48 protein-coding genes and 1 pseudogene (2 of these 49 cut by a window edge) are annotated in these 57,671 nt (G+C 63.1%); 30 read left to right on the plus strand and 19 right to left on the minus strand.

Features of this window, described 5'->3' with window-relative positions; translation table 11 throughout:
* Positions 1-1,347, minus strand: partial view of a class I adenylate-forming enzyme family protein gene (locus CSW57_RS21730; RefSeq protein ID WP_099384734.1) — the 5' portion only. It extends 348 nt beyond the left edge of the window; only the first 1,347 of its 1,695 coding nucleotides appear in the window; the start codon lies at positions 1,345-1,347; its stop codon lies off the left edge, out of view.
* Positions 1,348-1,467: 120 nt separating this feature from the next.
* On the opposite strand from CSW57_RS21730, the gene CSW57_RS21735 reads away from it, so the two are divergent.
* From CSW57_RS21735 to CSW57_RS21760, 6 genes are all read left to right on the plus strand, one after another.
* The gene (locus CSW57_RS21735) at positions 1,468-2,946 is read left to right on the plus strand and encodes a carboxylesterase/lipase family protein (protein ID WP_189339391.1); all 1,479 of its coding nucleotides are present in this window, start codon (positions 1,468-1,470) and stop codon (positions 2,944-2,946) included.
* An 88-nt stretch (positions 2,947-3,034) separates the two neighbouring features.
* Positions 3,035-4,525 (plus strand): flavin-containing monooxygenase, encoded by a 1,491-nt coding sequence (locus CSW57_RS21740; protein WP_099384736.1) that lies wholly within the window; start codon positions 3,035-3,037, stop codon positions 4,523-4,525.
* 8 nt (positions 4,526-4,533) lie between these two features.
* The gene (locus tag CSW57_RS21745) at positions 4,534-5,448 is read left to right on the plus strand and encodes an amidohydrolase family protein (protein WP_099384737.1); all 915 of its coding nucleotides are present in this window, start codon (positions 4,534-4,536) and stop codon (positions 5,446-5,448) included.
* Position 5,449: 1 nt separating this feature from the next.
* Entirely contained in the window at positions 5,450-8,014 is a 2,565-nt protein-coding gene (locus CSW57_RS21750) for a CaiB/BaiF CoA-transferase family protein (protein ID WP_099384738.1), read from the plus strand.
* 11 nt (positions 8,015-8,025) lie between these two features.
* Positions 8,026-9,162 carry a thiolase family protein gene (locus CSW57_RS21755; RefSeq protein ID WP_223249430.1) on the plus strand — a complete coding sequence of 379 codons (1,137 nt, stop codon included), beginning with the start codon at positions 8,026-8,028 and terminating at the stop codon, positions 9,160-9,162.
* Positions 9,159-9,581: a Zn-ribbon domain-containing OB-fold protein gene (locus CSW57_RS21760; protein ID WP_099384740.1), complete on the plus strand. Its 423-nt coding sequence runs from the start codon at positions 9,159-9,161 to the stop codon at positions 9,579-9,581. The genes CSW57_RS21755 and CSW57_RS21760 overlap by 4 nt, the downstream gene beginning before the upstream one ends.
* A gap of 53 nt (positions 9,582-9,634) precedes the next feature.
* Here CSW57_RS21760 and CSW57_RS21765 read toward each other — a convergent pair whose 3' ends face one another.
* A complete protein-coding gene (locus tag CSW57_RS21765) occupies positions 9,635-11,248 on the minus strand; it encodes a GMC family oxidoreductase (RefSeq protein ID WP_099384741.1) in 1,614 nt (537 codons plus the stop codon).
* A gap of 77 nt (positions 11,249-11,325) precedes the next feature.
* Here CSW57_RS21765 and CSW57_RS21770 point away from each other — a divergent pair, with 77 nt between their 5' ends.
* The 3 genes from CSW57_RS21770 (at position 11,326) to CSW57_RS21780 (ending at position 13,838) form a co-directional block, all read left to right on the plus strand.
* Positions 11,326-11,823, plus strand: coding sequence for an FAS1-like dehydratase domain-containing protein (locus CSW57_RS21770; protein ID WP_223249431.1), 498 nt, complete (start codon positions 11,326-11,328; stop codon positions 11,821-11,823).
* Positions 11,820-12,275, plus strand: coding sequence for a MaoC/PaaZ C-terminal domain-containing protein (locus CSW57_RS21775; RefSeq protein ID WP_223249432.1), 456 nt, complete (start codon positions 11,820-11,822; stop codon positions 12,273-12,275). The genes CSW57_RS21770 and CSW57_RS21775 overlap by 4 nt, the downstream gene beginning before the upstream one ends.
* A 147-nt stretch (positions 12,276-12,422) precedes the next feature.
* Positions 12,423-13,838 (plus strand): aldehyde dehydrogenase family protein, encoded by a 1,416-nt coding sequence (locus tag CSW57_RS21780; RefSeq protein ID WP_223249433.1) that lies wholly within the window; start codon positions 12,423-12,425, stop codon positions 13,836-13,838.
* A gap of 182 nt (positions 13,839-14,020) precedes the next feature.
* On the opposite strand, the gene CSW57_RS21785 is transcribed toward CSW57_RS21780, so the two are convergent.
* The gene (locus CSW57_RS21785) at positions 14,021-15,646 is read right to left on the minus strand and encodes a flavin-containing monooxygenase (RefSeq protein WP_099384801.1); all 1,626 of its coding nucleotides are present in this window, start codon (positions 15,644-15,646) and stop codon (positions 14,021-14,023) included.
* Between the two features lie 308 nt (positions 15,647-15,954).
* Here CSW57_RS21785 and CSW57_RS21790 point away from each other — a divergent pair, with 308 nt between their 5' ends.
* From CSW57_RS21790 to CSW57_RS21800, 3 genes are all read left to right on the plus strand, one after another.
* Positions 15,955-17,385, plus strand: coding sequence for an NAD(P)/FAD-dependent oxidoreductase (locus tag CSW57_RS21790; RefSeq protein WP_099384742.1), 1,431 nt, complete (start codon positions 15,955-15,957; stop codon positions 17,383-17,385).
* Between the two features lie 239 nt (positions 17,386-17,624).
* Complete coding sequence (locus CSW57_RS21795) at positions 17,625-18,629, plus strand: PDR/VanB family oxidoreductase (protein WP_370624016.1); 1,005 nt, start codon at positions 17,625-17,627, stop codon at positions 18,627-18,629.
* A gap of 53 nt (positions 18,630-18,682) precedes the next feature.
* On the plus strand, positions 18,683-19,939 hold the full coding sequence (locus CSW57_RS21800) for a cytochrome P450 (RefSeq protein ID WP_189339392.1): 1,257 nt from the start codon (positions 18,683-18,685) through the stop codon (positions 19,937-19,939).
* Between the two features lie 191 nt (positions 19,940-20,130).
* On the opposite strand, the gene CSW57_RS21805 is transcribed toward CSW57_RS21800, so the two are convergent.
* Positions 20,131-21,222 (minus strand): NDMA-dependent alcohol dehydrogenase, encoded by a 1,092-nt coding sequence (locus CSW57_RS21805; protein WP_099384744.1) that lies wholly within the window; start codon positions 21,220-21,222, stop codon positions 20,131-20,133.
* 255 nt (positions 21,223-21,477) lie between these two features.
* On the opposite strand from CSW57_RS21805, the gene CSW57_RS21810 reads away from it, so the two are divergent.
* Together CSW57_RS21810 and CSW57_RS21815 are read left to right on the plus strand one after the other, a co-directional pair.
* Positions 21,478-21,978, plus strand: a complete 501-nt coding sequence (locus CSW57_RS21810) for an HtaA domain-containing protein (RefSeq protein WP_189339393.1) — start codon at positions 21,478-21,480, stop codon at positions 21,976-21,978.
* The gene (locus tag CSW57_RS21815) at positions 21,975-22,427 is read left to right on the plus strand and encodes a nuclear transport factor 2 family protein (protein WP_189339394.1); all 453 of its coding nucleotides are present in this window, start codon (positions 21,975-21,977) and stop codon (positions 22,425-22,427) included. Before CSW57_RS21810 ends, CSW57_RS21815 begins: the two co-directional genes overlap by 4 nt.
* Positions 22,428-22,525: 98 nt before the next feature.
* On the opposite strand, the gene CSW57_RS21820 is transcribed toward CSW57_RS21815, so the two are convergent.
* Both CSW57_RS21820 and CSW57_RS21825 read right to left on the minus strand, forming a co-directional pair.
* Positions 22,526-23,785 (minus strand): cytochrome P450, encoded by a 1,260-nt coding sequence (locus CSW57_RS21820; RefSeq protein WP_189339395.1) that lies wholly within the window; start codon positions 23,783-23,785, stop codon positions 22,526-22,528.
* Positions 23,786-23,888: 103 nt separating this feature from the next.
* Entirely contained in the window at positions 23,889-25,064 is a 1,176-nt protein-coding gene (locus CSW57_RS21825) for an epoxide hydrolase family protein (RefSeq protein ID WP_189339396.1), read from the minus strand.
* Positions 25,065-25,341: 277 nt separating this feature from the next.
* Here CSW57_RS21825 and CSW57_RS21830 point away from each other — a divergent pair, with 277 nt between their 5' ends.
* The 9 genes from CSW57_RS21830 to CSW57_RS21870 all read left to right on the plus strand — a co-directional run bounded on the left by CSW57_RS21830 (position 25,342) and on the right by CSW57_RS21870 (position 36,831).
* A complete protein-coding gene (locus tag CSW57_RS21830; RefSeq protein WP_099384749.1) occupies positions 25,342-25,563 on the plus strand; it encodes a ferredoxin in 222 nt (73 codons plus the stop codon).
* A 5-nt stretch (positions 25,564-25,568) separates the two neighbouring features.
* Positions 25,569-26,828 (plus strand): cytochrome P450, encoded by a 1,260-nt coding sequence (locus CSW57_RS21835; RefSeq protein ID WP_143696594.1) that lies wholly within the window; start codon positions 25,569-25,571, stop codon positions 26,826-26,828.
* 290 nt (positions 26,829-27,118) lie between these two features.
* Entirely contained in the window at positions 27,119-28,375 is a 1,257-nt protein-coding gene (locus tag CSW57_RS21840) for an ABC transporter substrate-binding protein (protein ID WP_099384751.1), read from the plus strand.
* 24 nt (positions 28,376-28,399) lie between these two features.
* Positions 28,400-31,111, plus strand: a complete 2,712-nt coding sequence (locus CSW57_RS21845) for a branched-chain amino acid ABC transporter permease/ATP-binding protein (RefSeq protein ID WP_099384752.1) — start codon at positions 28,400-28,402, stop codon at positions 31,109-31,111.
* A complete protein-coding gene (locus tag CSW57_RS21850) occupies positions 31,108-31,857 on the plus strand; it encodes an ABC transporter ATP-binding protein (RefSeq protein WP_099384753.1) in 750 nt (249 codons plus the stop codon). Before CSW57_RS21845 ends, CSW57_RS21850 begins: the two co-directional genes overlap by 4 nt.
* 17 nt (positions 31,858-31,874) lie before the next feature.
* Complete coding sequence (locus tag CSW57_RS21855) at positions 31,875-32,777, plus strand: alpha/beta fold hydrolase (RefSeq protein ID WP_189339397.1); 903 nt, start codon at positions 31,875-31,877, stop codon at positions 32,775-32,777.
* Positions 32,774-33,898 carry an NAD-dependent epimerase/dehydratase family protein gene (locus CSW57_RS21860; protein ID WP_099384755.1) on the plus strand — a complete coding sequence of 375 codons (1,125 nt, stop codon included), beginning with the start codon at positions 32,774-32,776 and terminating at the stop codon, positions 33,896-33,898. The genes CSW57_RS21855 and CSW57_RS21860 overlap by 4 nt, the downstream gene beginning before the upstream one ends.
* 39 nt (positions 33,899-33,937) lie before the next feature.
* Positions 33,938-36,268: a CaiB/BaiF CoA-transferase family protein gene (locus tag CSW57_RS21865; RefSeq protein WP_143696595.1), complete on the plus strand. Its 2,331-nt coding sequence runs from the start codon at positions 33,938-33,940 to the stop codon at positions 36,266-36,268.
* Between the two features lie 44 nt (positions 36,269-36,312).
* On the plus strand, positions 36,313-36,831 hold the full coding sequence (locus tag CSW57_RS21870; RefSeq protein ID WP_099384757.1) for a nuclear transport factor 2 family protein: 519 nt from the start codon (positions 36,313-36,315) through the stop codon (positions 36,829-36,831).
* A 44-nt stretch (positions 36,832-36,875) separates the two neighbouring features.
* Here CSW57_RS21870 and CSW57_RS21875 read toward each other — a convergent pair whose 3' ends face one another.
* Together CSW57_RS21875 and CSW57_RS21880 are read right to left on the minus strand one after the other, a co-directional pair.
* On the minus strand, positions 36,876-37,412 hold the full coding sequence (locus tag CSW57_RS21875; protein WP_099384758.1) for a hypothetical protein: 537 nt from the start codon (positions 37,410-37,412) through the stop codon (positions 36,876-36,878).
* 285 nt (positions 37,413-37,697) lie between these two features.
* A complete protein-coding gene (locus tag CSW57_RS21880) occupies positions 37,698-38,633 on the minus strand; it encodes a LysR family transcriptional regulator (protein ID WP_099384759.1) in 936 nt (311 codons plus the stop codon).
* Between the two features lie 164 nt (positions 38,634-38,797).
* On the opposite strand from CSW57_RS21880, the gene CSW57_RS21885 reads away from it, so the two are divergent.
* The 5 genes from CSW57_RS21885 to CSW57_RS21905 are packed head-to-tail and all read left to right on the plus strand — an operon-like array spanning position 38,798 to position 44,381.
* Complete coding sequence (locus CSW57_RS21885) at positions 38,798-39,955, plus strand: acyl-CoA dehydrogenase family protein (protein WP_099384760.1); 1,158 nt, start codon at positions 38,798-38,800, stop codon at positions 39,953-39,955.
* A gap of 37 nt (positions 39,956-39,992) precedes the next feature.
* Positions 39,993-41,201 carry a CaiB/BaiF CoA transferase family protein gene (locus tag CSW57_RS21890; RefSeq protein WP_099384761.1) on the plus strand — a complete coding sequence of 403 codons (1,209 nt, stop codon included), beginning with the start codon at positions 39,993-39,995 and terminating at the stop codon, positions 41,199-41,201.
* On the plus strand, positions 41,198-42,067 hold the full coding sequence (locus tag CSW57_RS21895; protein WP_099384762.1) for a MaoC/PaaZ C-terminal domain-containing protein: 870 nt from the start codon (positions 41,198-41,200) through the stop codon (positions 42,065-42,067). Before CSW57_RS21890 ends, CSW57_RS21895 begins: the two co-directional genes overlap by 4 nt.
* A complete protein-coding gene (locus CSW57_RS21900; protein ID WP_099384763.1) occupies positions 42,064-42,876 on the plus strand; it encodes an HpcH/HpaI aldolase/citrate lyase family protein in 813 nt (270 codons plus the stop codon). Before CSW57_RS21895 ends, CSW57_RS21900 begins: the two co-directional genes overlap by 4 nt.
* A 35-nt stretch (positions 42,877-42,911) precedes the next feature.
* Positions 42,912-44,381 carry an NAD-dependent succinate-semialdehyde dehydrogenase gene (locus tag CSW57_RS21905; RefSeq protein ID WP_099384764.1) on the plus strand — a complete coding sequence of 490 codons (1,470 nt, stop codon included), beginning with the start codon at positions 42,912-42,914 and terminating at the stop codon, positions 44,379-44,381.
* Positions 44,382-44,430: 49 nt separating this feature from the next.
* Here the strand turns inward: CSW57_RS21905 and CSW57_RS21910 are convergent, their stop codons facing one another.
* The 11 genes from CSW57_RS21910 to CSW57_RS21960 form a co-directional block, all read right to left on the minus strand.
* Positions 44,431-45,642 (minus strand): multidrug effflux MFS transporter, encoded by a 1,212-nt coding sequence (locus CSW57_RS21910; RefSeq protein WP_223249434.1) that lies wholly within the window; start codon positions 45,640-45,642, stop codon positions 44,431-44,433.
* A 193-nt stretch (positions 45,643-45,835) separates the two neighbouring features.
* Positions 45,836-46,963 (minus strand): LuxR C-terminal-related transcriptional regulator, encoded by a 1,128-nt coding sequence (locus CSW57_RS21915; protein ID WP_189339398.1) that lies wholly within the window; start codon positions 46,961-46,963, stop codon positions 45,836-45,838.
* A 244-nt stretch (positions 46,964-47,207) separates the two neighbouring features.
* Positions 47,208-48,071 carry an alpha/beta fold hydrolase gene (locus tag CSW57_RS21920; protein ID WP_099384766.1) on the minus strand — a complete coding sequence of 288 codons (864 nt, stop codon included), beginning with the start codon at positions 48,069-48,071 and terminating at the stop codon, positions 47,208-47,210.
* Complete coding sequence (locus CSW57_RS21925) at positions 48,068-49,297, minus strand: NAD(P)/FAD-dependent oxidoreductase (protein ID WP_189339399.1); 1,230 nt, start codon at positions 49,295-49,297, stop codon at positions 48,068-48,070. The genes CSW57_RS21920 and CSW57_RS21925 overlap by 4 nt, the downstream gene beginning before the upstream one ends.
* 27 nt (positions 49,298-49,324) lie before the next feature.
* Entirely contained in the window at positions 49,325-49,912 is a 588-nt protein-coding gene (locus tag CSW57_RS21930) for an aromatic-ring-hydroxylating dioxygenase subunit beta (protein WP_099384768.1), read from the minus strand.
* Entirely contained in the window at positions 49,896-51,287 is a 1,392-nt protein-coding gene (locus CSW57_RS21935) for an aromatic ring-hydroxylating dioxygenase subunit alpha (RefSeq protein WP_099384769.1), read from the minus strand. The genes CSW57_RS21930 and CSW57_RS21935 overlap by 17 nt, the downstream gene beginning before the upstream one ends.
* Before the next feature lie 43 nt (positions 51,288-51,330).
* The gene (locus CSW57_RS21940) at positions 51,331-52,188 is read right to left on the minus strand and encodes an alpha/beta fold hydrolase (RefSeq protein ID WP_099384770.1); all 858 of its coding nucleotides are present in this window, start codon (positions 52,186-52,188) and stop codon (positions 51,331-51,333) included.
* Between the two features lie 36 nt (positions 52,189-52,224).
* Positions 52,225-53,229 carry a sugar ABC transporter substrate-binding protein gene (locus CSW57_RS21945; protein WP_099384771.1) on the minus strand — a complete coding sequence of 335 codons (1,005 nt, stop codon included), beginning with the start codon at positions 53,227-53,229 and terminating at the stop codon, positions 52,225-52,227.
* A gap of 55 nt (positions 53,230-53,284) precedes the next feature.
* Positions 53,285-53,638 (minus strand): bifunctional 3-phenylpropionate/cinnamic acid dioxygenase ferredoxin subunit, encoded by a 354-nt coding sequence (locus CSW57_RS21950; RefSeq protein ID WP_189339402.1) that lies wholly within the window; start codon positions 53,636-53,638, stop codon positions 53,285-53,287.
* Positions 53,631-54,704, minus strand: coding sequence for an ABC transporter permease (locus CSW57_RS21955; protein ID WP_099384773.1), 1,074 nt, complete (start codon positions 54,702-54,704; stop codon positions 53,631-53,633). The genes CSW57_RS21950 and CSW57_RS21955 overlap by 8 nt, the downstream gene beginning before the upstream one ends.
* A 51-nt stretch (positions 54,705-54,755) precedes the next feature.
* Complete coding sequence (locus CSW57_RS21960) at positions 54,756-56,306, minus strand: sugar ABC transporter ATP-binding protein (protein ID WP_099384774.1); 1,551 nt, start codon at positions 56,304-56,306, stop codon at positions 54,756-54,758.
* A gap of 358 nt (positions 56,307-56,664) precedes the next feature.
* On the opposite strand from CSW57_RS21960, the gene CSW57_RS21965 reads away from it, so the two are divergent.
* Positions 56,665-57,237 carry a Chromate resistance protein ChrB gene (locus CSW57_RS21965; protein WP_223249435.1) on the plus strand — a complete coding sequence of 191 codons (573 nt, stop codon included), beginning with the start codon at positions 56,665-56,667 and terminating at the stop codon, positions 57,235-57,237.
* Positions 57,234-57,671: pseudogene (locus CSW57_RS21970) on the plus strand (MFS transporter) (it continues 737 nt past the right edge of the window). The gene CSW57_RS21965 and the pseudogene CSW57_RS21970 overlap by 4 nt, the downstream one beginning before the upstream one ends.

A 57,671-nucleotide genomic window follows, 5' to 3' on the forward strand; every position in this document is an offset into this window, starting at 1 on the left:
GGAGATGTACAGATAGCCCTCGTCGTCGAGACGGCCGAGATCGCCGGTGCGGAACCAGCCCTCGGTGAAACTCTCCGCTGACGCATCCCGGAGGTATCCGGTGATCACCTGCGGACCCCGCAGGATGATCTCGCCCTCTTTGCCGTTGAGGACGCGAACGAGTCGGTCGTCGACGATCCCGACCTCGACGGTCGGCAAGGCCCTTCCGACGCTGTCCGGCCGCTTGACCCAGTCCGGACCACCGATGGCCACCACACCTGATGTCGTCTCGGTGAGGCCGTAACCGGTCCGGGCGCTGACGGCGCCTTCGAACTGACGGTGGACGCGCTCGATGAGGTGGGGCGGGATCGATGCACCGCCCAGGCCGAGACTCTTCAGCGACGACAGATCGTGGTCGGATGCCAGAGCGGTGTCGAGGAAAGTCTGAATCATGTACGGCGCACCCGAGAGTTCGGTGACACCCTCTGCAGCGACGAGTCGTACCGCCTCTTCTGGGTCCCACTTGTGGAGCAGGACCATGCGGTGTCCAGGGTAGGACGACGTGTAGAGGGTATTGACTCCGGCGATGTGGAAAAACGGGAACGACACCAGCTTGACCCCCGGTGACGGCATCTGTGGAGCTGACCCGTCGGCCGGGAAGCGCACCGCGCGGATGAGCTTGTTGAGCAGCGATGCCGAATGGTTGAGGTGGGAGCCGACGGCTGCCTTGGGACTGCCCGTCGTACCGGAGGTGAACAGGATCGTCGCCGGATCGAGCGGGTCCACCGACTGCTCGGGTGGTTCGGTGGTTCCAGGGTTGGCGATGAGGTCTGCGTAGTCGATGACGCCCTCGGGAAGAGTTTGGCTCCGTACCGCGACCACGCGCCGGACACCGAGCGCGTCGAGGTTGATCTCTCCGGTCTGTACAAGCCGTTCAGCGTCGGCGATCAACACGCTCGGGCGGGCCTGATCGATCAGTCCCTGCAATTCCGCCGGTTTCAGCCAGGCATTGAGTGGCACGACGACGGCACCCAGCAATTGCAGGGCCCAGAACGAAAAAATCCACTCCGGGTAGTTGCGCATCGCGATGGCGACCCGGTCACCGTGCCCGATCTCGAGTGTGTTCCGGAATGAATGCGCGAGTGTGACGACCTCGAGCCACTGTTCGTCGAATGTCCACCGCTCGTCCCGGTAGACCACGGCATCGGCACCGCCGTGCGCCCTCGTCGCGAGGAAGGCATCTCGCAGTGTCAGCGGATCCCGATCGAACACCTCGTACTCGACGCCGTCAACGACGCGTGTGGTCAGCGGGAAGAGGCCGTCGGGATCGGTGAGACGTTCTTGTGGTGTTCGGGTCCCATCGTGCATTTTCGGCACCTCTCCATCAGATCGGACCTGCAGCCAGACGAGCAGGACCTCGGCATCTATCGTGGTTCAATAGTGGTTACACCATAACAACAACCAGGAGTGGCCGGAGTGGACGTCGTAGTGACCACGCACCAGGGGGCCATTCGAGGCCGTGAACGAGCGGGTGTCGCCAGTTTCCGGGGTATCCCCTACGCGGCCGCACCCGAAGGTGCACTCCGATTCGCCGCCCCACAACCCGCGCCGCTCGGTGATGTGGATGCTCGTGAGTGGGGAGCAACGGTGTCCACCCCACCTCAACGGTCACCAGAGATTGATCGGCTGTTGCCGGATCCGGTTAGGCAGGGCTCATCGGCACTGAACTCGTCGCCATTGAACTTGAACGTCTGGACCCCGTCGACCACAGGCGCATTGCCGGTTCTCGTCTGGATCCACGGGGGCGGATTCGTGACCGGCGCAGGTTCGGTCACCGCGTACGACGGATCTGCGCTGGCACAGCGAGACATTGTTGTGGTCACGATCAACTACCGGTTGGCGGTCGAGGGTTTCGTCGAGGTCGAGGGCTGTGTGTCCAACCGCGGGCTGCTCGATCAGATAGCGGCACTGCGGTGGGTTCAGGAGAACATCGCGGCCTTCGGCGGGGACCCGACGGCAGTGACCGTCGCCGGAGAGTCCGCCGGGGCGATGAGTGTTGTCACGCTGATGTCGATGCCGCTTGCCCGAGGTCTTTTCGCTCGGGCGATCGCACAGAGCGGAGCGGGTCACCACGTCCACACGCCGGATGAGGCGGCGTACATATCGGCCCAATTGTCCGCGGAATTAGGGATACCTCTCACGAACGAGTCCTTGTCGCAGATACCTGATGATCGGCTGTACGCGGCACTCAATGCCGCGCTGACAACGGTGTCATCAGTGCCCGGCCCCGGGGGGAGACCGCTTCGTCGTCTCGGCGTGCAGCCGGTGGTCGACGGGGATGTGTTGCCGATGCGGCCGATCGATGCCGTGAGAGTCGGCGTGGGCAGCGAGGTCGATCTGCTGACCGGCACGAATGCGGACGAGTACGGATTGTTCGTGGCGGCCACAGGACTCGACGAGCGTCTGGACGAAGCGATGCTCGCGGGCATGGTCTCGCGTTTGGGCAGCGACGTCGAAGCCCTGCTGCCCGCGTACCGCACGAGGTTTCCGCACGCTTCGCCGGCTGAACTCTTCAAGCAGTTGCAGGGCGACTGGTTCTTCGTCATCCCGATGCTGCGTCTGGTCACGGCGCGTGAAGCGGCCGGCCGGCGGACGTTCGTCTACGAATTCGTCTGGACGCCGGAGACCTTCGGCGGCCGGCTCGGGGCCTGCCACACCCTCGAGGTCCCGTTTGTCTTCGACACGCTGGGAGATCCCTGGGGACGTGAGCTGCGGGGCGATGCGCCCCAGGCGGTGGCGGACACGATGGTCGAGGCATGGGTGTCCTTCGTCCGCACCGGTCATCCGGGGTGGGACGCGCACGGGTCGGCGTCGACTGTCGCCCGCATCGATGAGCGCATCACCACGGTGACCGACCCGCACCGATGGCGGTTGGACAGATGGCAGGGCCTCGCGCCGGTCGGCTGACTCTATTGGTTGTCTAGTTATGTCGCTAGCATGTTAAACTTGTGCTCGACACATCGGACCGGATGTCGTCCGATGGAATGGGAGTGTGATGAAGCAGCCGCTGAAGGTCGCCGTGGTGGGCGCGGGCATGTCCGGACTGTTCTTGGGTTATCACCTCAAGCAAGCGGGCCACGAGTTCACGATTTTCGAGAAGCGCAACGCCGTCGGCGGCACCTGGGATGCCAACACCTATCCCGGGCTCCACGTCGACGTTCTGACTCGCAACTACGAGTTCTCTTTTGCCCGAGCCCAGCACTGGACCAAGCGGTACGCACCGGGCACCGAGGTGCGTAAGTACCTGGCCGACTTCGCGAAAGATGCCGGACTGCTCGATCACATCCGGTTCAACACCGAGATCACCGCGGCGTCGTGGGACGACGGTGTCTGGAATGTCACCCTTGCCGACGGGTCGACCGACATCTTCGACATCGTCGTGTCCGCGACCGGATTCCTGCGGGTACCCAATCGTCCGACCGTCCCCGGTGTGGAATCCTTCGCCGGCAAGTCATTCCACTCTTCTCAGTGGGATCACTCGGTCGATCTCAACGACAAGAGTCTGCGCGTCGGCGTCGTCGGAACGGGCTCGAGTGGCGTCCAGATCGTCACCGCACTCGGCGAGAAGGGTCTTGACGTGACCCACTTCATCCGTTCGCCGCAATGGATGCAGGTCAAGCCGAATCCGCGGTACACACGACTGGAGAAGTTGGTACTGCGGATTCCGCCGCTGGCCAAGCGGTACGACCAGCGCATGGCAGAACAGCGCATCAAGACCGACGGCAACGAAACCTGGCGCCTGGTCCCAGGTCCGGATCGGGAAGAGATGAAGGCCCGGTTCCTTGCGATGCTCGAGCGGGAGATTCCCGACCCCGAGTTGCGTGCCAAGTTCACGCCCACCGAGCCCCTCGGTGTCAAGCGAATCGCCAAGACCCCGAATTACTATCGCGTGGCGCAACAGGACAACGTGCACCCGGTCTTCGGCGGGGTCTCCAAGGTGGTGCCCGAAGGCATCGTGGACGACAAGGGCACACTGCACGAGCTCGACGTGATCGTGTGGGCAACAGGTTTCGATGCGCACGCGTACATGCGTCCGATGAACCTGACGGGGCCGCAGGGCCGCACGATCGACGATGCGTGGCGCGACGGTGTGAATGCCTTCCGCGGCATCGCGGTCACCGGTTTCCCGAACTTCTTCATGCTGTGTGGACCGTTCGCGCCGATCAACTCGATCACGATCCCGACGACGCTCACCCATGAGGTGGGCTACCTCATGCGGTTGCTCGAGGTCATTCGCCGAACCGAGAAGGGCTACGCGCCCACCGCGGAAGCCACCGAGGAGTTTCTCGCCGAGGTTCGAAAAGCGCTGCCCGACACCACCTATTCCGAGGGCAAGAACTGGTACAGCCAGAAGGTGGGGACCCCGATCATCTGGCCGTTCACCCGGCAAAAGCACGAGGAACAGTACAAAGAACTCAAGATGACCGACTTCGACACCTTCGAGATGGCTCCGGTCCGCGGAAACAAACCCGACCGGGTGGTCTGAGTCCTCCGATGGCCACTCACGAAACCGTCCGCGCCGGTGACTCAGTGATCATCGATGCCCAGATCCATGTCTGGAAGTCCTCGACCCCCGATCGTCCGTGGCCGGCGGACGCCATCGAGCCGCAGCGTCCGGTGCCGTTGGAAGTGCCCGAGGTGCGAGCCGAGATGGACAACGCGGGTGTCCGCGCGGCACTGCTTCTCGCGCCGACCTGGGAGGGCTCGCGCAACGACTACGTTCTCGCCACCGCCGCGGCGGAGCCCGAACGTTTCGGGGCACTGTGCCGATTCCCGACTGCCGACCCCGCCGCCGTCGAAAAGCTGGCCCATTGGCGAGAGACCGCCGGTATGCGCGGAATCAGGTTGTCGCTCAACAGAGGTGACGTCGAGAGTGCGCTCGGCGCGGCGATCGACAGTGGATTCTTCGCCGCGGCGCAGGAACACCGGGTACCCCTCAGTGTCTATGCACCAGGTCGGTACGGGTTGTTCGGCGAACTGGCCAGGCGGTTTCCGGGTCTGCTCATCACCGTTGATCACTGCGCGATCGAAGACGATCGTCTGGCGCTGCCCGATGCGATCGAGCCGCTCACCGATTTGGCGCGATATCCCGGGATCGCTGTGAAGGCCTCGGCGTTGCCCTGTTTTGTGCGCGAGACCTTCCCGTTTCCCTCGATCGAGACCGCCGTCTATCGGCTCGTCGAGGCGTTCGGGGCGCAGCGGGTGTTCTTCGGATCCGACTTGTCCCGGCTGCCGGTTCCCTACGCGCAGTTGGTGAACACATTCACCGACCACCTTCCCCGACTCGACACCGCCGAGCGGCAACTCGTCCTGGGCGGCGCTCTGGCGAAATGGCTCGAGTGGCCCGAACCGCACTCGGTGCCGGCCGTCGCTTCCCGTCACATGACGTCTTTCGAAAATGGAGATTGAGATGAAAAGCCCCATCGCCGGGAATCGTGCCGGCTCGTTGTCCGATGTACGTGTCGTCGAGATCGGCGGTCACGAAGGAGAGTACTGCGCGTTGGTGCTGGCCGGCCTCGGCGCCGATGTCATCAAGGTCGAACCACCTGGCGGCAGCGCCAGTCGCATGTTCGCACCGTTTGTCGATGACGTGCCGAATCCTGACAGGTCACTGCACTTCTGGGCCTACAACCGGGGTAAGAAGTCGATCGTCATCGACGTCGAGACCACCGAAGGGCGAGCTGACTACGCCGCGCTGATCGCCGGCGCCGATGTGGTCATCGACTCCACCCCGCTCGGCTACCTCGATGAACTGTCGCTGGGTTCTGCCGATGTCCGGGCCGAACACTCGCGATTGATCTACGGGCGACTCACTGCCTTCGGCGAGGACGGACCGCACAAGCACTTCAAGGCGTCCGATTTGGTGCATCTCGCCTACGGCGGTGTCGTGATGAACAACGGCTACGACCCCGACCCCTCGTTGAAGTACGAAACCCCGCCGATCGCACCGCAACTCGGTCACTCCTACGCCATCGCCGGAGAGCAACTCGCGTTCACCGTGGTGGCTGCGCTCTCCACTCGTAACCGAACAGGACATGGGCAGCATCTGTCGTGCGCGATCCATGAGGCCGTGGCAAAGAACACCGAGGGTGACCTGATGTCCTGGGTCGCTTTGCGAACCCCGTTCAACCGTCAGACGTGCCGTCATTCGGCGCCATCGGTGTCGCGTCATCGCTCCATCTTCAGCACCAAGGACGGACGCTGGTATCTCGCGATGACCCGCAACGCCGCGTTGCTGGGCCCGTTCCTGGACAAGTGGGGTATCGGCGGAACCATCAGCGATGGCAGCGACGAGAAGGAAAAGGACTCCCGGGTCCTGCCGGGTATGGAGGGTGGCGCTGCCAGCAACATGGACGTGGTCGAGCAGACCATTCGTCGGTACATGTACGACAACGTTCCGTGGCGTGAAGCGCAAGAGGCCGGTCTGATGTGGGTTCCGGTCCGAGAGCCGCACGAGAGTGCTCACGACGAGCACTGGCTCGATCGCGGAACCTACACCGATGTCGAACACCCCGAGCTCGGGCGGTCTTTCCGTTACCCGACCAGCAAGTGGGTCACCGGCGGATCGGTATGGGTCCCGGGGCGACGCGCGCCGCTGCTGGACGAAGACCGGGCTGCCGTGCTGTCGGCAGCACCGCGTACCCCGATCGAGCCCCGGCCGTTCGAGGGTGAGGAACGGCTGACGCCCAACGGCACACCGTTCGCGCTGCAGGGAGTTCGGGTGCTCGACTTCACGTGGATGCTGGCCTCTGCAGGTGCGACTCGTTTCTTGGCCGCGCTCGGTGCTGACGTCATCAAGGTCGAGTGGCACAAGAACCTCGACCCGCGCCGTGGCGGTAACCCGGTGGGTGGCCGGGAAGCACGGGAGAAGGCAACAGGTCCCGTTCCGTCGCAATGGCCGGCCGATCAGGGCGGTCCGGTGGGCGCGCAGTACAACAACAAGAACCCAGGAAAGCGCGGACTTTCGCTCAACGTCAAACATCCGGAGGGTCTCAAGCTGGCGAAACAGCTGGTCACCAAGTCGGGCATCGTCGCCGAAGGGTTCTCACCCGGGGTGATGGAGAGCTGGGGTCTGGGCTACGAGGTGCTCCGGGAGATCAATCCGTCGGTCATCTATGCCAAGCAGTCGGGCATGGGCAGCCGCGGTCGCTACGGTCGGTTCCGCACGGTCGGTCCTGTCGCACAAGCATTTTCGGGACTGTCGCACATGAGCGGACTGCCGGATCCGTATCCGCCGGCCGGATGGGGATACTCGTACCTCGACTGGTACGGGGCTTACAGCTTCGCACTGGCCATCACCGCTGCGGTGTACCACCGTGAGCAGACCGGAGAAGGTCAGTGGATCGATGCGTCGCAGAGTGAGGTCGGGTTGTACCTGACCGCGCTGCCGCAGCTCGATCACGAGGTCAACGGCCGGACGTACAAGCGGGCAGGGAACCGTTCGCCGTACTCGTCGGCGGCACCGGAGGGCATTTATCGCTGCGACGGTGACGACCGCTGGATCGCCATCACGTGCGCGACGCAATCGGAGTGGGTCCGATTGGCCAAGGAGGCAGGCCACACGGAGTGGTTGGAGCGTGACGAGTTCGCGACCCCGGAAGCACGACAGAAGAACCGCGCCGACCTCGACAGAGTGATCGACTCGTGGACCAGCGAATGCGATCCGTACGCCTTGATGCAGCGATTGCAGGATGTCGGCATCGCGGCAGGCGTCGCACAGACCGCCGCCGATCGCTACGAGCGGGATCCGCAGTTGCGTCACCTCAATTGGCTGACCGAACTGGACGCGACCAACTTCGGTCGCTGGCCGGTGGCCGCACCGTCGGTCCACATGAGTGAAACGCCGCAACACATCGGTGGATTGGTGAACCGTGGTGCCGCCGCGTACGGCGAGCACAACTACGAGGTCTATTCCGAACTACTCGGTCTGTCGGCGAGCGACGTCGACGCGCTCGCAGCCGACGGCATCGTCTGATGGCGGTGTCCGTGCCCGGTGCAATCCGGGGAAGATCGGCAATCGTCGCTGTAGGCAATACGATTCAGGGAACGGTACCGGGTATCTCGGCCGACGAGATCGGCGTCGAGGCGTTGCGCCAGACCCTGAATAACTCTGGTATTGCCAAGTCGGAGATCGACGGCCTGATCACCTGCAAGTCGTACGGTGGCTTCGGCATCGACACCGAGATCGGACGCCTGGCGGGATTGAACCCGGCCTACAGCGCCACACTCGACTACGGAACCTGCAACTTCTCACTGCATTTGGCGTGCGCAGCCATTGAAGCCGGACTCGCCAGTTGCATCGCCATCGTGTACGGCACGACCCAGCGAAGCGACGGCAACCGGTTCAGCCATCCACTCGGCAGGCAAGACGACGCATCGGTGTACGGCTTCTTGAACGTCGCAGGTGTCGCCGGCATGGCCTTTCGGCGGCATCAGGCGCTGTACGGCACCACCGAGGCGGACCTCGGCGAGATCGCGGTGTCGCAGCGCAAATATGCGCAAGCCAACCCGCAGGCCATCTTTCGGGACACGCTCACCATCGACGACTATTTGGCGGCGCCGTATCTCGTCGAACCGCTGCGCCGTGCTGACCTGTGCATGATCTCGGACGGAGGCGCCTGCCTGATCGTCGCGAGTGCGGACAAGGCCAAAGAGCTCACCGGAACCCCGGTACATGTGATGGGTATCGCCCAGCAGTCCGGGTTACGTGATCGGCAGAACGACGACCAGTGGATGCGACCGTGGATAGGTCAGGTGGCCGACCGGATCTATCCGGCAGCGGGAATCGACCGCGGTGACATCGACGCGCTGTACATCCAGGATCCGACCAGCGTCTGGGTCATGCAGATGCTCGAGTGGTACGGATTCGTAGAACCCGGCGGTGTCGGTGATGCCTTCCGTTCGGGCGCAATCGGATACAACGGAAAGCTGCCGTTGAACACCAACGGTGGGCAGCTCTCCGAGGCGTACATGTGGGGATTTCTCCATCTGGTCGAGATGGTTCGTCAGCTGCGCGGGGAGGCCGGTGACCGGCAGATCGACGGTATGCGGACCACTCAGTACTGTTCGACCTTCGGGATGATGAAGGCCGCGAGCACGATCTTCAGCTTGGACATCGAATGAACCCGGGAGATCAGTTGAACGACGAAGCGCCACTTGGCTTCACAGGCGACGACCAACCGTTCTGGGATGGTGCGAAGGAGGGCCGGTTGACCTTCCAGCAATGCGACGACTGTCGGTTCGTACGGTGGCCGGCGGCGGGGGTGTGCCCTGAGTGCCTGTCGCGGGAAGCGACATGGCGCGAGTTCGCCGGAACCGGTTCGGTCTGGAGTCATGTTGTCTACCATCGCGCCTACGCTGCGCGTCTGAAGCCGGATGTGCCTTACCGCGTTGTTCTCGTCCAACTCGACTGCGGTGTGCGGCTACTCAGCCGAATACTCGACGTGGACACACCGGTGGCCGTGGGGGACCGGCTTGAGGTGCGCTACGTCGACGTCGGTGATGCAGGTCAGGTTCCGGTCTTCGTGCCTGTCACTCGATGAGGTCGCGCAGGTAGTCCTTGACCCCCCACCGGAGGTCAGGACTACCTGCGTCTTCAGGCGTTGTCGGCCAGGATGATGTCGCCGGCGATCCAGGCCAGAGCCTGCGTCGGGGCGCTGCAGTTGCCCGACGGCATCTGTGGGAACACCGATGAGTCCACCACCCGCAGGTTGTCGATTCCGCGGACCCGGAGCCGTTCGTCGAGCACATCGTCGTCGTCTGGACCGATGGCGCAGGTACCCAGCGTGTGGATCCCCGCGACCCCGTTGTTGATCGTGTACCGGACCACGTCGTCGATCAGCTGCGGTCCCGGCTCCAGTTCTTCGGCGACATAGCGTGAGAACGGTTCGGTGGCCAAGATTTCCCGCGCCTTTGTCAAAACCTTGGGGATGATGTCGCGGTCGTGGTCGGTCGACACATAGTTGGGGACGATGCGGGGTGCGTCGGCAGCCTTGGGCCCGGTGACATGAATGGAGCCCTGACTCGTCGGGAAGGTCGGGGACACGATGAATCGGGCGCCCGGGAACTTGTCGACGACAAGGCGACCCGACGTCGGACTCACAGCCGACGTGGAAATCGGGGTGAAGAATGCGTGGGTGTCAGGCCTGGGCGAGGCAGGATCGGACTTGTATGCCGCGACTATGTTGTACCCGCCGTGCGCGATCAGACCGTCGCGAGTGAACAGATACTTGAATCCGGCCCACATCTGGCGAGGGAAGCTCGAGGCCTGTTTGTTGAAGCCCGCGACGTCCTTGAGTCGGACCTGCAGCATCAGACCGCGGTGTTCGCGCAGGTTCTCGCCGACCTTGGGGCTCGAGACGACCACGGGAATCCCGGCCGCTCGGAGTACCTCGGGCCTGCCGATACCCGAACGTTCGAGCAGCTGGGGTGATTCCAGCGGGCCGCCGGAGACGATGACCTCTTTGCGGGCGCGGTAAGTCACCTCGTTGCCCTTATGGCGCCCGCGGACACCGACCACCCGGGTGCCGTCGAGGATCAGGCTCTCGACGTAGGTGTGGGTCACGATGGTGAGGTTCTTACGACGCCGGGCTGGTTTGAGGAAGGAACGAGCCGCGCTCATCCGCGTTCCGCGCTTGATACTCGAGGCGACGTATCCCACTCGCTCGTCGTCGCTGCCGTTGGGGTCACGAACGAATCCGATGCCGTGCTTGCCCATTGCCTCGATGAACGCGTCGCTGGCCTGCTCCGGCGGGCTGGTGATGGAGATCTTCACTGGGCCACCGACGCCCCGGGTGGCACTCGGGCCCAGTTCGTGGTCTTCGAGTTGTTTGAAAGCTGTCAGGAACCGGTCCCAGTTCCAGTCTTTGAGGCCGAGCTTCTCCCAGGCGTCGTAGTCAGGAGCCCAACCGCGGTTCCACACCATGCCGTTGATGGTGGTCGAGCCACCGAGAACCCGACCGCGAGGCCAGGTCCCGGTCATCCCGTCGCCGTACGGTTCCGTTGTGTAGCTCTGCGAGGTGCGTGGGTTGTTCATCGTGAAGTAGAAACCCTTGGGCACCAGGTGGATCGGGTTCAGATCCTTGCCCCCGGCCTCGATCAGCAGTACGGAGTGACGCGGGTTCTCGCTGACGCGGTTCGCGACCACAGCGCCGCCGGCGCCACTGCCGATGATGATGAAGTCGAAGTCGCGTTGGGATTTCTCAACCATGCTTCTAATCGTAGACCATTGCTGGTTCAGTGGTGTTAAAGTCGTGTTCTGCGCACCGAGCGGCCGAAAGTCTGGTGATGACACTCATCAATCCCGAAATGCGTCGCGCCGTCGGATCGGTCATCGACTGGCGCGTGTCGTACCCGATCGGCGACTCGGACATCCGCCGGTGGTCCGTGGCGGTCTGCTATCCCGAAGAGGCAGAGATGGCGGTCGTTTCCTCGCAGGGTGTCCGCATCGCGCCGGACGAGTTCAACCCGTTCGCCTGGGGCGTCAACGACCGACGGTCACCCCCGGTCAGGATCGATCCGGGGGACACCGATCGCCCCGAGAAGATGATCGGCGTGCGCGGGCCCGGATTGAAATACCAGGTGGCAGGCGGCCTCGACGTCGAATACGGGTCCCCGATGCAGGTCGGAGACGTCATCCGGTCCGATGTGAGGCTGGTTGGCTACACCGAACGAGTGGGCAGGAATGGGCCCATGTTGTTCACGGTCACCGAGGACATCTGGATCGACCAGCACGGCCGCTGGATCAAGACGATTTTTGAGACGTCGATCAGGTACGGCCGGTGACCCCCGACCAGCCGGCGACCCCCGAAACGGCTGTGGTGGGCACAGTTCTGCCCGCGTTCACCAGAACCCCGGGATTCGCCCACTGGAATCGTTATGCCGCCGTCAACGATGAGTTCGTACCGATTCACATGGACGACGCCGAGGGCATTCGCGCCGGCTATCCATCAGCCATCGGGATGGGGCGCCTGCAATGGTCGTACGTACACGTCATGCTGCGCCAGTGGCTAGCTGGTCGTGGCGAGATCACCAGGGTTTCCCTCCAGTTCCGCCGACCGAATCTTCGAGGAGTTCCGATCCGGGTCGAGGCCACGGTCTCGGCGGTGCGGACCACTGCGCGGGGGCGCGAGATTGACCTGAACGTGCAGATCACCGACGACAGCGGCGATCTGCTGGCGCCCGGTTCGGCCACGGTCGTCCTGGCAGCTGCGACCGGGAACGTCGCTCCGATGTGAACGCCGGCACACGAACTCCTTGCACTGACGGACGTCACTGCTTATTATTTTGCTAATCGGTTTACAACCATCATCAAACTGAGTTCAAGCCGTGGTCAACATGGTATCGGCGGCGCGGTGCATGCCGAACTAACAAAGGGTGTCAACATGTCAGAACTCCAGCGCTTCTCGATGTCGATCGACGGCGGTTCGGTAGGCAGTGAGTATTTCTCGGTCATCAACCCGGCGACCGAGAAGCCGTTCGCCGAGGCGCCGAGCGCCACCAAAGACGAGATCGATGCTGCGTTCGCCGCCGCGGACAAGGCATTCGTGGACTGGTCGGTGGACGATGAGGCCCGGCAGATCGCGATGCGCAAAGCGGCCGAGGTGGTGACCGCGCATGTCGACGAGTTGGCGGCACTACTGGTGAGCGAACAGGGTAAGCCGCTCGCCGACGCGATCGGTGAAGTGCATGGCACCGCAGCGTGGATCTCGTACTTCGCCGACGTCGAGATCGCCGACAAGGAATACATCACCCCTGGCGAGGTAGCCCAGGTACGTCTGCCGTTGGGCGTCGTCGCGGCGATCACTCCGTGGAACTACCCGGTCATCCAGGCCGCGTGGAAGTTCGCGCCTGCTCTTCGTGCGGGTAACACCGTGGTCCTCAAGCCCTCTCCGTACACCCCCATCGCGACCCTGCGTCTCGGTGAACTTCTGCAGGATGCCTTCCCTGCCGGTGTGCTCAACATCGTGTCCGGCGGCGACGAGGTCGGCGTCGCGCTGACCAAGCACCCGACGACCGCGATGGTGAGCTTCACAGGCTCCACCTCGGCCGGGAAATCCGTCGCCAAGGCCGTGGCAGACGATCTCAAGCGAGTGACACTCGAGCTCGGCGGCAACGACCCGGCAATCGTCCTCGACGACATCGACATCGCCAAGGCGGCCGAGGACCTCTTCTGGGGTGCGTTCGTCAACAACGGTCAGGTGTGCGGGGCTGCCAAGCGGGTGTACGTGCCGGAATCGATCTACGGCGCTGTGGCCGACGCACTCGCTGATGTCGCGGCGGGCGTGAAGGTCGGCGCCGGCGACGCAGCCGACGTCCGGCTCGGGCCGATCAACAACCGTGCTCAGTATGACCGTGTGAACGGCCTGCTCGAGTCGGCAGTCGCCGGCGGTGCCACGGTGCGCGCCGGCGGCAATCGGGTCGGAGAGGATGGCTACTTCCTCGAGCCCACGATTCTGACCGATGTGCCCGCCGGGTCCGCGATCATCGACGAGGAGCAGTTCGGTCCGGTTGTACCGCTGGTGTCGTACACCGATCTCGACGCGGTCATCGCCGAGGTGAACAACTCGAAATACGGTCTCGGAGGGTCGGTCTGGAGTGCCGACGCCAACCGGGCCCTGGCTGTGGGCCGCCGGTTGCGCGTGGGCACCGTGTACATCAACGGACACGCCATCAACCACGGCCCTCATGTGCCGTTCGGCGGCGCCCGCTGGAGCGGTATCGGCGTGGAGAACGGTCTCGCCGGACTCGAGGAGTACACCCAGCGCCAGATCATCTACGGCAACGGTGCGGACCTGTGAGACAACCCGCGCTGTGATGACGCAGTGAACAAGAGCCGCCCGGTTTGTCCGGGCGGCTCTTGCGTTCTGCGGTGATGTCGCTGTCATCTGCTTCAAAACCGGGCAAGACAAAACGGCCCGATCGACGAAAGTCGATCGGGCCGTCCGGTGTTCAGGGGAGACGTTGCCCAGGGGAGGAGTTGCTAGGACAACTCGAAACCCTTGTAGCCCGCCTCGGCTGCCTCGGCGATCTTCTCGCGGTAGAGAGGCTGGCCGCCGGCGTACAGCAGGTACGCGCGTCGGCGCCCTTCGACGTTGGAACCGAAAGCCCAGGACTCCGCATCCTCTTGCAGCGTGCCGCGAAGATGGGAGTCCACGTGGTCGTTCCACTCCTCCTCGGCGGCAACGGTTGCCTCGATCCGGGTGAGCCCGTGATCGCGCAAGTGCGCCACACAATCGGCAACCCAGTTGGCCTGGGTCTCGGTCACGCGGGGGATGATGCCCGAGGCGCTCTGCGGGCCACCGACGAAGAAGAGGTTCGGGAAGCCCTCGGCCTGTATTCCCAGGTGGGTCCGGGGACCCGCAACCCAGTGTTCGGTGAGCGGCCGGCCTTCGACACCACGGATGTCGATCGCATTGTATGAACCCGTCACCGCTTCGAAGCCTGTCGCGATGACGATCATGTCGAATTCGTAGATGTCGGTGGAGGTTTCGACACCGGTCGCGGTGTACCTGACCAGGGGTTCTTCGATGGTCGACACCAGCTTCACGTGTGGGCTGTTGAAGGTTTCGTAGTAGTTGTTCTCCAGAGGCGGTCGCTTCTGGCCGAAACCGTGATCGGTGGGGATGAGTTTCGCCGCAGTCAGAGGATCGTGAACTCGGGCACTGATCTTCTCAGCGAGGTACGCGGTCAGATTGGCATTCGCTGTGCGGTCGACCGACACATCACGAAAGTTCGCCAATACGAATGCCATTCCGGGCGCGTCGTACAGTTCGTCCCAGATCGCCCGCCGCTGTTCGTCCGTCATCGCCAGCGACGACTCGGTCATCGGCTTGTGCATGGCACCCGCGGGGGTGGACTGGGTGGCCTCGTAGATCTCGTTGATGGTCGCTCGAATCTCGGCGGACCGCTCAGCCGAGATCGCATGGTTGTTGATGGGGGTGCACCAGTTCGCCGAGCGCTGGAACACGGTCAGTGATGCCGCTGCCTTCGCCACGAACGGGATGATCTGCACGCCACTGGAACCCGTACCGATGACCGCGACCCGCTTGCCGGTGAAGTCGACTTCCTCATGTGGCCACAGGCCGGTGTGATGCCACTCGCCGCGGTAGTCCTCGAGGCCGGGGATCTTCGGGAAGGCGGGCTTCGACAAGATCCCGAGTGCGGTGATCAGGAACCGCGTTCGGAAGGATTCACCGGACTCGGTGTCCACCAACCATTCCCGGACGTCTTCATTCCAGTGCGCCGAGACGACCCGCGAGTTGAACTGCATGTCGCGGCGCAGATCGAGACGATCGGCGACGAAGTTGAGATACTTCTCGATCTCGGGCTGGCCGGCGTACTCCTCCGACCAATCCCACTCGTCGATGATCTCCTTGGAGAAGAAGTACCCGTACGTGTAGCTCTCGGAGTCGAATCGGGCGCCCGGGTAGCGGTTCCAGAACCACGTACCACCAATTCCTGCCCCCGCTTCGATCAACCGGACATCGAGGCCCTTCTCTCGAAGCGCGAACAGCTGATGTAGGCCCGAAATCCCGGCGCCGACCACCAGGGCGTCGAGGAGTACCGGTGCGTTGGTGGGGTCGGTGCGCGTTGTGTTCGAGGCCATCTGCACTCTTTCGTCGGGATCGTATGGGCATCTGACGTCCCGACGCCGGAGTCGTCCGACGACAGAACTCTGCCTCGCCAAGTTGTGTACTTATTATGAAACTCTGATCCACAGTGGATGTCAAACCCTCTATCGGCGACTGCAGTAGTCCTCCCGAACGGGCTGGATTCCACACGTGAGTTGCACGAGCCTGCCAATCGGACCAGAACGCTTCCTTGTATGACAATTGTGTTCTACTGTTGGAGACGAGTGGCCGGGCACGGTGAGGACAGAGACGACCGACCACACAATCGATCGAGGAGAGACGTGTGACGAGCCAACCAACAGCTGCCGGCGGCACCGAGACCGCCACGAAGTTCGGGCGAGCGATCGTGATCGGCGGAAGCATCGCCGGTTGCCTGGCCGCGGCGGCGGTCGCAGAGCATTTCGAAGAAGTGCTGATCGTGGACCGGGACGAGTTCCCCGACACCCCGCAGCAGCGCAACGGTGTCGCGCAGGGTGCGCACTTCCATGCGCTCCTGGCTGCCGGGCGCCAGGCGATAGACGAGCTGTTGCCAGGATTCTCGGAGAAGGCGCTCGAAGGCGGCGCGGCCGATCTGGATTCGACCGGTGACGTCATGCGGCTGGACCGCATCGGGTGGTCGCCTCGGTTCCCGTCTCGGCTGCGCTTTCTCATGGCCAGCCGTCCGCTGATCGAGTGGGCGGTCCGCGATCGCGCACAGGCGATCGCAAACGTGCGCTTCCGGACAAAGAGTCCGGTTGCCGGCTTGGTGGGGACCGAGGGCAAGGTCACCGGTATTCGTCTGGACGGTGAGACAGGCGAAGTGATCGAGGGCGACCTGGTGATCGATGCCAGCGGCCGCCGGTCGATCGGGCCCGATTGGCTGGCCGAGATCGGCTACCCGAAGCCCGTCGAGACGGTTGTGAACGCACACTGGGGATATGCCAGCACCTTCTTGAACGTTCCAGAGGACTGGGATCCCGGTTTTCAGGCGCTGGCCTGCGTCCCGGTCGGCGACGACGCCCGGACCCCGGAGGCAGCCCGCAGGGCCATGGCGATGTGGGTGGTCGAAGGGGAGCGCCGCTGGATCCTCACCGTGCAGGGTTCCGCCGGCGACTATCCCCCGCGCAAGGAGGCCGATCTCAAGGAGTTCGTTTCCAAGATCGGCGTGCCAGAGTTGGACAAGGCACTGGACTCGGTGGAGTTCCCGGGACGAATCCAGATCTGGCGCGACACGACCAACCGCTTGCGCGACTTCGCCGGACTCGACGAACGCCCGGAGAACTTCCTTGCGATCGGTGACGCGTGGTCGGCGTTCAACCCGGTGTACGGCCAAGGCATGACGATTGCGGCTCTGGATGCGCGTGCACTGGCACAGCAGATCAACGAGCAGCTCAGCGAAAAGCCGGGTGATCTGGGCGGACTCGCCGGTCGCTACTACGCGGCGACCGACAAGGTCGTGCAGTTCTGCTGGAACAGTTCGACCGCGCTCGACTACCGGATTCCCGGCGTCGAGGTGACGGTTGACGGTGAGCCGCGGACACCTGACGAATCGGCAGCAGATCTGGGGTTCTCGGATCGGCTCGCGGTGTGGGCTTCGCTGGACGAGGACCGCTACGTCAAGTATCGCGAGACCACCCAGTTGCTGCGTTCGAATGACTGGCTGAAGGCCGATGAGGTCGTCAACGAGATCAAAGAGAACTGGGACGAACTCGGCGCCCGGATCCAGGCGCGCTGAACCGTAGCTCAGCCGGCGACACACACTACAAATCTCGTCAATTCTTCAAGAAGCACCATTGGGCCTGCTCGATGAGTCGAGCAGGCCCAATCGTGCGTCCGGGCCCGAGTCGGTCGATTCTGGGGGCTCGCGTCTTTATTGTGTTACAGCTATCATGTTAGCTAAACCACATGAACATAACCGTGTGACTGCAGACATCAGTGGCAGTCGCACGGTGGGAACTAGGGCTGGAGGCCACAGTGTCCGAGGTAGTAGTCGACAGCCACACGGGTGTGAAGGCTGGAAGCGTCACGGGTACCGAAGAGATTCGGACTCTTGTGGTGTCGCGCAAGGAATTGATCGCCGACGACGTCGTACTCCTGGAGTTCGCCGATCCGGACGGTGGCGACCTGACCGCGTGGGAACCCGGCGCTCACATCGACCTGCTGCTGCCCGGTGACATGTCGCGGCAGTACTCGCTGTGTGGCGACGTCGCCAACAGAAGGGTCTGGCAGGTCGCCGTACTCCGGGAGCCCGAAGGCAGAGGAGGTTCGATCTACCTCCACGATGAGCTGGCCGCAGGGGCGTCGATCCGTATCCGCGGTCCGCGCAACAACTTTGCGTTCGACAAAGCTGGTTCGTACATCTTCGTCGCCGGCGGAATCGGTGTCACACCGATGCTGCCGATGATTGCGGCGGCCGAATCAGCGGGCGCCAGTTGGGAACTCGTGTACGGCGGCCGGACGAAGTCGAGCATGAGCTTCGTCGACCATCTGACGTCGACATACGGTGAGCGCGTATCGATTCGTCCTCAGGACGAGTTCGGTTTGCTGGATCTACCTGGTCTGCTCGGCACAGTGCGTGGTGACACCGCCGTGTACTGCTGCGGCCCCGAGCCGCTGCTCCAAGCGATAGAAAACGCTTGCGAGCCGTGGCCGGCAGGCTCGCTTCACCTCGAACGCTTCTCTCCCAAGGCGCTGGAGGAACCGTTGCTGGCCGAGTCTTTTGAGGTCGAGTGCCAGATGTCGGACAAGACGATCACGGTTCCGCCGGGCAAATCGATCGTCGACGTCATGCAGGAGAACGACATCCCGATCGTCGTGTCGTGCCAAGAGGGCACCTGCGGATCCTGCGAGACCGTGATCCTGGCAGGAACACCCGAACACCGCGATTCGATCCTCACGCCGGCCGAACGAGAGGCCAACGAAACCATGATGGTGTGTGTCTCGCGCGCCCTCACTCCTCGCCTGACCCTTGAGATCTGACCACTTCTTCACCCCACGCAGGAAATCAGCCACCCAAGTCAATGGAGTCAACAATGACCACGTCAGTATCGACATCTGAACTACGCGAACAGTATCGGCGCGACTACGACCCGTATCACGATGTCCCCATAGCGGAGCAGCTCAGCGAGCTGGCCGACCGACGCCAGAACATGCCGATCAGTTACTCGGCACGAGGCAACGGCACGTGGGTTCTGACCCGCTACGACGACATCGCCAGTGTGCTGCGCCGGAGCAACCGAGGCTTCATCAGCTTCCCGAACGACCCCGACGGCGTGAACAGTCAGGGTTCCGAGGAGGGGATGATCCCGATCGAACTCGACGGCCGACGTCATCAAGAATTCCGCCGGATGCTCGATCCCGCCTTCTCCCAGGAGCGGGTGGCGACGCTGGAGAACGACCTGCGGGCATGGTCGAATCGACTGATCGACGGATTCATCGAAGACGGGAAGTGTGACTTCGTCAACGGCTTCGCTCTTCCTTTCCCAGGCGTCACGGTCATGAAGATCATGGGCTGGCCCGAGGCGGACGTCGATCTGCTCAACGGGTGGGTCGACATCGTCATGCACGGACTCCCGGGCGCTTCCGAGGACGAAGCGAACGCCGCACGCGGCAAGGCACACATGGAGATTCGCGAGTACATGCTCAATCTCATCGCCGATCGCCGTAACAGTCCGTCGCGCGAAGACGTGACCTCGGCGGCCATCGATTGCGAGATCGAGGGCAAGAAGCTCACCGACCTCGAGCTGTTCGACCTCTTCCTCCTGATGATGCTGGCCGGCCTCGACACCGTGCAGAGCGTCCTCGGCCAGGCGATGGTGTTCTTCGGCCGCAACCCTGATCAGTGGAAGCGGCTCGTCGACGATCCGGCACTCATCGAATCCGCGGTCGAGGAATTCGTTCGATGGGGTGCTCCGCCCGTGCCGACCCGGACCATCGTCCACGATGAGGTCACCGTCGGAGACATCACGCTCCCGAAGGGGGAGAGGGTTCACTTCCCGCTGGCCGTCGCCAATCGTGATCCGGCGTACTACCACAACCCGGACGACGTCGTACTCGAACGTTTCGTTGCAGCGGACACCAAGCCGCACATGGGCTTTGGGATGGGACCGCACCGGTGCGTCGGGGCGCATCTGGCGCGCCTGGAACTGCGTATCGCGTTCGAGGAACTGACTCGCCGCGTGCCGGAGTTCTCACTGGACCCCGAACACACCCCTCACGAGCACCTCGGTCTGGCCTGGGGCGTCAACAACGTTCACCTGACGTTCTCGCCGGGCTCACGCGAGGGCTGACACCACAGGCGGCCAGGAGCCGTCGCACGGGGCGGAGGAATCGAGGACATCGATTCCTCCGCCTTTTGTCGTGTGCAGGTGATAGGGAAGAACGTGTGCGTACGTGAGTCGACGCGGAAGCCTGAGCACATGGAAAGGGGCGCCATGGAATACTCCATGGCGCCCCCTGATCATGGGTGACTACGCAGCGGTCAGTCCATCAGCACGACGCCGCGGAGGTTGCGTCCCGCGTGCATGTCGGCGTAGCCGGTGTTGATGTCGTCGAGCGAGTACGTGTTGGTGATCAGATCTTCGAGATTGAGCTTGCCGAGTCGGTAGAGATTGAGCAACAAGGGGATGTCACGGTAGACGTTGACCCCACCATAGACGTTGCCGCGCAACGTCTTCTCCTGCAGCGTGAACTCGAACAGGCTGAAGTTCACGGAGCTGCTGGCGGCAGGGGTGACAGAGGTGATGATCGTGCGGCCGCCAGGGCCGACGAGACGGCTGGCGTCCTGCAGCATGTCGCCGTCACCGACTCCGACCGAGATGATCGAGACGTCGGCCATCTGGCCCTTGGTCTCGGTGGCCAGGAGCTCCATGGCTTCGGCGACACTGCCCGCGGTGTGGGTTGCCCCGAACTTCTTCGCCTGCTCACGTTTGAACTCGACGGGATCGATCGCGACGATCATGCCGGCGCCGGCGTTGCGGGCGCCTTGCAGAGAATTGATACCGACACCTCCGGTACCGATGACCACGACGGTCTCACCGGGCTTCACCTCACCGAGGTACACAGCCGCACCCCAGCCGGTGATGACTGCGCAGCCGAGCAGAGCGGCTGAGCTGAATGGGATGTCGTCATCGATCTTGATGGTCCGCTCTTGGTTGACCACCGTGTACTCGCTGAACGTACCGAGTTCGGCGACGCCCCCGAACTGCTGTCCACGGGCGTTGAAGGGTGCGATCGACCCGTTCCCGATGGTGGTCATGAAACAGAGGTTGTGCTTGCCGGCGTTGCAGAAATGGCAGTCCCCACACGGTGGGTTGAACACCATGACAACGTGGTCGCCGGGCTTGACCCGTGTGACCCCTGGGCCTACTGCCTCGACGATTCCGGCGCCCTCATGCCCGCCGACGAGCGGCAGTGCGGCCGGCTGGTCGCCCGTGACGTAATGATCGTCCGAGTGGCACAGGCCGCTGGCCTTGATCTTGACGAGAACTTCTCCGGCGCGCGGTTCCACCACGTCGACCGATTCCACGTTCCACTTCTCGCCGACGTTCCACAAGATGGCGGACTTGCTCATGCTGACTCCTAGTTCGGCGCGCTCATCCGGTGCGCTGTTATCGGAATCACAAGTATGGACCAAAGCTCACTGCAACACAACTATGACTTTCGCCGGATCGGCCGGGCCATCGCGGCGCGTCACTAAAGACCAGTTCAAGCGCTTGCTGAAGAGTGGTGGCGAGAATACCTGGACGGCGGGCAACCATGTGCGCAATGATATTCGTATGACTGTTGATTTGGTGTTCCGGAAGTCGTGGTCCCAGGGATGGACGGCGTGACCACCCCTGGTCTCGTGTGGGGGATCAAACGCAGTTTCGTCGAGTACATCGCTCGGATGCCGGACGGGCAGGCAACTGTCAGCGGGGGCGCAATGCCCACCGAGACGAACGACATGCTGTTCGAGCCGGATACGGTCGAACCTCAGCTGCCCGACGGCGCAGATGCGCTGTACGCATTCCGGGGTGACGTCCGGTTCGGCGGGCACTTCGGGATGCTGTACGTGCGAATCGCCGATCCGTGGGTCACCGTTTACGGCGATCGGGGAGTGTTGACGATCCTCGACCCCTACGACCCTGACGTTGCTCCCCGCAAGCGGTTGGTGACCTTTCGCGTCTCGGAGCCACGCTCGGCCGGCAGTGTTCAGGTCTGGCAAGCGCCGGAGGTCATACTGGCGCCGGAGGCATGCCCGGTGTTCAACGACGTCTACGCGGCAGGCGAACGATTCGAGCCGCTCACGTTCGCGGTATCAGCTGTATCGAAGGCGAGCCGGATATGAGCGCGGATGTGTCGGATCGGGTGGAGATCGAGGCTGCACTGCGGGCCTATGCCGTCGGCCTGGACGAACGCCGGTTCGAGATGTGGGACAACGTGTTCACCGACGACGCAGTCATCGACTTCACCCCGATGGGTGGGCGGCGCGAGACGCCGGCTGAGATGAGCAATCGACTGGGCAGTGACGACCCCAACTGGCTGTTCGCACAGCATCCGCTGTACAACACCCTGATCGAGGTCGACGGTGATCAGGCGACCGCGCACTCTGATTACGGTGTCGAGACGGGTCGGCGCGGTGCCGAGGAGGGGCAGATCGTGCGGATGTCGGGCGGGGGTTCGTATCGTGACACCCTGCGGCGCACGCCTGTTGGCTGGCGAATCAGTGAGCGCCTGGTGTTCATGAAGTGGAAGCAGACGGTTACGGTCCCGGACGAACTCGCCGGTCGCCGCTGACCCCCTGTCTGGCGGGAAGGTCAGGCAAGGCGCAAACCAAGGAGGACGATCCCCCCTTTCGGGTGGATCGTCCTTCTTGTTGCTTCGATCGAGTGGGGTCAGCCGATGGCAGCCGTTGTCTCGCTCTGAGCCGGTTCGAACTCGAGACGGACATCTTCCACGCCCCAGGCGAGTCCGAGGTGCTCGTGCGGCCGGCAGTCATCCGCGAGCCTGAACTCGGGCATGCGTCTGCGCAATTCGGTGAAGGCGATCTTCAACTCGAGCCGCGCGAGATGGAGGCCGACGCACCGATGTGGTCCCATCCCGAAGGCCAAGTGGGGCTTCGGTTCCCGATCGAACTTGATCTTGTCGGGATCCGGGTAGTACTTCGGGTCGCGGTTTGCGGCGGCAAGGGGGAAGTGGACTCGTTCGCCTTTGGGAAGCGTGAGTTCGCCGACGTCGGCCGACTCGTCGACGATCGTGCGCGTCGGCACGGCCGGTGCGGCCCAGCGAAGCAGTTCCTCGATGGCGGGAGCGAGGGCGTCCGGATTCTCGAACATCCGGTCCCACTGCTCGGGGTGGCGCGCGAGGTACACCATGGACTGCGACAGGACGCTCTGCACGGTGTCGAGCCCGGCGGTCATCATCAACAGGAAGAGGTCGAACAACTCGAGGTCGGTGAGCTTCTTGCCGTCGATCTCCACGTCGAGCGCAGCCGAGGTCACGTCGTCGGTGCGAGGGACACCGCGTCGCTCGGTGATCATGTTGAGCATGTACTCGCGCATCTCCACGTGCGCCTGCCCGCGCGCGGCCATGGTCTCCTCAGGGGTACCGCCGACGACGCCGTGGAGCAGCGTGGCCGTCCAGGCGTTCATCTTGTGCATGTCCTCGGTGGGCCAGCCCATGATGGTCAGCACCGTCACGCCGGGGAACGGCAGCGCGAACTCTTCGACGAAGTCGCAAGCTCCCTTCCCGATGAATCCGTCGATCAGTCGGTTGGCCCACTGTGTGAGCTGATCTTCGAGTAGCGCAACCCTTTTCGGCGAGAACATCGGATCCAGCAGTTGCCGGAACTGCTTGTGACGGATGCCGTCGATCTCGATGGGAATCATGCCCTCTTCGGATCCCTGACTGTTGATACCGTCGGGATCGTTGGGGAAGCTGATGAACCCACGGTTGTTGCGTCGCAACACGCTTGAGATGTCGTCGTATCTGGTCAGCACCCAACATCCGTTACCCCTCGCGGAGTAGCTGATGGGCATCTTCTCGCGTCGGTCGGCGATCTCGGCGAGGTGCTCGGCAATACCGACCGAGCTGTAGGGGTCGTAGTCGCGCCGGTAATCGTCATGGAGCTTGTCAATGTCTGGTTGAGATGTCATCTGCGGATACGCTCCGTCTGGTCTGTGGGCCAACCTCAAAGGTGACCTTATTGTGTTGACCATCACAGCGTAGACGATTGGGACCCTGACGTCCGGCGATCGCTCACCGCAGAACGCGGAACGTTCCTCTGATGTCGTCGACCAACGCGTCAGGACTCTCCATCGGACCGAAGTGCCCACCGACGTCGTGGTGGACCACGTTGCTCACGTTGTACAAAGTGCCCAGATGATCGAAGGACGCGCCGGGTGGGGCGTCATCGGCGAAGATCGACAGGCCGGTCGGGCACTGGATCAGCGGCGTCAGGTCATGTGATCGTTGCCATGGGTTGGCCGGCCCCTCGAAGTACAGACGCGCGGTGGTGGCGTAGGAATTGGTCACCCAGTACAAGGTGGCGCTGGTGAGGAGGAATTCGACCGGGTAGATCTCGTCGAAGTCCAGTGCCGGGTCGGTCCAGCGCAGACGCCGCTCGATCAGCCAGGCGGCGAGTCCGGCCGGTGAGTCGTGCATCGCGTGGGCGAGCGTCTGGGGATGGACCACCTGGGGCGTGATGTGGCCGATCCGCCTTCTCTCCCAGGCGATCACTCGCTCACGGTCTTCTGGTTTCGCAGCGTCGACCGCCTTGTGCAGCAGATCCCAGGGCCGATCATTGTTCCAGCCCATCGGCGTCGAGACGCTGCTCAGGTGTATGCCGTAGAGCTGATCGGCGTACTTGTGCCCGAGCGCGGTGGTGACAAGTGCGCCCCAGTCGCCGCCGTACGCCGCGAACTTGTCGTAGCCGAGGACGTCACGAACGAGGGTGACCCACAGATCGGCGATCCGGCCGTGTGTCACCTGCGTGGTGTCGAGCGGCGTCGAGAAAGTGAAACCGGGGAGCGACGGAATGATGACGTCGAACGAGTCGGTGGGATCGCCGCCGTACTCTTCCGGTCGGGTCAGCGGCCCGATGATTCGGTGGAAGTCCCAGAATGTCCACGGCCACCCGTGCGTCAGGACGAGCGGAATTCGGCGCGGCCCGCTGCCTTCGATGTGGATGTAGTGGATCGGGATTCCGTCGATCACGACTCGTGCATGCGGGAGAGTGTTGAGCTCGCTTTCGTGTTCTCGCCAGTTGTAGTCGTCGCGCCAGTTCCGCACGAGTTCACGCATGTACTTACTGGTCACTCCGTAGCGACCGTCGTCATTGCCGGGGTCGGGTGCGAAAGTGGTCAGCTCAAGGCGTCGCTGGAGGTTGTCCAGCACCTCAGCAGGTATCGCGATCTCGAACGGCTGCGGCTTCATGGCCAGGGTCTCCAAACGTGAATCAGACGATGTGTGGGCCACATTACTCAGGCGGATCAGTACAACACAATTGAGAGCGACCGTGCCGTGATTGGTGTGCTCCCGGGCGAAGCAGATGGTCGCCGTAAAGACCAGGAAGACCGGGTCAGGCCTCCTGCACGCTGGGCTGATGAGGCGGGAGCCACACTCTATTCGCAGTTGTGTTCTAATATGGTTACCGAGTACCTCGGCAGCCTGGCGGATGAGGCGGGCTGCGGTGAACAAAGGATTTGCGGCCATGAACACTGCTCCGGGCGCGGTCTTCGCGCTGAATCAAGAAATGTGTGCCGGACACGGAAGGTGCTACGGCCTGGCACCTGAAGCGTTCGACTGCGACGACTCCGGGTACGCCTTCGTGCTCGAAGGCGGTGGATCGGAGATGACGTCGACGCAGCGAGATCGCGTCATCGCCGCCTGCCCTGAACAGGCGATCACCATCGCCGAGACGAAAGAAGGGTGAGCCTGATGACGACTGCATCAAGCGACGTGGCCGAACTCCGTGCGAAGTACCGCCGCGACTACGACCCGTACAACAAGGTCGGAATCCAAGCGCAACTCGACGAGATCGCCGACCGCCGGCGGGAGGTGCCGATCTCGTACTCGATGCGGGGCAACGGGTGTTGGGTCCTGACCAAGTACGACGACATCAGCAGCGTGCTGCGTCGCAACAACCGGGGATTCGTCAGCTTTCCGAATGATCCGGACGGCGAAAACGTACAGGGCGCGAAGAAGGCACTGATCCCGATCGAGCTGGATGGCTCCCGGCACAAGCAATTTCGCCAATTGCTCGACCCACTTTTTGCGCCGAAGCGCGTGGCGTCACTGGAAGGCCGGCTCTACGAGGCGGCCAACGATCTGATCGACGGTTTCATCGAACGTGGAAGCTGCGATTTCGTGACAGAGTTCGCGATGCCCTTCCCAGGCGCCACCTTTCTCGCCATCATGGGCTGGCCGGACGAGGATCTGCCCCTGCTCAACGGCTGGGTGGCGGCGATCCACCATGGCGTCATCGGCGGAACCGAGGAGGAATCCGCACAGGCGCGCGGTGACGCTGTATCGCAGATGCGTGACTACGTTCTGGCGATCATCGCCGAGCGACGCGACGCCCCGAGAGACGATGTGACCAGCCATATCCTGCAGGCGGAGATCGACGGCGCGCCGATGTCGGATGATGACCTCTTCGATTTGTTCCTCTTACTCATGCTGGCCGGCCTCGACACGGTCCAGAGTGTGCTGGCGCAAAGCTTCGTATACCTCGGGACGAACCCAGACAAATGGGACGAGATGTTCTCCGATCCAGACCTGCTCGCGCCGGCCATCGAGGAACTGCTGCGCTGGTCGGCACCTGCCGTGCCCACCAGGACAGTGACCGACGAATCGATCGTTGTCGGTGATCTGACGTTGCCGAAGGGCGAGCGGGTCCACTTTCCGCTGGCCGCGGCCAACCGCGACCCGGAGTACTACGAGAATCCGGACGAAATACAGTTCGACCGAAGTCCCAAACCGCATCTCGCTTTCGGGATGGGACCACACCGGTGCCTGGGCGTGCACCTGGCTCGACTCGAACTGCGTATCGCGTTCACCGAACTCCGTCGTCGGATCCCGACGTTCACGTTGGACACGGTCGCCGGAGAACCAGCTGAGCACTTGGGGCTGTCGTGGGGTGTCGACCACGTGCATCTGCAGTTCCCGGCCGGCCGGCGAGAGCGCGCCGTGCACGACTGACGAACCATCGCGCATCAGATCGACAGCCGAGCCGTCGGCTTCCCACGACATTGTCAGCGGGAAGCCGACGGCTCTGTCATGTGTACACGACTAGGAACCTGTCAGCGCAGGGCAGTGCGCTGGCCCTAATCGACTGTGAGCGCGAACTATTTCGACCCATAGCGTGACACCGCTCACTCCAAGTGGTTTACTAAGCAGGTTCGAGCACAGTTAAGCGCCTCGTGCCAACACCACTAGCGACGGCGGGGGTTCGCGATCACAGGCACGGCGTGCACTCAAAGAGGAGAATCATGAAACGAGCAAGGCTTGTCCAATGGGGCGTCGGCATTCTCGCCGTCTGCCTCGTGACATCGGCGTGCGGTGGTGACGACTCGTCATCGTCGTCATCAGCTGCGCCGTCCTCCGGCCCCGCTTTGAGCGGCGCACCCATCAAAATCGGTTTCGCGGTATCCGAGACCGGTGTTCAGTCGTCGAGCACAGCAGCGTCCGTTCCCACCGCCGAAGCGTGGGCAGACCAGATCAACAACACCGGCGGACTCGGTGGCCGGCCGGTCGAGATCGTGGTCGCCGACACCAAGAACAACGCGGGAAGCGCGCAGGCGGCAGTCCGCGGTCTTGTCGAGGATCAGCAGATCGTCGCAATGCTGTTGTCGGACTCCGTCGCTGAAGGTGCAGTCGGAGATTACCTGCAGCAGCAGAACATCCCCGTGATCGGCGCTGCCGGCTACAAGGCGGATGTGTGGAACGGGTTGAGCAACTTCTTCACCACCGCACCGAACGCTGGGATGGTCGTCCAGTCGCTGGCCACCTCCGGCAAAGCTGCGGACGCCAAGGTGCTCAGCGCGGGTGTCTGCGCAGAGTCGGCAACATGCGCCGACGACGCATCAAAAGCTCTCGCCCCTGCGGCGGCGGCCAACGACATGAAATACGGCGGCGCAGTGACCATCTCGGCCACAGCCGCCAACTACACAGCTGAGTGCCTCAACTTCAACAAGCAGAACGCCGACTACGTCGCACTGCTCGTCACAGTCGACACCTCGGTGCGCGTCATGACCGACTGCATCCAGCAGGGCTTCGACGGAACGTTCGGTACCTCGTCGACCAGCTTCAATCCGACGGAGTACGGGAAGGTCGCGGGCATGAAGATGGCCGGCACGCTCAACGGATTCCCGTGGTGGGCCGACTCCGAGCCGGTCAAGAAGTTCCGTGACGCACTCGACACGTACAAGTCCGGCACCGACTACACGAGCACCAGTGCAACGACCACCTGGTCCAGCCTGGAACTGTTCCGTACCGCCCTCGGTTCGAATACCGCGGACGTCACGCGTCAGAGTGTCTTCGACGGGTACTACTCGCTCAAAGACGAGACCCTCGGTGGCCTGTTGCCCCAGCCGGTGACCTTCACCAAGGGCCAGCCCTCTCCCCAGATCAAGTGCTTCTGGCAGTTCAAGTTCAACGCCGGTGACGACAGCCCTGAGCTGCTCGCTCCGAGCGGTGAGTCGGGCAACGGGGACAGCGGCGATCTGGCCACTGCCTGCGCAGCATAAGTAACTAAGGAATCGACCAACACAATGGACGCACTACTACCTTTCATCGTCGCCGGTATCGTGACCGGCGCAGTGCTCGGCATCGCCGGCACGGGTCTGGTTCTCACCTACAAGACATCGGGGATCTTCAACATCGGGCACGGCGCTGTAGCTGCTGCTGCTGCGTATTGCTTCTACTATCTCTACGTTGATCACGAATGGTCATGGTGGGCCGCGTTCATTGTGGCGGTCGCAGTGTTGGGTCCGTTGTTCGGCGTGCTGCTCGGCTTCATGAGCCGGGCGCTCGCCGAACAACCACCTGCCATGAAAATCGTTGCCACTGTCGGTCTTGTCCTACTCGTTCAGGGCGTCGCGACGGCGCACTACGGATACGACCCGCTCAACCTCCCGCAGTACCTGCCGAACGGTCGAAAGTTCTTCGAACTCGGTGGCGTCAACATCACCTACGCCCAGGTCGTGGTCATGGTGGTTTCTGTGGTCGCAGTTGCGGCCCTATATGTCCTCTTCAAGTTCACCCGGACCGGACTGGCCATGCGTGCGGTGGTCAACGACCCGGAGTTGGTCGGTCTCCACGCCACCAATGCATTTCGAGTGCAACAACTTTCCTGGATCATCGGCTCTTCGTTCGCCGCCCTGGCCGGTGTGCTGATCGCGCCGTTCACCGGCATCGAAGCGGTGGCTCTCACATTCCTCGTGGTGCAGGCGTTCGGCGCCGCGGCGGTAGGTGCATTCTCGAGCATCCCGCTGACCTACTTCGGTGCACTGCTGATCGGCATCGCCGCGAGTTTGTCCACAAAATATGTGGTCGACTTCCCGGTGCTCAACGGTCTGTCGTCGAGCCTCCCGTTCTTTTTCTTGCTCATCGCCCTACTGGTCATCCCGAAACGCAAGCTCGAAGTGCCTGCGCGCGCCGAGAAGCCACCGGTGCTGCCTTGGAAGGGCCCGAACAATCTGCGGTTCACGATAGGTCTGGTGGTCATCGCCGTCCTGGCCGTGGTTCCTGCGGTGGTCGGATCGAATCTGTCGTATTGGACCATCGGTCTGACGCAGGCCATCATGCTGCTCTCGCTGGGTCTGCTCGTCCGGACTGCCGGTCTGGTGTCGTTGTGCCAGGCGGCATTTGCCGCGATCGGCGCAGCCGCATTCGCACAGTTCATGTCTGAACTCCATCTGCCCTGGCTGCTCGCTCTGCTGCTCGGAGGGCTGGTGGTGGTCCCGGTCGCCGCGCTGCTTGCGTTACCCGCGATCAGACTCTCCGGCCTGTTCCTCGCATTGGCGACGCTCGGCTTCGGTCTGATGGTGGAACAGCTGCTGTACCCGCGCTCGTTCTTCTTCACCCAAACCGGTGTCGGCCGAGAAATGCCGCGACCCAGCGGTTTCGAGAGTGACACCTCGTACTACTACGTGGTGCTCGCCTTCTTCGTCATCACCGCCATCGCGATGATGGTCATCCATCAGATGCGGGTGGGTCGTACGCTGCAAGGCCTGTCCGGCGCGCCGCTGGCCGTCCGGACGCTCGGCTTGAACGTGAACATGTTGCGGGTCATCGTATTCTGCATCGCCGGATTCTTCGCAGGCATCTCGGGCATCCTCTACGGATCGACCGTGCACTTCGCGATTTTCGGGGACTCCAACTACACGGCGTACTACTCGCTGGTCCTCATCGCGACCCTGATGTTGATGCCTTTCCGGGAGCCCTGGTACGCCGTCGTCGCAGTCATCGCGTCGGTGATCCCCGCCTACGTCGACAGCGACCACACCGCAAGTTATCTGAACATCATCTTCGGCCTCTCGGCAGTCATCATCGCCACCCAGGGCGGTGCCAAGCCGATGCCGATGCGGGCACGGGCGCTGATCGAGAAGCGGTTCGGCTCCGCGCAGCGCCGGAAGACACCGAAAGCATCAGTGCAGGAACCGCACTGGCATGTCGCCGAAGAAGCGACCAGTCTCGAGGTCAAGGACCTGACCATCAAGTACGGCGGCCGAGTGGCGGTCGAGAACATCACCTTCGCAGCGCCCGTCGGGCAGATCACCGGCCTGATCGGTCCGAACGGCGCCGGCAAGACAACAACATTCAACGCGACGAGCGGTTTGCTCGCCCCCACCACCGGCAGCGTGTGGTTGCATGGGACGAACGTCACCGGTTTCGGCACGTCGAAGCGCGGACGCCTGGGCCTCGGGCGGACCTTCCAGCTCATGCAGCTGGCGGATTCGCTGACCGTCGCCGAGAACGTGGCGTTGGGAATCGAATCATCGCTCGCAGGGTCCTCGGTCCGGGGTCAGCTCATCGCCACTCCGGCTGAGCGTCGAGCGACCATGGCAGCAACCGAGCATGCGATGGAGCTCTGCGGTATCGCCGACATCCGGAACGTCCCGGGTGGTGCGCTGTCCACCGGACAGCGGCGCTTGGTCGAGTTGGCACGTTGCCTCAGTGGACATTTCGACATCCTGCTGCTCGACGAGCCGTCGTCGGGACTCGATCCCGCGGAGACCGAACAGTTCGGGATCACGCTGCAGAATGTGGTGCGAGACCGAGGGTGCGGAATCCTGTTGGTCGAGCACGACATGGCTCTGGTCCTGGGAATCTGTAAGGACATCTACGTGCTCGACTTCGGCAAGATGCTCTTTCACGGAACCCCGGAGCAGGTCCGCACCAGCAGCCTGGTGCAGTCGGCCTACCTCGGTTCGTTCGACAAGGACAAAGAAGAACTCGCTCATGAAGGAGTGCTCGGATGACCAGTCTCGACAGTCCGGTTGTAGACAGAGCCGTGGCCACAGATGCGCTGGAATTGAGCGGCATCAGTTGCAGTTACGGTCAGACCCAGGTGCTGCGTGACGTGACGATCAACGTGCAGGCAGGCAAAGCGACCGCGCTCATCGGGCCGAACGGTGCCGGTAAGACGACGACCCTGCGGGTTGCTTCCGGCGTCCTCAAACCCAGCAGCGGGACGGTCCGGATGTTCGGAGAAGAGATCACGCGGGTCCCGACGCACCGGCGTGCCGATCGCGGGTTGTGCCACATCCCGGAGGGCCGCGGGGTGTACCGCAATCTCAGTGTGGGGGAGAACCTGTTGATGCAGGCCCCTCGGGGCAAGGCCAAGAACAGTATCGAACTCGCGACATCGGTCTTTCCGATCCTCGGTAAGCGACTGAGTCAGAAGGCGGGAACGCTCAGTGGTGGTGAGCAGCAGATGCTCTCGCTGTCGGCCGCCTATGTGCGGAACCCGAAGCTTGTCCTGGTCGACGAGCCGTCTCTGGGACTCGCGCCGATCATCGTGGACGTTGTCTTCGACTTCCTCGAAAAGCTGAGGACCGCGAAGACCGCACTGCTGCTGGTGGATCAGTACGCGGTGCGGGCGTTGAGCATCGTCGACACCGCCTACGTGCTGCGCCGTGGTCAGATCGCCTACTCAGGTGATGCTCAGAAGCTGCTCAGCGGCAACATGTTCGAGCAGTACATCGGCTCCGACGGCACTGCGTGAGTGGTGGGGATCGCCTGTTGTCGACCGACGTCGCCGACGACCCCAGCAGTGCGCCTGCCTGGTTTCAGACCGCGCTCGCAGCACTGCCCGAGCGAGGGACGACAGTCAGCTCCGGTGTGCGGATCCAATGGCGGGCCTGGGGACAGGCAGATCGACCCGGACTGATCCTCCTGCACGGTGGTGGTGCGCATTCGGCGTGGTGGGATCACATCGGTCCGCACCTGACCACGGACAGACGCGTCCTGGCCATCGACTTCAGCGGGCATGGGGACAGTGGGCGACGGGCGACCTACGACATCGAGAGCTGGGCCGCAGAAGTGGTGGCCGTAGCCGGCGAGGCCGGATTCGCGCATGGACTCGTCGTGGTTGGTCACAGCATGGGTGCACTGGTCGCGTTGAGCTGTGTCCCTCGCCTCGGCGACGCGGTGGCAGGGGCCATCCTCGTGGATCCTCCGGTACGCATCCCTGATACCGCTCAGCGTCTTCTGCGAGAACGATTCGCGACCAAACCGGCCCGCGTCTATCCCGATCGCGAAGCGGCCGTGCGGAGTTGGCGTCCATCACCGCAGCAGTTCGTCATCCCGCATGTCGGACGACACATCGCTGAAGAATCGATCCGTGAGGTCGATGGTGGCTGGACGTGGAAGTTCGACCCCGCCAACTTCGACCGAAGCGAGCCGGACCCGCACCAGTGGACGCCTTCCCCATGCCCCGTGACGGTCTTGCGGGCGGAGCACGGCATGCTCAGCCCCGACATGGCCGACCTGCTCGAGCGTCGCGTGGGCCCCCGGGTACGCATCACCCAGATGGCCGGTGCCGGGCACCATGTGATGCTCGATCGACCGGTCGAACTCATCGACGCAATATCAACGGCCACTGACGATTTCACTCGCGGCGCGCAGAGAGCGGTGACAGGATGAGTACTGGACGTGCCCTGCTGGTCGGAGGGACCGGACCCACCGGCCCGCACATCGTCGAAGGACTACAACAGCGGGGATTCGAGGTGACGCTGCTCCACCGCGGCACGCATGAACTGCCCGAGCAGGCCGCCCTCGAGCACATCCACGCCGATCCGCACTTCGCCGAGAGCGTCTCCGAAGCGGTCGGCGACCGCCACTTCGATCTCGTGGTGGCGACCTATGGCCGACTGCGACACGTCGCGGCGGCCTTTGCCGGCCGCTGTGAACAGTTCGTCGCGGTCAGTGGGGCGCCGGTGTATCAGGGCTATCACGTGCCGGAGAGTCGGAATCCGATCGGCATTCCGGTGTCGGCAACGGAGAGCGACGTGGGATGGACCGACGGGCCAGAACCCACTGACGACGCTTCACGCTTCTCTCAGCGGATCCTCGCGGCCGAACGCTCCGTCTTCGATCTGCACGACTCAGGTGCCTTCCGCGCCTCGATCTTTCGCTACCCGAGCATCTACGGCCCACGTCAGCTCTACCCACGCGAATGGTCGATCGTGAAGAGGATCCGGGACGGACGGAACACCATCCTGATGCCGGACAACGGACTGACCATCTCGTCGCGATGTGCCGCGGTGAACGCGGCCGGCTTCCTGCTTGCGGCCGTCGATCGGCCCGACGCGGCAGCCGGCGAGGTGTTCAACGTGGGCGATGTCCAGCAGTTCTCGTTGCGTCAGTGGTGCCAACTGATCTCGGGTTTTGCCGGCGGATCGTTGGAGGTCGTGTCCCTGCCGTTCGACCTGGCGGGGCCCGGCCGCGGGCTGTTTCCGGTGCCCCACGACGAACATGGGCTACTGAGCATTCACAAGGCACGGACGGTACTCGGCTACGTTGAAATGGTGTCCGCAGGCGATGCGCTCCGCGACACCACCCGGTGGTACCTCGACAACCCGCCGGACGAACGGACCACGTCGAGGATGACCGACAAGTTCGATTACGCGGCAGAGGATGCTCTTCTTGCCGCGTACCGGCACGCGGCCGCGACGATGGCAGAGTTCCAGCAAGTGCCCGAGACAGCTCCGCATCCGTACGCTCACCCGAAAACCGTGGGCGCGGTGGACCATCGCGGCCGATAGCGGGTCAGTAATATTGCTAATAATGTTATAGTTGTGTTTGTGACCACAAGCGAAGGCTCACCTGGAGGCCGGTCGGCATCGTTGCGGGGCATCCGAGTCCTCGATGTGACCAGAGGCGTCGCAGGGCCGGTTGCCACCATGCTGCTGGCCGACCTCGGAGCAGAGGTCATCCGCGTAGAGATTCCGCGAGTGCCGTCCGACAGTCCTGAACTGCCGGGGTCGGTGATGTGGCACCGGAACAAGAGGATTTGCGTCGAAGGACCCGATTCACCGATCGTGGCTGATCTCGTTGCAGGCGCCGACATCATCGTAACCACTTCCTCAGATGTCGCCGATGCACTGGGACTGTGCGAGCACACGGTGTCGGGTGGCCTGCAAAACCATCAGATCCACGTGTCGATGCCGCCTATTGCCGGCTCGGACAAGCTCGACGGTCAGACCATTGACGCGCTCGCGGCGGCATTCAGCGGCGTTGCCCGTCGGCAATCGTCGTTCGACGGCGGACCTGTCGAATCGGTCTACCCGTTCCTCTCTTACATGCAGGGGCTCTGGGCTGCCACGACCACGATCGCGGCACTCATCGAACGCGAGCGATCTGCGCGCGGCCAGACCATCACCGTCGACGGTATGCACGGCGTCCTGGTCGCGGCAACGACCACGATGGTCGTCGATCCCGCAGGCTCCTCGCCGATCACGAGTGTGGGTGCAGGCGGGCCCAACCCGACCTACACCACCTACCGCTGTGCTGACGGCGAGTGGCTGTTTCTCGGCGCGCTGACAGAGAAGTTCCAGTCGACTGCCTTCGCGTTGCTGGGTTGCAGCGACATCCTCGACGACGCGCGGATCGCCGGTGATCGGGAAAAGCTCTATTCACCGCAACACCGCGGCTGGGTGCGCGAGCGACTGGCGGCGGGTTTTGCCTGCCGTGATCGGTCCGAGTGGCTCGAATTGCTGGCGGTCAACGATTGTCCGGCAAGCGCTGTCGGACAACGCGATCAGTGGCTGTCTCACCCGCAAGTGCTGGCACTCAACCAACGTCGCAGCGTCAGGGATCCGCTCGTCGGCGTGACGACGATGCCGTTTTCGCCTGTCGACCTGTCCGAGACACCCGTGCGCGATCCACGGCCGCGTTCGTTCACCTCATCACATCGCTGGATCGGTGCCGCGTGGCAGCCGGGGACGTCGACATCGACCGACCTGCTCGCAGACGGTGATTCTGGTGCCGCGGAAGGTCCTCTCGCCGGGACCAAGGTGCTGGATCTCGGTACCGTGCTGGCCGGACCCTACGCGGGGATGTTGCTTGCCGAACTGGGTGCGGATGTCGTGAAGGTCGAGCCACCGTCCGGCGATGCGTTCCGGGTTCGCGGGTATCCGCACTACCGCGGTCAACGCAGTCTGGCCCTCGACCTTCGAGATGACGGGGGCTACAAAGCTTTTCAGTCGCTGGTCGAGCACAGCGGTGTTGTCATCGACAACTTCCGCCCCGGAGTCCTCAAACGACTCGCCATCGAGCGCGAGAGTCTCATGTCGGTGCGGCCGGACGTCATCACCGTGTCCATCACCGGGTTCGGTGACGTCGGGCCGCTCGGTGGTCGACCGGGTTTCGACCCGGTGCTGCAGGCCATGTCGGGCATGATGGCAGCCCAGGGCGGCGACGATCACCCGGTGTTCTCGACGATTGCGGTGAACGACGTCGCCGCAGCGTGTGTCACTGCGCTCGGCACCTGCGCAGCGCTGTTCCATCGGGTCCGCGGCGGTGGGGGGCAACAGGTCACGACGACCCTTGCCGCGGTGACTTCCTTCATGCAGAGCGGTGAACTCGTCGAGTTCGCAGGGAGGCAGCCATCACCCACCGGGGGCCGGGATCACCGCGGGTCTGCAGCGCTGTCCAGGTACTACCCCACAAGCGACGGGTATGTGCGCATTCACGTCGACAATGTTCGCGACCTGATCTCGGCGGGTCTCCTCGCGACGGAGCCGCCGCTCGAAGAGCTGACGAACGTGATCGCCAATGCCCTGTGCCAGTGGGAAAGTGCGGCTGTGGTGGGGCAGATCGGCGCTGTCGGCGGGTTTGCCGTGGCGGCCCGAACGTTCCGCGACCTGCTCGACGACCGGGTGGTCGCCGACAACGAGTATCTCCAGTCAGTGGTGTGGCCCGACGGGCGAACCACATTCCTACCCGGTCGCTACGCACATTTCTCGCGATCACAGCGCGCGGGAGTGATGACACCACCGGGTCTGGGCGAGCACAGTGAAGAAGTGCTGGCGGAATGCGGTGTGAGCGGTGATCGTTTCGAGGAACTCGTGCGCAGAAACGCGGTGGTCAGCGAGGGACCGATCCCGTCTGTCGCCGACGTCGGCTACCGCTGACCGCCGGGATCGTGCAATTCAACCGAAAGGCGTTGGGAGAAGATATGAGTGAGAAATCGATTGAGGCAAGACTGTCCGATCTGGAAGCGCGGATCGGTCACCTCGAAGACGAGAAGGCTGTGCGGGAGTTGCTGTCTCGCTATGGCTACTACGCCGACGCGTGTCTCGATGAAGAGTATTTCGGGATCTTCACCGACGACTGCGTGATGGATGTGTCGTCAGGAGCGGCCGAAGATCCCTACGGTGTCATTACCTGGCAGGGCAAGGACGCCATGCGCGAGTTCCTTGCGGTGAGAACCGCTGGACACGGTGACGGTTTCTACGGACGCAGCCTGCACATGCAAGGAAACAACCTGGCCATTCGGATTGACGGTTCCACCGCAGTGGCCAACGGATACTCGTTCATCCTTCACCAGGAGGAGCCTGACATCCGCCTCGTCAGTGCGTCGATCAACGAATGGCACCTGATCAAAGAGGACGGACAGTGGAAGGTGCAGAAGCGGATTCGCCGACGTGTCGGTGCGCCTGACTCCGCGAAGGTGCTGAGGTCGACCGAGTCCTGAGTCGTTCGTCGGTCACCATCTCACGGGGCGGTGATCGGCGAACGTCACCGAGTGGCGAAGTCTGCTGCCTCGGTGAGGAGCTGGTCGAGCTGGTTGCGCGCCTCGTCAAGGCGACGGGCATACTCGTCACGCTGCTTGGCGACTTTGTCCTCGACAGCACGCACGTCGGAGTCGACCGACACTGCAGCGACCGCAGGTACGGCCTGGCGCTCTGCTGCTGCGGCGAAGAACTCGCGAACGATGGCCTTGGCCAATCTGTCGTAATCGATGTCGATCGCAAGTGCGCCGTTGGCACCGGCACGAACAGCCCCGGCAGACGGAGCCGGGGACGAGGAACCAGAGCGGATCGATTCCGCGGCTTCGGCAGCGGCGATAGTGTATGTCCGTTTACCGCGGATCTCTCGGCTGATCTCGCCATCAGCGTCCATTGCGGCGATCAGCTGGATGAATGCGACGGATGACCCCTCGTAGCCGATGGCGTCTTTGAGGACTTTGGTGGCGTAGCCCGAGGGATCGTCAACTGGCCCAGCCGTCATCAGGTACTGTCTGATCCGGGCGCGGGCCGTATGGTCTCGGGCCATTGCGCACTCCTAGGTGGGTAGTCTTCGATTCGGCGATTTCCTTGCACATCCTCGTCGAATTCCTTGTTTGGGACCAGGCTAACACACGTTTGTCGACAACTAGGAAGAAGCTGCGACAATTGCAACACAAGTAACTCATTTGCGTCGAATGCCGGTCCTTACAGCGGTGTTGGACAGCCGGGTAAACGATCATTGAATAACCGCTAACTATGCTCCGCTGCGGAAGGTTGACATGGCACATCATTGGCTGCACAAGTGCGAAGTCGGTACACCGGTAGGGCGGAGCTAGGGCGCGTGCCATGTTGCCTGTGGCCACGCGCCGGAATCGGTTGCGGCTTTGAGCAGGCTGGTCAGGGCGTGGTCGACGACCTCGACAGCCGGGGTGGGGTGGGCGGTTCGGGGGACTGCTTTGACCACATCGCGACATGCGAGAGGGTCGGCGATCGGGCTCCCCTGGAGCGTGCCGGCGGCGATCTCATTGGCGACGCTGATGCCGGGCAGAATCGTCCACCCGTGTCCGCCCTGTACGAGTTGTTTCTGGACTCGCATCGAGTTCGTCTCCGCAGCGGTGGTGACTGTGATGCCGGCGCGCACTGCGGCCTGATCAATCAAGATCCGCAGTCCGTGTCCCGGGTTGGGCAGGACGAAGGGTTGGTTGTCGACCATCGTCAGATCCACGGCATTCTCGGGGTCGAGGACCGCGCCACCTGAAGGTGCGATCAACCACAGTTGTTCGCGCGCCAGCGGTGTGACATTGAGATCCGATGTCTTCTTCAAGTTGTACAGCAGGGTCAGGTCGAGATCGCCGTCATCAAGCCACTGCTGTAGGTGCCCAGAGTAGGCGGAAACAATTCTGAGTCTGATTCCTGGATAATTCTGTGCGAGAACCGAAGTCAAAGCATTGCAGATGATGTCGCTCATACTGTCGAGAATCCCGACGGTGACAATACCGCGAACGTCGTGGGGTGTCGGGACTATTTCGGTCCGCACTCTGTCGAGTTCCGTAAGCGCTCGACGGGCTCGGTCCACCAGTATTTCCCCGGCCGCGGTGGTGTGCATCCCCGCAGGACTGCGTTCGAAGAGTGTGACACCCAGTTCGTGCTCAAGGGCCTTAATCTGCCTGGTGACGGCCGGCTGCACGAGATGAAGGAGCTGCGCTGCCCGGGTGACGCTGCCGGTCTCGGACACGGCGATAACCGCTTTCAGCTGCTTGAAGTCCATCTCGGAAGTATTCTCCGCAGGCATAGGGGTATGTCAAGAAGGTATTTGTCGCTGTATCCCATCACAAGACATGATGAACTCACTCGTCGGAGTCGTTCAGCCCTGATGTCAGGCAGATGTTCGAGGATCCGATGTCCATCACAGTCGATGTCAGGAGAGCAGCCATGGCTGAACTGAACGCCGAGGAACGATCGCTGGTCCAGACGGTGCGTGATTTCGTCGACAAGCAGGTCAGGCCGACCGCTCGCGAGCTGGAGCACGCGAATACGTATCCCGAAGAGCTGATCGAGACCATGAAGGAGATCGGCATCTTCGGTCTTGCGATCCCTGAACCGTACGGCTTCGGTCAGGTGTCGATGCCGTGCTACGTGCAGGTGACCGAGGAACTCGCACGCGGCTGGATGAGTCTGGCCGGGGCGATGGGCGGGCACACGGTGGTCGCCAAACTCATCCTCACATTCGGCACAGAAGAGCAGAAGGAAAAGTATCTTCCGCTGATGGCCAGCGGCGAGCTGCGGGCAACCATGGCGCTCACCGAACCGGGTGGCGGTTCCGATCTGCAAGCAATGACCACCCGCGCGACAGTGCAGGGCGACGACTATGTCATCAACGGAAGCAAGACGTGGATCAGCAACGCCCGCCGCGCGGGACTTGTTGCGCTGCTGTGCAAGACAGATCCCACCGCGCAGCCCGCACACAAGGGTGTCTCGATTCTGCTCGTCGAGAAGGTTCCCGGATTTGAGGTCTCTCGGGATCTGCCCAAACTCGGATACAAAGGTGTCGAGAGCTGCGAGATCAACTTCACCGACTGTCACGTCCCGGCGACGGCTCTGCTCGGCGGGGTCGAAGGTAAGGGCTTCGCGCAGATGATGAAGGGGCTCGAGGTGGGCCGGATGCAGGTCGCTGCACGCGCGACCGGCGTTGCGCGCGCCGCTTTCGATGATGCGCTCCGGTATGCGCAGGAGCGTGAGAGTTTCGGCAAGCCGATCTGGCAGCACCAGTCGGTGGGGAACCTGCTGGCGAACATGGGCACCAAGTTGCAGGCTGCCCGCGCTCTGTTGCTCTCTGCCGCCGAACGTGTCGACTCCGGTGAACGCAGCGACATGGAAGCCGGGATGGCGAAACTGTTCGCTTCCGAGACCGCGATGGAGATCGCGCTCGACGCGGTCCGGGTGCATGGGGGATATGGCTATTCAACCGAATACGACGTCGAACGTTACTTCCGCGACGCACCATTGATGATCGTCGGTGAAGGTACCAACGAAATTCAACAGGGCGTCATCGCCAAACAGTTGGTCAAACGCGGCGGACTCACGATCTGATCCCGCCAGTCTTCGCACCCAACTTCTAGGAGCATTCATGTTGCCCTTGTCCGGTGTGACGGTCGTGTCGCTCGAACATGCCGTCGCCGCGCCCTTTGCCACCCGACAACTCGCAGATCTCGGCGCGCGGGTGATCAAAATCGAGCGCCCGTCCGGTGGCGACTTCGCACGCCAGTACGACGAATCGGTGAACGGCCTCGCGAGCTACTTCGTGTGGCTCAACCGATCCAAGGAATCGGTGGCGATTGACGTCAAATCGGCTGAAGGCAAGGCAATTCTGGCCGACCTGGTCGATACGGCGGATGTCGTGGTGCAGAACTTGGGGCCGGGCGCGGCCGCGCGGCTGGGCCTCTCGGCAGCCGACCTGCATGCCAAGGATCCGGGCAAAATCGTTCTCAACATCACCGGTTGGGGTAGCACCGGCCCATGGAAAGACCGCAAGGCCTACGACCTGTTGGTGCAATGCGAGACCGGCCTGGTGTCGTTGACCGGAACCGCGGATGACGTAGCCAAGGTAGGTGTGTCGATCGCCGACATCGCGGCCGGGATGTACGGGTTTTCGGGTGTGCTCGCGGCACTGTATCGACGGGCGAGCACCGGCGAGGGCGCCGACATCGAGGTGTCTCTGTTCGAGGCGCTCGCCGAATGGGTCGGCCAGCCGGCCCATTTCACTGCGGGACTTGGCCGTCAACCGGGAAGGTTCGGCGCAGCGCACGCCACCATTGCGCCCTACGGCCCGTACGACGACGCCGACGGGCACACCATCTTGTTGGCGATCCAGAACGAGCCCGAGTGGGAGCGGTTCTGTCGCACAGTCCTCGAACGACCAGACCTCGTCGTCGATGAGAGATTCGCGGGGAACAGTCGCAGGGTGAATCACCGCGATGAGCTGAACGTGATTGTTGCCGAATGCATCGGCCGGCTCACTACCGTTGTGGCCGAGGCGAAGCTGGCTGAAGCGGGAGTGGCGTACGCGGGTGTGAACACCGTATCGGAGTTCTTGGAGCATCCTGTACTCCAAGCGCGGGATCGATGGCGCAGCGTCGACACAGAGAAGGGGTCGGTACGGGCACTGCTTCCGCCGATCGGACTCGGCGAAGAGGCGCGGATGGGGCCGGTTCCCGCGCACGGCGCTCACACAGCAACTGTGCTGCGCGAACTCGGCCTCGACACCGAGCGGATCGCCACCCTGCGTGATCAAGGGATCATCAACGCGGACATGACAAAAGAGGAGATCAATCGATGACGTCGATCGAGGGTCTTGGGCGGTACGTGCAGAATTGGGCTCCTGAGCCCGTCGAAACGTCGGACACGATCAGTCTTGAGCGAGTGCGCGAACTCATTGCAACGCTCGACCTCGATATCGCCGTGGGAGAAGGTGACCCGCTGCCGCTGGTGTGGCACTGGATCTTCTTCCACGAATGGCCTCGCTCGAGCGAGTTGGGGCTCGACGGACATCCCGCGAACGGGCATTTCCTCCCACCCATACCGAATCGCCGCCGGATGTTCGCAGGGGCGACGATCGAGAATCTGGTACCGCTGCCGATCGGTGCTCACGTTGTCCGGCGCAGCGCCATCCATTCGGTGACACCAAAAACCGGCAGTTCCGGTGAGATGCTCTTTGTCCGGGTACGCAACGAGTTCCTGGTGGACGGCGCGGTGGCGAGAATCGAGAGCCAGGACATCGTGTACCGGTCGGGAGATCCCGACGCGGCTCCGGCGCAGCCCGTCGGCGCTGAATCTGAGCCGACGACCGACGCTCCGTGGTCGGACGTCCGGACGCTCACACCACCGACCCTCTTTCGTTACAGCGCACTGACGGCGAATGCCCACCGCATCCACTACGACCAGCCGTATGTGACCTCGGTGGAAAAGTACCCCGGGCTGGTGGTGCACGGACCACTGCTCGCGACTCTGATGGCGCACCTGGTCGAGGCGGCCCGCGGTGTCGACGCAGTCGAATCGTTCAGTTTTCGTCTGCGCCGTCCGGTGTTTGCCGGTACCGCCGTGCTGACGGAGGGAAGGCCGAACGACGACTCGTCGTCGGCGCGGCTCGCGGTGTTGACCGGGACTGACGTGGTTCACGCGAGCGCAGAAGCGGTGCTGCGATGAGCGTTGACTGGTCACGAGACATCGCGCAGCTCAGCACTGCTCGAACCCTGCTGTTCGTTCCGGGTGACCGACCCGAACGTTTCGACAAGGCCGTGAGCACAGGTGCGGACGCGGTCGTCCTGGATCTCGAAGATGCGGTGGCTGCCGACGCGAAGACGCACGCCCGCAACGCAATTCGGGATTGGGTGTGGCAGGGCGGTCGTGCGCTGATTCGAGTGAACGCGATCGGCACCGACCACCACGAAGAGGACTTGGCGTGCGCCCGCGAGCTGGGTGTCCCGGTGATGCTCGCCAAAGCGGAATCACCCGACCACGTGCGGTCCATCGCCCAGCATGTACCGGTCGTCGCCCTGGTGGAAACCAGTGCGGGAGTCATCGCGGCACCGCAGCTCGCCGGCCTTCCCGGTGTGGTGCGTCTGGCGCTCGGCCACATGGATCTTGCAGCCGAACTCGGCATCGACCCGGCGGACCGAACTGCACTTCTCTACAGCCGGTCGGCATTGGTGATGGCTTCTGCTGCCGGGCGGCTCCCCGGCCCCATCGACGGCGTGACCACTGCGGTGCGCGACGCCGACCTCCTCCGTGACAACGTCAATCACGCCCGCGCCCTCGGGATGACAGGCACGCTGTGCATACACCCGTCTCAGGTTGACGTTGCGCATCAACAACTACGGCCGGCGCAAGCCGATGTCGAGTGGGCACAGTCAATCCTGGAGGCATCGAACTCCGACGGGGTCTCGACCCTGAACGGGCACATGATCGACCCCCCGGTGATCGCACGAGCTCGAAATATCCTGGCGCAGAACTGATGTCGGACCACCACTGATTTCGTGAAGGAACTCATATGACCAGCGACCACAGCGCCGTGCTCGGCGCAGTTCCCGACAACCTGTTCGTCGCGGGACGGTGGCGAGCATCTTCCTCGGGTGCAACTCTCGACGTCCGCGACCCGTCCACCGGCGAGATCGTCAAATCCATCGCGGACGCGACCCCAGCTGACGGCATGGCCGCCCTCGATGCCGCAGATGCGGCTTCGGCGACGTGGGCAGGCGTGCCTGCTCGCGAACGCGGTGAACTACTGCGTCGGGCATTCGACATGCTGCAGGAACGCAAAGAAGAGTTCGCGCTGGTGATGAGCATCGAGATGGGCAAGCCGATCGCCGAAGCTCGCGGCGAAGTGGCGTACGGCGGTGAGTTCTTGCGCTGGTTCAGCGAAGAGGCCACCCGCGTGCAAGGCAGGTATGGACCCAACCCCGAGGGCACCGGTCGCATGGTCGTCTCCCAGCATCCGGTGGGACCGTGCTTCCTCATCACTCCCTGGAATTTCCCACTGGCCATGGCTACTCGAAAGATCGCGCCTGCCCTGGCGGCCGGGTGCACAGTGGTGATCAAGCCCGCAGCGCTCACTCCCTTGACGACGTTGTTGTTCGCGAAGTTACTTCAGGACGCCGGTCTGCCCGACGGTGTGGTGAACGTCGTCACGACATCGACGTCCTCGGCGTTGTCCTCCCCGATCATCGGTGACCCGCGACTTCGCAAGCTCTCCTTCACCGGCTCGACCTCTGTCGGACAGAAGTTGCTGGCGCAAGCAGCTCAGAACGTTCTTCGCACATCGATGGAACTCGGCGGAAACGCACCGTTTGTCGTCTTCGACGACGCCGATCTGGACAAGGCGGTCGACGGGGCCATCGCAGCCAAGTTTCGTAACATCGGCCAAGCATGCACGGCCGCAAATCGATTCATTGTGCATCGGTCGATCGTCGACGCCTTCACCCGACGGGTGACCGAGCGCGTGAACGGCTTCAACGTCGGCCGAGGAACCGAACCAGACGTGTCCATCGGTCCGCTGATCGACGATGACGCCGTGGCCAAGAACGAAGCCTTGGTCGCTGACGCGGTGTCCCGTGGCGCCGGCCTTGTGACCGGAGGAAACCGCATCGACAGAGCCGGGAGCTTCTTCGCACCGACCGTGCTCACCGACATCACCGCGGGCAGCGACATCCTGCGGGAAGAGATCTTCGGCCCGGTTGTGGCAATCGTTCCCTTCGACACCGAAGACGAAGCCGTCGCACTGGCAAACAACACCGAGTACGGGCTCGTGTCATACGTCTACACGGAAAGCCTTTCCCGGGGGCAGCGGATGATTGACCGCCTTGCCACAGGAATGATGGGTCTCAACGTGGGCGTCGTGTCCAATGCCGCTGCGCCATTCGGTGGCTGGAAGATGTCAGGTCTCGGCCGGGAGGGCGGAGCCGAAGGAATCCACGAGTACCTTCAGACGAAATACACTCTCACCGCGTCGCATTTTGGCTGATTGCCGCACAGCTTGACGGTGTGAGAGGCACACGCCGCCCGCGCAATTTTCACGCAGATGAACGGTTGGTCCGTCGTGGCAGTGTGAACAATGCGAGAGCCGAGAGTATGGCGGCAACAAACAATGTCAGACCCATCGGTGCCGCGACGTCGTCTCCTCCTAGACCGACGAGGGGAGACGCTATCGCTCCGAAGGTGAACTGCGTCGCACCGAGGATGGCGGAGCCGATGCCTGCAGCATGACGCACCTGTGCGCTCGCCAAAGCGATCGCGTTACCGAAAACGAAGCCCAGACTCCCGACGATCAACAAGAAGAGCAGAAGAGTCGGCCATCGCGGAACATCACCAACTGTGGTGGCTATGAGGAGGGCAAATGTCAGTCCGACAAGTGCGATCACCCCACCTCGAAGTAGGCGCAGTGGACTGCACTTTGTGACCAGACGCATCGAAGTCACACTTGTGATGGCAATCGATGCGCAGATGGTGGCGAATGCCACGGAGTAGGCAGTCGTGGACAAGCCCATGATGTTCTGTATCACGAAGGGCGACGCCGAGATGAATCCGAACAACACCATGAACGCGAATGCCAAAGTCAGGGTGTATCCAAGGTAATCGCGGTTCCCGAGTACGCGCCCGGCGCTGACCATCAAAGCCCGCCCACCGCCCCGCTGGCGCCGGTCTCTCGGTAGGGACTCCGGGACGAAAAGGATTGCGCCGAGCAGCATCAGCAGGTTGAGAGCAGTCAACGTCCAGAACACCGAGCGCCACCCGGCGCCACTGATGACCAATCCTCCGACAACGGGTCCGATGACGGGCGCCACCGATCCGACAGTCATCATCGCGGTGAACGAGCGGGCTGCTGCGGCACCATGGGCACGGTCCGACACCACCGCGCGGGCCAAAACGATGCCGGCAGAACCGGCGAAGCCCTGTGCGAAGCGCGAAACAGTCAGGACTTCGATGGTGGGAGCGACTGCACACATGGCGCTGGCAATCGAACATGCGCCGGCCCCGACGAGCATGGGTACCCGCCGGCCGAAGCTGTCGGACAACACCCCGATCACCAATTGTCCGAACGCCAGACCGATCAGAAATGCAGTCAGGGTCAGCTGAATCTGGGATGCCGTGGCCCCGAGTTCATCAGCCATCGCCGGGAAAGCAGGCAGATACATGTCAGTAGAGAAGGGACTGACAGCCGACATGAAGGCCAAGACAAAGATCATCGTCGGACCGGGCAATGTTGCGGTCGCTGAAGTCTGCACCGACACAGGAGTCCTTTGCGGTTAGTTGGTCACATCTGGCCGGATGAGGGCGTGCCGAATGAACCTGTCCGGTCAGACGAGACCGTTCAGGTCAGGCATGTGGTGCGGGCTGGCCGGTCGAGGCGATCGAGATGGGATTGCCGGGTTCGATCTCGGGAGAGGTGCTGGGGCGTGCTTCTCGGGTGTGCGTATATCAGGCGCGCGCGGACACCGACCGCGGCGTCATACCGTGATAGACCCTCGTCAACTGGACTCGGCTGCTGATGTCGAGTTTCGCGTAGATGTTCTTCACGTGCTGGCGGACGGTGTGCAAGCTCAGGGTCAGCTCGTCGGCGATCTCCCGGTCGGCAAAGCCCGCCGCGACCAGGCCGGCGACGTCGTACTCCCGGGTCGAGAGGGCCAGCAGACGCGGACTCCGATACTTGTTGCGGGCGGCCTCGAGTTCGAGTTCGAGGACCTGCGCACCCGGCTGGCCGGGCACGGGGCGCACGGTGCATTCGAGAACATCTTTGGCGCCGTCGGTCATCCGCACCAGATACGACCGGTGCAACACCGACGTGGCCACTCCCACATCCCGCAGGATCCGGTACAGGATTTCGGTGCCCTCTTGGAGGTCGCCGAGCAGCTCGGTCGCGGACGGCGTCAGGTTCGGGTCGTTCGACTTCGCCGAGAAGTAGACCACCGCAGCAGAACTCGTCTGCAGGGCCAATTCGGAGACCTCGACCTGCTGCTGTAGATCCTGGCGACGACGCAGATTGGTCACCGCGCCACCCACCACATCGGCAATGGCCGACATGAGATCCATGTCGATCTCGCCCACCTCGGTGTTCAGGGAGTCGGATGCGAAATCGATGGTGCCGATGATGTTGCCGCCGGCGACAACCGGCGCCTTGAGGACGTGCAGCATGTTCTCGAGGCGGTCGACGCGTTGGAACACCTCGGTCTCGCGCCACTGCGCCACGGTGCGGTCGGCGAGGTTGTACACCGGGACCGCGGTCAGCAGCGCTTTACGCAACTCGTCATCGACCGGTCGCCCGCACTGCTCGTAGGTGGTCATGAACCGGTCGCTGACATTGCGCGAGTCATACCACTGCGGGTTCGGTGTCCCGTCCTCGAAGAGGTAGATCGCCTGCATCGGCAGGTCCATCACCGCACCGATTTGTCCGAAGTAGGCTTCTCCGAGTTCGGCCAGATCATCGACATCGACGAGTGATGCCGACAGTTTCATCAGCGCGGCGTACCTGGATCGATCGCCCCTGCCGTTGATACGCTCACCCGCCCACGCAATCGAATTGCTCGTCCGGATCGGACTGGGTTCCATTGGGCAACTCCCGTTACTGACTCTTCGCCCGCCGCCCTGCTCTTTCGACCACGTGCGGCTACAGACGTTCGCGCCTGATGCCTGCCGCGGGCTGGTCGGCGAGGCATCAACAGGTCCACACATCGTCGGGTATCGCCGGCGGCGCGGAAACATCTGAGGTGTCGAGTTTAAGGCGACAGCTGGACGTTCGCTCAGCTCGCGGCTGAGTTCTGGATCACGAGCGTCACGATCACTCGCAATACGATCACCCATGGACCGATGCCATCACCGCGTCGACGAACGCATCGGGCCGCTCGTAGGCCGGCCAGTGTCCGCACTGTCCCAGGAGTCGCACGTCGGCGTGCGGGATGTACGACCCGATCGCCAGGGCCTGTTCGAACGGCACCATGCGATCGGATCGACCGTGCACAACCGTGACGGGCATCTTCAGGTCAGCCAGCGCGGCCATGTTGCTGTGCGGAACGCTCACCGACCGTCGATCGGCGTCGCCGTGGTCGGCGTGGTCGGCACGCATCGCCCGCATGGCTGCCACCAGCTCGTCGGTTACCAGCGACTGGTCGTACCACAGTGCCCGCAGGAAGCGACGCAGCCGATCCTCGTCCTCGGGCGCCTCGTCGAGTTCTCCGAATAGCCGAAACACCTCTGAGGGGAACGGCGTGACGAGGTAAGGATCCCCACCGGTCGACGCATGGCAGGCACCGATCAGCAACGACTCGACACGCTCAGGTCTGGCCAGGGCGAGGTCGATCGCCGTGGTTGCACCCATCGAGCTGCCGACGATCGGGGCCTTGTCGATCCCCAGATGATCCATCACCGCGAGCACGCCGCGCACCGCCACATCGTGAACCGGTTCGTGGTACTCGATCGGCCCGGTCAGCCCGTAGTTGGGCAGGTCGACTGCGATACAGCGGAACCTGGACTCCAGCTTCTCGAAGACCTTGCTGTATACCAACGATGCGGTGCTGCCCGGACGTGGACCCCAGGCCTGCACCATCATCAGGACCGGCCCGGAGCCCCGGTCGACGTAGCTCACCTCCATCTCCGGAGTGGTGATGCTGCGCTGGTATCGCGGGTCGACGAGCAGATCACGAACAGTTGTTGCCGTCACAGCGCCGCCACCTTCGCCCCCATCCTGCGGACGTCTGTTGTGATGTCTTCCAGCGCAACGGCATCGATCCCCGTACCCTTCTCCATCAGCAACATCGCGCCGCGGACATCGCGCGCGGCGTTGATTCCCACGGCACCGACGATGGTGCTGCCGGCCAGGTAGAAGTAGCTCACGGAGTCATCGGAATGAACCCGCGTCACGATGTTGGCCGTCTCGTCGATGCGCCCGACGACCTGCACGTTCAGGTCATGATGGTCCGACCAGTACCAGGGCACGCTGCGGAACGGTTCCGGCTCGCCCATCATCGCACCGGCAACGTAATCACCCTGCTGCTGGGCATTGAGCCAGGTGCCGTGTCGTACCCGGCCGCCGATGAAGGGATCGACGAAGCTAGCCAGGTCGCCGGCTGCGAACACGCCGGGAACCGTTGTCTCCAAGCGGCCGTCGACCTGCACGCCGTGCCGTGAGTCGATCACCGATCGGTCGAGATAACCCGCTGCCGGGCTCTGTCCGGTGGCCACCAGCACGATGTCGGCCTCGATGATCCGGCCGTCGTCCAGCGCGACGCCCTGCACCTTGTTGCGGCCTTCGAATCCGGCCACCGCCACGCTGGTCATGATCGTGATGTCCGAGGTCGCGTACCGCCCTGCCAGGTTGTCGGCGGCATGCGCTCCGACCGCTGCGGTGAGCGGATGACGCGACCGAACCATCCAGGTCACGTCATTGCCCAGAGTTGCCGCAGCCGAGGCGACCTCGATCGCGAGCAGTCCGCCGCCGATGACCGCGACCTTGGCCCGGCCGCGGCGCAACCGGTCACCCAACGCGTCGGCGTCAACAGCCGTGCGCAGGGTATGGATCCCCGGCAGATCGGCGCCGGCCACATCCAGGACGTTGGCGCGGCCGCCTGTGGCCAACAGGACTTTATCGGCCTTGATCTCGATACCGCTGGCGAGCCGAACGGCACCGCCCGCGGTATCAAGGGTGGCCACCGGGTCGTTCAGGACGAGGTGGACGGCCAGTTCCATCCACTGGTCCCACTCGCGGATCGTCGTGGTGTCAAGGGGTTTGGAACCGACCAGACATTCCTTGGACAGCGGAGGCCGCTCATACGGTAACCGTCCCTCGTCTCCCACCAGGAAGATGCGATCATCAAACCCCTTGTTCCGCAACGATTCGGCGGCTCTGGCACCGGCCATACCGGCACCAACTATCACGAATGACTTCATATTCGGCATCGTCGACGACTCCTGGTGTCAGAAAAATACGCTGAGATTCTTGGCAAGAATCAGGTTCTGGTCGAGCAGGATTATTCGGTCGGCGATCTGGAAACTGTCTCCGGCCACCCGCAACACATCGCGGCGCTCGCCGGCCCACAGGTCCACCTCGGCCTCGAGTCGATTGCGGTAGACGAAGAAGTTCGACCGGATGTCGTATTCGCCCTCGACCTCGGCCCGCTGCACGCGGACATTCGTCACCAGATGGCGCGACCGCGATGGCGGGTCCTCGGCCCAGTGCATGCCGGTCTCGAGCTGCTGAATCCGCATGTCGAGCGACGCCTTGTCGTCATCGAAGTGCGAGACCTCGAGGCCGTTCAGGTCATCCGCCTCGTCGACCTTGCGCTGTCGGCGCAGGCGATTTCGGCGAATCGGCATCCGGTAGTGCGCATCGTCGGTGAAGAGTTCGAACCACGTCCGCCACTGCCAGTCGTCGAGCAGCTCGGCCTCTGCGTACAGGAACTGTTCGATCGCGAACTGCTCTTCCAACGTCACCGGCACCTTGCCCATAGACCGGAACATCGGGGCATTCCGGCCGCGACCGAGTTGTTCACCTGTTGTCAGCATTGATCGCTCCCTTCATTGCTGCGATCGCCCGGCCACCTGCAGGGGCCTTCATCGAAATTGCCTCGTGTTCGGTACGTTCGGGTTCGGTTGCCGGCGCGATCGGCCATTCCTCTGACGTCATGAACTCGAGCCAGCGCCGGTAGAAGCCGCGCTGCGGGCCCTCACCGAAGTAGTTGCGCAGCACGCGGCCGGGGTACACCGGATCGTTGTCGGTTTCGTGGCCGTGACCCATCTGGTAGTTCCAGGCCATCTTGCGGGTCTGGACACCGCGTTCGAGCATCTGCCCGATCAGGTCCCAGTTCTCACCGTCGTCGGTCTCGACGACTCCGGCGGCGCCTTCGGTGAACGCGGCGGAGGTGCGCTGCGCCTGCTTGACCGAGTCCGGGGCGTCTTTGTCGACCACGGTCCAGGACCAGATCTCGAACTCGTTGGGTCCCTTCGGGTGCCACATACGTAGGTTGGCCGAGCCGGGGAGCCCGGACAGGTTCGGGAAGACGGTGAAGTTGCCGACGGTGTTGGCACGGGCGTCACCGAGACGCTCGAGACGATCCGGGACCTGGGCCTCGTTGTAGCGCCCCAGCGGGTCGTCGGCGAAACGGGTCATCCGGTCGAAGACCATCGAATAACCATGCCCTTGACGTGAGGCGAACTCGATGCCCTTGATGTCTTTGAGGAATGCCGGGTCGAACGTACCCAACGACGATGCGTGGGTGATCACGGCGTGGTAGCCGTCGCCGCCGAACTGTTCGGCACCCATCTTCCAGTTGCCGTGGATCGTCCACTTGATGACGCCGGGCAGGATCTCGATCCCGCCGGGTGTGCGGTCGACCCAGCTGTCGATGTAGTACGTCATGTCGCCCAGGAAGTCCTCGAGCGGCGGTGCCGTCGCATCGAACGTGGCGAACCACAATCCCTTGTACTGTGCGATCTGGGCGACTTCGATCAAACCCCAGCGCTTTTGGTCCAGTTCGTTGAAGTAGGCGGTGTCGAGATTGGGCACGTTGATCAGCTCACCGGCCGTGTTGTACGTCCAGCCGTGATAGGTACACATGAAGTTCTTGGCGTTGCCGTCCTCGGCGCGACAGATCTTCATTCCGCGGTGGCGACAGGCGTTCAGAAAGACCCGGACGCTGTTGTCTTTCTGGCGGATCGCGATGACGGGATCGCCACCCATGTAGGTGTTGAAGAAGTCGCCCGGCTTGGCGAGCATCGAGTCGTGGGCGATGAAGATCCATGCTCGGCCGAAGACCTGCTCCAGTTCTTTGCGGTAGATCTCGTCGTCGATGAAGATCTCGGGGCTGATCAGTCCGTCTTCCCAGTTGACCAGCTCGGCGAGCCGGTCGTTGATGTCGGTGCCGTTGGTACCTGTGGTCATGGTCGTGCTCCGTTCGAGTTCGTGGCTGTGATCGGGGGATGGATCAGTGGTCGAGGAACGCGGTGACGATGGCGGCGAACTCCTCGGGCTGCTGCTCTTCCATGTGGTGGGCGGCGTTGCCCATGACGTGCACGGAGGATCCGGGCACCAGGTTCTTCAGTGCCAGTGCGTAATCGGGGACCGCGAAGGCATCGCTGTCGCCCCAGAGGAACAGGGTCGGTGCCTGCACGAGCGGGAGGTGGTCCGACAGATCCTGCGGGATTCCTCGTCCGCCGCCCGGGCTCCAGTCGGAGCCGAGTGCGAGCAGGTCATCCTGACGGCTGAGCTCCCACCGAAGATCGAACGTCCACTGCGGGATGTCCTCGCCACCAAGCCATTCGAGGTCGGCCATGATGTCGTAAAGCTTCTCGTGCGTCGGGCCCTCGTCGGCGTAGTACCTGGTCCAGGCGGTCTTGCCGGCGACACCCAACTCTGGGGTGAGTGGAACTGCGCCCGGGACCGGTTCGCTGCCGGTGACGACGAGTTTGCCGACCAGCTCGGGGCGTTCGGCGGCAAGTGCCAGTGCGGTCGATCCGCCGATAGAATTGCACACGAAGTCGGCCTTCTCGATGCCGATCGCGTCCAGGGCCTTGCCGATGACCTGGGCATGGTAGCTCCAACGGGGAGCGCGGAATGGCTCCTTGCTGGACCGGCCGTAGTGCAGCATGTCCATCAGAATCAACCGGCGATCCTCGGCGAAGATACCTGCCACTGTGCCGAAGTCGGTCCAGCTCGAGCAACCGGGGCCTCCACCGTGCAGGAATACGGTGGGAGTTCCGCTGCCCATGTCGATGTAGTGGATCCGGTGGCTGCCGGCTTCGATGAGTTTGCCGTCGGGTTCGGGGAGTTGTACGTCACGCATGCGCTGTGCCTTTCTCGTTCTGGTGGATGCGGTGGACTACTCGACCAGCGGAAGAGCGTCGAGCGAGCAGGTCTTGTTCTCGGGCGCAACGTAATCGGCGATGGTCGTCGAGTCGACGATGTTGCTCTTGACCACGTAGCTTTCGGCAGCGTTGCCGCCGATGCTGTCGCGGGTGGCCGCGACTATGGTCCAGCCGGTGCACACCGGGTCGGTGTCGACGGTCGCGGTGATGGTTCCGTTCTGGACGGCCTTGATCGCAGAGGAGTCGCCGTTGCTGCCGGTCACCACGATGCCGGTCGGGTTGGTGGCCGAGTACGCCGTTTTGCCTGCGGCATCGAGAACCGATGCGATGCCCAGTGCGGTGGCGTCGTTGTACGCCCAGAATCCGTCGATGTCGGGATGGGCCGAGAGCATGTCCTGTGCCAGGGCAGAGGCGCCGGAACTGGTGTCGGCGGTGTTGTCTTGCTGGGTGATGATGTTGAGGCCCAGTGCCTTCGCGGCATTGCTGAAGCACTCGGTCATCGAGACGATCGAGGGTGCCGGCGGGCCGGACATGATGGCGATGTTGCCGCCGGGCTTGGCGGTCGCGAACAACTGCGCAACCTGTGCCACGATGCCGCCGTCCTCACATGTGGTGGCTTCGGTCCAGACGATGGACTTGACGCCGGTGCCACCGGAGTTCACGCCGACCACCGGGATGTCCGCCGACTCGGCGCGGGAGTAGGCGCCGGCGATGGCACCCTCGTCCAGCGCCCAGGCGGCGATCGCGGTGGCGGGCCGGTCGACCATGGTCTGGATGTTCGAGACCTGGGTGTCGGCCGAGAGGTTCGCGTCGTAACTCTGCTCGTCCCAGCCGAGAGACTTCGCCGCCTCGTTCACGGCGTCGGCGGTGAACTTGCCACCTTCTTGCGCCATCGTCGGCGAGGAGAAGCCGAGGAAGGTGTCCGAGCTCGCGCCGCTGTCACCGCAGGCGGTGGTCGCCGCGGCGATGACGCCGACGGCCGCGATGGCCATCGCGATCTGTGATCCCTTGTAACGCATGGTGTCTTGATTTCCTTTCGAGGGGGCGAAAATGCCAGAGCGAGCTGGTGCGGTACTAACTGCGGAACTTGTCGATGACACAGCGCTGTGTCGCGGCAACGTAGATGTTGTTGTCTTCCACGCGGACTGGATAGGTGCCGACCGGGTCGGTCGCGGGTGCGGTGAGCGCTTCGCCGGTGCGAACCGAGAACGTGGCGTAGTGCAGTTCGCATTCGATCTGGTCACCATCGAGGTAGCCGTCGGTAAGTGAGTACTCGGCGTGGGAGCAGGTGTCGTCGATGGCGAAGTAGTCACCGTCGATGTTGAAGAGGGCGATCGGTGGGCAGGTGCCGACCTTGACCCCTTCACCGACGCCGAGTTCGTCTGTGGTGCAAACCAAGACCCAGATATCGGTCGAGAGATCAGACACCGGGCGCCTCTTTCGATCCGGCCGACCCCGCTGCCGAGGACTTCCTGCGCAATCGGCTGCGCATCGCCGAGGATCGCGCCACGCCGAGGCCCACCGCGAGGATGAGCAATGCACCATTGACCGCCTGACGCCAGAAGCTGGAGATGTCCGCGATGGTCATGGCGTTTTGGACGACTCCGAGGAACAGAACACCGACGACGGTCCCCCAGATGCTGCCCTTGCCTCCGCTGAAGGAGGTGCCTCCGATCAGCACCGCGGCCAGGACGCCGTTCAGCAGTGCCGGGTCGATCTGCGGGGAGGCCCCGGTGAGCCGTCCGACCTGGATGATCGACGCCACACCGGCGGCGAGTCCGGCCAGGGCGTAAACGATTGCCGTGGTGTTGCGGACGTTGATGCCGTTGAGCCGTGCGGCCTCGACGTTCGAGCCGATGGCGAACACCGACCGCCCGAACCTCGTGTAACCCAGTACACCGATCGCCAGCAGGATGAGCAGGATATCGAAGATCAGGATGATCGGGATCTGGCCGAGCTTGCCGGTCGCGAAGGTGTTGATCGATGAGAACGCAGGGATGTCGAAAACGTTGACGGTGGCGCCGTCGTTGGAGAGCAGTGCGACACTGGCGGCGATCGATGCCATACCAAGTGTCACGACCAGGAATGAGATGCCCGCGCGGGATATCAAGATTCCGTTGATGATTCCCATCAGTGCTCCGACGGCCATTGCGCCGAGGATGCAGGCGATCGCGGGGACGCCGCCTTGCAACATCAGGCCGAAGATCATACCGGCGGCCGCGGTCATGGAGATGATCGACAGATCGATGCCGCCGGCGATGACGACGAACGTCGATCCGATTGCGAGAACCAGGGCGACGCTGTTCGCGCCGACTATGTTCATCATGTTCGACCAAGTCATGAAGCTCGGTTGACTGATCGCCGCAAAGACCATCAGCACGACCAGCGCGACCACCACGCCGCCGCTGTCGCCGAAGCGGGGTCGCGGAAAGCTGCGATTGACCGACGGGGGTTCGGGCAACGGTGTCGGTGGCCTGTCGATGGTTGCGGTCATGAGGTACTCCTGAAGATGTCGTCGGGCTGGAGAGAGGATTCGGTGTTGGCTTCAGGCCGTGGCCAGCGCCCCGGTATCGGCTGTGTGTCCGGTGACCATGGCGTGGTTGATGGCTTCTTCGTTGATGTCGGCGCCGGTGAACTCGGCGACCACACGTCCGCCGTACATCGTGATGACGCGATCGCACATCCCGCACAGTTCGCCCAGTTCGGATGAGATGAACAGCACGGCGGCCCCGCGCGCGGCCTGCTCACGGAGCAGGGTGTAGATGGCACTCTTGGCGCCGACGTCGATGCCGCGGGTCGGTTCACTCATCACATACACCGGCAAATTCAGCTCGAAGAGCCTACCGATCGTCACCTTCTGTTGGTTTCCGCCAGAGAGCTGCGAGATCGGGAGCTGGGTGGATGCCGCGCGGATGTCGTAGCGGATGACCGTGTCGACCACCCGCCGACGCTCGAAACCGATGCGCCGCAATCCGTATCGGAACATGTCGTTCTTCCAGGCAAGCGCGAGGTTCTCAGCGACCGAGCGGCCCAGCATCAGCGCCATCGCCTTACGGTCTTCGGGGACGAATCCGAGTCCGCCCTTGAGGATCCGGTCCGGACGCCCGAGCGGGATCTGCTTACCCGCCACCTTCACGGTTCCCTCGGCACTGACTGCACCGCCCAACGCGTGACCGAGGACCTCTTTGCCCGACCCCGAAAGACCTGCGACTCCCACGATCTCGCCTTTTCCGATGCTCAGGTCGATGGATTCGAGTCCGTTGCCGGGTGCTCGTAAACCGGACACCTCGAGAGTCGCGTTGGACAGTTCAGGTGTGTCACTGCGGCTGCCGTAGTAGTCGCCGAGTTCGCGGCCCACCATCAAGCGCACCAGTTCGGTTTCGTTGGTGTGCGCGATGGGGCGGGTTGCCACGATGTGGCCGTCGCGGAGGACTGCAGCGGTGTCGGCGGCCTGGAAGATCTCGTTCATGCGGTGGGTGATCATCACGACGGCGGTGCCCATCGTCCGCCGGACCTCGACCAGATCTAGGAGTCGGGCAGCGGCCTTCTCCGACAGGGAGCTCGTTGCCTCGTCGAGGATCAGCACATCGGGGTCGGTGGCCAGAGCGCGAGCGATCTCGACCTGTTGCTGCGTCTCGAGTGAGAGGTCGCCGACGCGGGCCTGGGGATCGATCGACATCCCGTAGGCTTCCAAGACCTCGGTCGCCAACGCCCGGACCTTACGCCACGAGACCATCGTCCCGAGGGCTCGCGGCAACCGACCCATGTAGATGTTCTCGGCGACAGTCAGATCCGTGGCGAGTGTCAGTTCCTGACTGATCAGTGCGATCCCATGGGATCGGGCGATCTTCGCGTTGGAGATGGTGAGTTCTTGGCCTCTGACAGAGATTGTGCCGGTGTCTGGGGCGAGGACGCCGCCCATTATCTTCGCGATGGTCGATTTACCCGAGCCGTTTTCTCCGGTGAGGGCCGTCACCGTTCCCGAGAGGAATCGAACATCGACATTCTGCAACGCGATCGCTGCGCCGAAACTCTTTGCAATTCCATGCATCTGCAGAGCGGGTACCTGTGCGCCCTGGTCATCTCCGGTGGTCATGGAGCAGAAGTCAATCAGCGCGCACGCTGGGACAACATACCCATGCAGCGGCAAATATTGCTCTACCTCATTCGAGGTAGCCGGCAGATAATAGTTTTCTACTTGTGTGGCCTTTTGCCACGAGATTACAAGTTTGTTTCCCGGGTTACGGTGCCGAAACGATCGTCCTTCCGATGACCGGGATCGTAGCGAGAACCGACCGCCCGGTCGCCTGCTGAGTCCAGTTCAGGCACGCGGTTCGAGTTCTATCGGGTCAATGGTGACGAAATCTGGTGCAGGGGAGTCGAATACGCTGATAGTGCTTATTGGGGGACCTGAACGACACATCTGTGACTGTAACGCGTGCTACATTTCCGCCGTGAACCCTGCGTCTGTGAGCTGGCGAATAGTTCTGGTCAAAATTGCCGCCGAACCGACGCGCCACCGCGTGGCGGTGTGGCGAGAACTGCGCAAGGTGGGCGCACTGTCCATCGGGCAGGGATCCTGGGCGATACCGCATGTTCCAGTCTTCAACGCCGGTATCGACCGTGCCACCGAGCTTGTCGAACGCGCAGACGGAGAAATCGTCTTTTTGACCGCGACCGGTGCGAGCGAGCAGGACGCCTCGCGGTTTGCTGCAATGTTCACCGCGGCCCGCGAGCAGGAGTGGGCCGAGTTCCTCGCGGACTGCACGAAATACGAGACCGAGCTCGACAAAGAGATCCGCATCGAGAAGTTCACCCTGGCCGAACTCGAAGAAGAAGAGCAGAGCCTGGACAGACTGCGACGATGGCATCGAGACCTCAGGACACGCGATGTCTTCGGCGCGAGCAACGCCGCCAGCGCCAGTGCGGCGCTGCAGCACTGCGCAGAACGATTCGAGGACTACTCCGAGAGAGTGATCAACACGCTCCACTCGCACTCCGGCCATGACAACGGTCACCGGCAATGAACGACAACACCACTGAGATCGTCGGTGCGCGATGGCAGATGTGGCCGCTGTATGCGGCCGGATTCACCACTGCATTCGGAGCCCACGCCGTTGCGGCGAACCTCGTGTTCGACCTCGACGATCTCACCAACTCGGTGCTCTACCTCGGCTTGCTGTTGGCCCTCTACGACGGCGCGGAAGTTCTGCTGAAGCCGGTGTTCGGCACGCTCGCCGACCGAGTCGGTGCCAAACCGGTGCTCCTTGGCGGTCTTATCGCGTTCTCCGCAGCATCGTTGCTGTTTGTGGTTGTCGCGGACACGGAGTGGTTGTGGTTGGCGCGACTAGGCCAAGGTGCCGCAGCATCAGCATTCTCGCCAGCGGCCAGTTCGTCGGTTGCCAGACTGACTCCGAAGGGACTACACGGCAGTGCATTCGGAACCTACGGGTTCTACAAG

Origin of the sequence: Williamsia muralis, assembly GCF_002735905.1 — a bacterium.
Lineage (GTDB): Bacteria > Actinomycetota > Actinomycetes > Mycobacteriales > Mycobacteriaceae > Williamsia > Williamsia muralis_A.

Excerpts from the sequence above, each read along its gene's own strand:
- CSW57_RS21815 (WP_189339394.1), top strand. The coding sequence starts at position 21,975 with ATGAGCGCGGATGTGTCGGATCGGGTGGAGATCGAGGCTGCACTGCGG.
- CSW57_RS21945 (WP_099384771.1), bottom strand. The coding sequence starts at position 53,229 with ATGCGTTACAAGGGATCACAGATCGCGATGGCCATCGCGGCCGTCGGC.
- CSW57_RS21740 (WP_099384736.1), top strand. The coding sequence starts at position 3,035 with ATGAAGCAGCCGCTGAAGGTCGCCGTGGTGGGCGCGGGCATGTCCGGA.
- CSW57_RS21785 (WP_099384801.1), bottom strand. The coding sequence starts at position 15,646 with ATGGCCTCGAACACAACGCGCACCGACCCCACCAACGCACCGGTACTC.
- CSW57_RS21750 (WP_099384738.1), top strand. The coding sequence starts at position 5,450 with ATGAAAAGCCCCATCGCCGGGAATCGTGCCGGCTCGTTGTCCGATGTA.
- CSW57_RS21745 (WP_099384737.1), top strand. The coding sequence starts at position 4,534 with ATGGCCACTCACGAAACCGTCCGCGCCGGTGACTCAGTGATCATCGAT.
- CSW57_RS21960 (WP_099384774.1), bottom strand. The coding sequence starts at position 56,306 with ATGACCACCGGAGATGACCAGGGCGCACAGGTACCCGCTCTGCAGATG.
- CSW57_RS21880 (WP_099384759.1), bottom strand. The coding sequence starts at position 38,633 with ATGGACTTCAAGCAGCTGAAAGCGGTTATCGCCGTGTCCGAGACCGGC.
- CSW57_RS21780 (WP_223249433.1), top strand. The coding sequence starts at position 12,423 with ATGTCAGAACTCCAGCGCTTCTCGATGTCGATCGACGGCGGTTCGGTA.
- CSW57_RS21835 (WP_143696594.1), top strand. The coding sequence starts at position 25,569 with ATGACGACTGCATCAAGCGACGTGGCCGAACTCCGTGCGAAGTACCGC.
- CSW57_RS21800 (WP_189339392.1), top strand. The coding sequence starts at position 18,683 with ATGACCACGTCAGTATCGACATCTGAACTACGCGAACAGTATCGGCGC.
- CSW57_RS21915 (WP_189339398.1), bottom strand. The coding sequence starts at position 46,963 with ATGGAACCCAGTCCGATCCGGACGAGCAATTCGATTGCGTGGGCGGGT.
- CSW57_RS21765 (WP_099384741.1), bottom strand. The coding sequence starts at position 11,248 with ATGGTTGAGAAATCCCAACGCGACTTCGACTTCATCATCATCGGCAGT.
- CSW57_RS21830 (WP_099384749.1), top strand. The coding sequence starts at position 25,342 with ATGAACACTGCTCCGGGCGCGGTCTTCGCGCTGAATCAAGAAATGTGT.
- CSW57_RS21875 (WP_099384758.1), bottom strand. The coding sequence starts at position 37,412 with ATGGCCCGAGACCATACGGCCCGCGCCCGGATCAGACAGTACCTGATG.
- CSW57_RS21760 (WP_099384740.1), top strand. The coding sequence starts at position 9,159 with ATGAACCCGGGAGATCAGTTGAACGACGAAGCGCCACTTGGCTTCACA.
- CSW57_RS21860 (WP_099384755.1), top strand. The coding sequence starts at position 32,774 with ATGAGTACTGGACGTGCCCTGCTGGTCGGAGGGACCGGACCCACCGGC.
- CSW57_RS21955 (WP_099384773.1), bottom strand. The coding sequence starts at position 54,704 with ATGACCGCAACCATCGACAGGCCACCGACACCGTTGCCCGAACCCCCG.
- CSW57_RS21845 (WP_099384752.1), top strand. The coding sequence starts at position 28,400 with ATGGACGCACTACTACCTTTCATCGTCGCCGGTATCGTGACCGGCGCA.
- CSW57_RS21850 (WP_099384753.1), top strand. The coding sequence starts at position 31,108 with ATGACCAGTCTCGACAGTCCGGTTGTAGACAGAGCCGTGGCCACAGAT.
- CSW57_RS21930 (WP_099384768.1), bottom strand. The coding sequence starts at position 49,912 with ATGCTGACAACAGGTGAACAACTCGGTCGCGGCCGGAATGCCCCGATG.
- CSW57_RS21770 (WP_223249431.1), top strand. The coding sequence starts at position 11,326 with ATGACACTCATCAATCCCGAAATGCGTCGCGCCGTCGGATCGGTCATC.
- CSW57_RS21840 (WP_099384751.1), top strand. The coding sequence starts at position 27,119 with ATGAAACGAGCAAGGCTTGTCCAATGGGGCGTCGGCATTCTCGCCGTC.
- CSW57_RS21925 (WP_189339399.1), bottom strand. The coding sequence starts at position 49,297 with ATGAAGTCATTCGTGATAGTTGGTGCCGGTATGGCCGGTGCCAGAGCC.
- CSW57_RS21890 (WP_099384761.1), top strand. The coding sequence starts at position 39,993 with ATGTTGCCCTTGTCCGGTGTGACGGTCGTGTCGCTCGAACATGCCGTC.
- CSW57_RS21935 (WP_099384769.1), bottom strand. The coding sequence starts at position 51,287 with ATGACCACAGGTACCAACGGCACCGACATCAACGACCGGCTCGCCGAG.
- CSW57_RS21905 (WP_099384764.1), top strand. The coding sequence starts at position 42,912 with ATGACCAGCGACCACAGCGCCGTGCTCGGCGCAGTTCCCGACAACCTG.
- CSW57_RS21940 (WP_099384770.1), bottom strand. The coding sequence starts at position 52,188 with ATGCGTGACGTACAACTCCCCGAACCCGACGGCAAACTCATCGAAGCC.
- CSW57_RS21895 (WP_099384762.1), top strand. The coding sequence starts at position 41,198 with ATGACGTCGATCGAGGGTCTTGGGCGGTACGTGCAGAATTGGGCTCCT.
- CSW57_RS21870 (WP_099384757.1), top strand. The coding sequence starts at position 36,313 with ATGAGTGAGAAATCGATTGAGGCAAGACTGTCCGATCTGGAAGCGCGG.
- CSW57_RS21900 (WP_099384763.1), top strand. The coding sequence starts at position 42,064 with ATGAGCGTTGACTGGTCACGAGACATCGCGCAGCTCAGCACTGCTCGA.
- CSW57_RS21820 (WP_189339395.1), bottom strand. The coding sequence starts at position 23,785 with ATGACATCTCAACCAGACATTGACAAGCTCCATGACGATTACCGGCGC.
- CSW57_RS21805 (WP_099384744.1), bottom strand. The coding sequence starts at position 21,222 with ATGAGCAAGTCCGCCATCTTGTGGAACGTCGGCGAGAAGTGGAACGTG.
- CSW57_RS21825 (WP_189339396.1), bottom strand. The coding sequence starts at position 25,064 with ATGAAGCCGCAGCCGTTCGAGATCGCGATACCTGCTGAGGTGCTGGAC.
- CSW57_RS21885 (WP_099384760.1), top strand. The coding sequence starts at position 38,798 with ATGGCTGAACTGAACGCCGAGGAACGATCGCTGGTCCAGACGGTGCGT.